Source organism: Amycolatopsis ultiminotia (assembly GCF_039536925.1).
Classification (GTDB): domain Bacteria; phylum Actinomycetota; class Actinomycetes; order Mycobacteriales; family Pseudonocardiaceae; genus Amycolatopsis; species Amycolatopsis ultiminotia.
The window spans coordinates 1-57,671 of the sequence record NZ_BAAAZN010000018.1 but is presented as its reverse complement, the minus strand read 5'-3'; the positions used below and the strand labels follow the sequence as shown (position 1 = coordinate 57,671).

General features: G+C 69.4%; 44 protein-coding genes (1 of these 44 running past the window's edge). 17 read left to right on the top strand and 27 right to left on the bottom strand.

The window, feature by feature from the left end; all coding sequences use genetic code 11:
• A protein-coding gene (locus ABD793_RS32510) for a D-2-hydroxyacid dehydrogenase (RefSeq protein WP_344867021.1) crosses the window boundary here: on the bottom strand, positions 1-722 show its 5' portion. 271 nt of this gene lie to the left of the window's left edge; the window shows 722 of its 993 coding nt (coding positions 1-722); it begins with the start codon at positions 720-722; the stop codon falls past the left edge of the window.
• 102 nt (positions 723-824) lie between these two features.
• On the opposite strand from ABD793_RS32510, the gene ABD793_RS32505 reads away from it, so the two are divergent.
• From ABD793_RS32505 to ABD793_RS32495, 3 genes are read left to right on the top strand one after another with little or no spacing between them, the layout of a single operon-like run.
• Entirely contained in the window at positions 825-1,565 is a 741-nt protein-coding gene (locus ABD793_RS32505) for a maleate cis-trans isomerase family protein (protein ID WP_344867019.1), read from the top strand.
• 46 nt (positions 1,566-1,611) lie between these two features.
• Positions 1,612-2,346, top strand: a complete 735-nt coding sequence (locus ABD793_RS32500; RefSeq protein ID WP_344867017.1) for a maleate cis-trans isomerase family protein — start codon at positions 1,612-1,614, stop codon at positions 2,344-2,346.
• A gap of 3 nt (positions 2,347-2,349) precedes the next feature.
• Positions 2,350-3,045, top strand: coding sequence for a GntR family transcriptional regulator (locus tag ABD793_RS32495; protein ID WP_344867015.1), 696 nt, complete (start codon positions 2,350-2,352; stop codon positions 3,043-3,045).
• 994 nt (positions 3,046-4,039) lie between these two features.
• Here ABD793_RS32495 and ABD793_RS32490 read toward each other — a convergent pair.
• The 3 genes from ABD793_RS32490 to ABD793_RS32480 all read right to left on the bottom strand — a co-directional run bounded on the left by ABD793_RS32490 (position 4,040) and on the right by ABD793_RS32480 (position 7,096).
• On the bottom strand, positions 4,040-4,510 hold the full coding sequence (locus ABD793_RS32490) for a DUF4262 domain-containing protein (RefSeq protein ID WP_344867013.1): 471 nt from the start codon (positions 4,508-4,510) through the stop codon (positions 4,040-4,042).
• A gap of 70 nt (positions 4,511-4,580) precedes the next feature.
• Positions 4,581-5,636 carry a tartrate dehydrogenase gene (locus tag ABD793_RS32485; protein WP_344867011.1) on the bottom strand — a complete coding sequence of 352 codons (1,056 nt, stop codon included), beginning with the start codon at positions 5,634-5,636 and terminating at the stop codon, positions 4,581-4,583.
• The gene (locus tag ABD793_RS32480; RefSeq protein ID WP_344867009.1) at positions 5,633-7,096 is read right to left on the bottom strand and encodes an NAD-dependent succinate-semialdehyde dehydrogenase; all 1,464 of its coding nucleotides are present in this window, start codon (positions 7,094-7,096) and stop codon (positions 5,633-5,635) included. Before ABD793_RS32480 ends, ABD793_RS32485 begins: the two co-directional genes overlap by 4 nt.
• A 91-nt stretch (positions 7,097-7,187) precedes the next feature.
• Here ABD793_RS32480 and ABD793_RS32475 point away from each other — a divergent pair, with 91 nt between their 5' ends.
• The 4 genes from ABD793_RS32475 to ABD793_RS32460 all read left to right on the top strand — a co-directional run bounded on the left by ABD793_RS32475 (position 7,188) and on the right by ABD793_RS32460 (position 12,742).
• Positions 7,188-8,447, top strand: coding sequence for an aspartate aminotransferase family protein (locus ABD793_RS32475; protein ID WP_344867007.1), 1,260 nt, complete (start codon positions 7,188-7,190; stop codon positions 8,445-8,447).
• Between the two features lie 3 nt (positions 8,448-8,450).
• Positions 8,451-8,951, top strand: a complete 501-nt coding sequence (locus ABD793_RS32470; RefSeq protein ID WP_344867005.1) for a DUF3830 family protein — start codon at positions 8,451-8,453, stop codon at positions 8,949-8,951.
• A gap of 827 nt (positions 8,952-9,778) precedes the next feature.
• The gene (locus tag ABD793_RS32465) at positions 9,779-11,161 is read left to right on the top strand and encodes an FAD-binding oxidoreductase (RefSeq protein WP_344867003.1); all 1,383 of its coding nucleotides are present in this window, start codon (positions 9,779-9,781) and stop codon (positions 11,159-11,161) included.
• Positions 11,162-11,188: 27 nt separating this feature from the next.
• Complete coding sequence (locus tag ABD793_RS32460) at positions 11,189-12,742, top strand: acetolactate synthase large subunit (RefSeq protein ID WP_344867220.1); 1,554 nt, start codon at positions 11,189-11,191, stop codon at positions 12,740-12,742.
• A gap of 1 nt (position 12,743) precedes the next feature.
• Here ABD793_RS32460 and ABD793_RS32455 read toward each other — a convergent pair whose 3' ends face one another.
• The 6 genes from ABD793_RS32455 to ABD793_RS32430 form a co-directional block, all read right to left on the bottom strand.
• On the bottom strand, positions 12,744-14,081 hold the full coding sequence (locus ABD793_RS32455) for an MFS transporter (RefSeq protein WP_425548805.1): 1,338 nt from the start codon (positions 14,079-14,081) through the stop codon (positions 12,744-12,746).
• A 215-nt stretch (positions 14,082-14,296) separates the two neighbouring features.
• Positions 14,297-14,836 (bottom strand): DUF3761 domain-containing protein, encoded by a 540-nt coding sequence (locus ABD793_RS32450; protein WP_344866999.1) that lies wholly within the window; start codon positions 14,834-14,836, stop codon positions 14,297-14,299.
• A gap of 113 nt (positions 14,837-14,949) precedes the next feature.
• Entirely contained in the window at positions 14,950-17,283 is a 2,334-nt protein-coding gene (locus ABD793_RS32445) for a GH92 family glycosyl hydrolase (protein WP_344866997.1), read from the bottom strand.
• Positions 17,284-17,346: 63 nt separating this feature from the next.
• Positions 17,347-17,799, bottom strand: a complete 453-nt coding sequence (locus ABD793_RS32440; protein WP_344866994.1) for an SRPBCC family protein — start codon at positions 17,797-17,799, stop codon at positions 17,347-17,349.
• Between the two features lie 69 nt (positions 17,800-17,868).
• On the bottom strand, positions 17,869-20,040 hold the full coding sequence (locus tag ABD793_RS32435; protein ID WP_344866992.1) for a 3-hydroxyacyl-CoA dehydrogenase NAD-binding domain-containing protein: 2,172 nt from the start codon (positions 20,038-20,040) through the stop codon (positions 17,869-17,871).
• Positions 20,041-20,051: 11 nt separating this feature from the next.
• Complete coding sequence (locus tag ABD793_RS32430) at positions 20,052-21,263, bottom strand: acetyl-CoA C-acetyltransferase (RefSeq protein WP_344866990.1); 1,212 nt, start codon at positions 21,261-21,263, stop codon at positions 20,052-20,054.
• 159 nt (positions 21,264-21,422) lie between these two features.
• Between ABD793_RS32430 and ABD793_RS32425 the strand changes: the two genes are divergently transcribed.
• From ABD793_RS32425 to ABD793_RS32415, 3 genes are all read left to right on the top strand, one after another.
• Positions 21,423-22,601 (top strand): TetR/AcrR family transcriptional regulator, encoded by a 1,179-nt coding sequence (locus ABD793_RS32425; protein WP_344866988.1) that lies wholly within the window; start codon positions 21,423-21,425, stop codon positions 22,599-22,601.
• A gap of 137 nt (positions 22,602-22,738) precedes the next feature.
• On the top strand, positions 22,739-24,034 hold the full coding sequence (locus ABD793_RS32420; protein WP_344867219.1) for an acyl-CoA dehydrogenase family protein: 1,296 nt from the start codon (positions 22,739-22,741) through the stop codon (positions 24,032-24,034).
• 23 nt (positions 24,035-24,057) lie between these two features.
• Positions 24,058-25,269: an acyl-CoA dehydrogenase family protein gene (locus ABD793_RS32415; protein WP_344866986.1), complete on the top strand. Its 1,212-nt coding sequence runs from the start codon at positions 24,058-24,060 to the stop codon at positions 25,267-25,269.
• 189 nt (positions 25,270-25,458) lie between these two features.
• Here ABD793_RS32415 and ABD793_RS32410 read toward each other — a convergent pair whose 3' ends face one another.
• From ABD793_RS32410 to ABD793_RS32375, 8 genes are all read right to left on the bottom strand, one after another.
• Positions 25,459-25,974, bottom strand: coding sequence for a DUF4190 domain-containing protein (locus ABD793_RS32410; RefSeq protein ID WP_344866984.1), 516 nt, complete (start codon positions 25,972-25,974; stop codon positions 25,459-25,461).
• Between the two features lie 358 nt (positions 25,975-26,332).
• The gene (locus ABD793_RS32405) at positions 26,333-27,388 is read right to left on the bottom strand and encodes an alpha/beta fold hydrolase (RefSeq protein WP_344866982.1); all 1,056 of its coding nucleotides are present in this window, start codon (positions 27,386-27,388) and stop codon (positions 26,333-26,335) included.
• Positions 27,389-27,466: 78 nt separating this feature from the next.
• Positions 27,467-28,330, bottom strand: coding sequence for an SDR family oxidoreductase (locus ABD793_RS32400; RefSeq protein ID WP_344866980.1), 864 nt, complete (start codon positions 28,328-28,330; stop codon positions 27,467-27,469).
• A 149-nt stretch (positions 28,331-28,479) separates the two neighbouring features.
• Positions 28,480-29,640: an acyl-CoA dehydrogenase family protein gene (locus tag ABD793_RS32395; protein ID WP_344866978.1), complete on the bottom strand. Its 1,161-nt coding sequence runs from the start codon at positions 29,638-29,640 to the stop codon at positions 28,480-28,482.
• The gene (locus tag ABD793_RS32390; protein WP_344867218.1) at positions 29,637-31,622 is read right to left on the bottom strand and encodes an acetyl/propionyl/methylcrotonyl-CoA carboxylase subunit alpha; all 1,986 of its coding nucleotides are present in this window, start codon (positions 31,620-31,622) and stop codon (positions 29,637-29,639) included. The genes ABD793_RS32395 and ABD793_RS32390 overlap by 4 nt, the downstream gene beginning before the upstream one ends.
• A 21-nt stretch (positions 31,623-31,643) precedes the next feature.
• Positions 31,644-33,257 (bottom strand): carboxyl transferase domain-containing protein, encoded by a 1,614-nt coding sequence (locus ABD793_RS32385; RefSeq protein WP_344866976.1) that lies wholly within the window; start codon positions 33,255-33,257, stop codon positions 31,644-31,646.
• 205 nt (positions 33,258-33,462) lie between these two features.
• The gene (locus tag ABD793_RS32380) at positions 33,463-33,960 is read right to left on the bottom strand and encodes a hypothetical protein (RefSeq protein WP_344866974.1); all 498 of its coding nucleotides are present in this window, start codon (positions 33,958-33,960) and stop codon (positions 33,463-33,465) included.
• Between the two features lie 54 nt (positions 33,961-34,014).
• On the bottom strand, positions 34,015-34,605 hold the full coding sequence (locus ABD793_RS32375) for an SACE_7040 family transcriptional regulator (protein ID WP_344866972.1): 591 nt from the start codon (positions 34,603-34,605) through the stop codon (positions 34,015-34,017).
• A gap of 197 nt (positions 34,606-34,802) precedes the next feature.
• Between ABD793_RS32375 and ABD793_RS32370 the strand changes: the two genes are divergently transcribed.
• The gene (locus ABD793_RS32370) at positions 34,803-35,573 is read left to right on the top strand and encodes an SGNH/GDSL hydrolase family protein (protein WP_344866970.1); all 771 of its coding nucleotides are present in this window, start codon (positions 34,803-34,805) and stop codon (positions 35,571-35,573) included.
• A gap of 61 nt (positions 35,574-35,634) precedes the next feature.
• On the opposite strand, the gene metX is transcribed toward ABD793_RS32370, so the two are convergent.
• Both metX and ABD793_RS32360 read right to left on the bottom strand, forming a co-directional pair.
• Entirely contained in the window at positions 35,635-36,768 is a 1,134-nt protein-coding gene (metX, locus tag ABD793_RS32365; RefSeq protein ID WP_344866968.1) for a homoserine O-acetyltransferase MetX, read from the bottom strand.
• Entirely contained in the window at positions 36,765-38,072 is a 1,308-nt protein-coding gene (locus ABD793_RS32360; RefSeq protein ID WP_344866966.1) for a bifunctional o-acetylhomoserine/o-acetylserine sulfhydrylase, read from the bottom strand. Before ABD793_RS32360 ends, metX begins: the two co-directional genes overlap by 4 nt.
• A 191-nt stretch (positions 38,073-38,263) precedes the next feature.
• On the opposite strand from ABD793_RS32360, the gene ABD793_RS32355 reads away from it, so the two are divergent.
• Positions 38,264-39,844 carry a PucR family transcriptional regulator gene (locus tag ABD793_RS32355; protein ID WP_344866964.1) on the top strand — a complete coding sequence of 527 codons (1,581 nt, stop codon included), beginning with the start codon at positions 38,264-38,266 and terminating at the stop codon, positions 39,842-39,844.
• Here ABD793_RS32355 and ABD793_RS32350 read toward each other — a convergent pair.
• Both ABD793_RS32350 and ABD793_RS32345 read right to left on the bottom strand, forming a co-directional pair.
• The gene (locus ABD793_RS32350; protein ID WP_344866962.1) at positions 39,813-40,265 is read right to left on the bottom strand and encodes a pyridoxamine 5'-phosphate oxidase family protein; all 453 of its coding nucleotides are present in this window, start codon (positions 40,263-40,265) and stop codon (positions 39,813-39,815) included. The two genes, ABD793_RS32355 and ABD793_RS32350, sit on opposite strands and share 32 nt — an antisense overlap.
• A complete protein-coding gene (locus ABD793_RS32345; RefSeq protein ID WP_344866960.1) occupies positions 40,262-41,203 on the bottom strand; it encodes a zinc-binding dehydrogenase in 942 nt (313 codons plus the stop codon). The genes ABD793_RS32350 and ABD793_RS32345 overlap by 4 nt, the downstream gene beginning before the upstream one ends.
• A 186-nt stretch (positions 41,204-41,389) precedes the next feature.
• On the opposite strand from ABD793_RS32345, the gene ald reads away from it, so the two are divergent.
• Together ald and ABD793_RS32335 are read left to right on the top strand one after the other, a co-directional pair.
• Positions 41,390-42,505, top strand: coding sequence for an alanine dehydrogenase (gene ald, locus ABD793_RS32340; RefSeq protein ID WP_344867217.1), 1,116 nt, complete (start codon positions 41,390-41,392; stop codon positions 42,503-42,505).
• Positions 42,506-43,264: 759 nt separating this feature from the next.
• Positions 43,265-46,894 (top strand): ABC transporter ATP-binding protein, encoded by a 3,630-nt coding sequence (locus tag ABD793_RS32335; protein ID WP_344866958.1) that lies wholly within the window; start codon positions 43,265-43,267, stop codon positions 46,892-46,894.
• On the opposite strand, the gene ABD793_RS32330 is transcribed toward ABD793_RS32335, so the two are convergent.
• Positions 46,867-47,220 carry a hypothetical protein gene (locus tag ABD793_RS32330; protein ID WP_344866956.1) on the bottom strand — a complete coding sequence of 118 codons (354 nt, stop codon included), beginning with the start codon at positions 47,218-47,220 and terminating at the stop codon, positions 46,867-46,869. The genes ABD793_RS32335 and ABD793_RS32330 overlap by 28 nt on opposite strands.
• Before the next feature lie 307 nt (positions 47,221-47,527).
• On the opposite strand from ABD793_RS32330, the gene ABD793_RS32325 reads away from it, so the two are divergent.
• Positions 47,528-51,313 carry a multifunctional oxoglutarate decarboxylase/oxoglutarate dehydrogenase thiamine pyrophosphate-binding subunit/dihydrolipoyllysine-residue succinyltransferase subunit gene (locus ABD793_RS32325; RefSeq protein ID WP_344866954.1) on the top strand — a complete coding sequence of 1,262 codons (3,786 nt, stop codon included), beginning with the start codon at positions 47,528-47,530 and terminating at the stop codon, positions 51,311-51,313.
• Between the two features lie 152 nt (positions 51,314-51,465).
• Here ABD793_RS32325 and ABD793_RS32320 read toward each other — a convergent pair whose 3' ends face one another.
• Positions 51,466-51,915, bottom strand: coding sequence for a nitroreductase/quinone reductase family protein (locus ABD793_RS32320; RefSeq protein WP_344866952.1), 450 nt, complete (start codon positions 51,913-51,915; stop codon positions 51,466-51,468).
• An 86-nt stretch (positions 51,916-52,001) separates the two neighbouring features.
• Between ABD793_RS32320 and ABD793_RS32315 the strand changes: the two genes are divergently transcribed.
• Positions 52,002-52,529: a GNAT family N-acetyltransferase gene (locus tag ABD793_RS32315; RefSeq protein WP_344866950.1), complete on the top strand. Its 528-nt coding sequence runs from the start codon at positions 52,002-52,004 to the stop codon at positions 52,527-52,529.
• On the opposite strand, the gene ABD793_RS32310 is transcribed toward ABD793_RS32315, so the two are convergent.
• Positions 52,526-53,509, bottom strand: a complete 984-nt coding sequence (locus ABD793_RS32310) for a ribokinase (RefSeq protein WP_344866948.1) — start codon at positions 53,507-53,509, stop codon at positions 52,526-52,528. The two genes, ABD793_RS32315 and ABD793_RS32310, sit on opposite strands and share 4 nt — an antisense overlap.
• Entirely contained in the window at positions 53,506-54,894 is a 1,389-nt protein-coding gene (locus ABD793_RS32305; protein WP_344866946.1) for an MFS transporter, read from the bottom strand. Before ABD793_RS32305 ends, ABD793_RS32310 begins: the two co-directional genes overlap by 4 nt.
• 63 nt (positions 54,895-54,957) lie before the next feature.
• Between ABD793_RS32305 and ABD793_RS32300 the strand changes: the two genes are divergently transcribed.
• Complete coding sequence (locus tag ABD793_RS32300) at positions 54,958-56,046, top strand: LacI family DNA-binding transcriptional regulator (protein WP_344866944.1); 1,089 nt, start codon at positions 54,958-54,960, stop codon at positions 56,044-56,046.
• Here the strand turns inward: ABD793_RS32300 and ABD793_RS32295 are convergent.
• On the bottom strand, positions 56,039-56,971 hold the full coding sequence (locus ABD793_RS32295) for a nucleoside hydrolase (protein WP_344866943.1): 933 nt from the start codon (positions 56,969-56,971) through the stop codon (positions 56,039-56,041). The two genes, ABD793_RS32300 and ABD793_RS32295, sit on opposite strands and share 8 nt — an antisense overlap.
• Positions 56,972-57,671: the final 700 nt, after the last annotated feature.

The window sequence follows — 57,671 nt, the reverse complement described above, 5'->3', positions numbered from 1 at the left end:
TCGGAGGTGACCACCAGCTCACCGCGCCCGACGTTGACGAACCGCGCGGACGGCTTCATCGCGGCGAACGCCCCGGCGTCGAACATCCCCTTGGTCTGCTCGGTGAGCGGCGCGACCGCGACCACGTAGTCGTACTCGCCCAGGTACCGCGGCAGTTCGGCGGAATCGTGCACCTCGCCGAAGTCGGCGTCACCGGTGCGGGCCCGGCGGCCTGCGCCGGAGACCCGCATCCCGGCCGCGCGCAACAGCCGCGCGGTGGCCCGCCCGATCGGCCCGGTACCGATCACGAGCACCTCGCGTCCGGCGATCCGCTCGCTTTCCCGGTGTCGCCATGTACCTGCCCGCTGCAGGTCCAGCGACCGGGCGAAATCCTTGGCGAACGCGAGCACGACACCGAGCACGTACTCGGCGATGGCGTCGTCGAACACGCCGCGCGAGTTCGTGAGCACCACGTCGCTGTCGCGCAGCTCCGGGAACAGCACCGGGTCCACGCCGGCACTGGCGATGTGCAGCCAGCGCAGCCGATCCGCCGCGGCCCACGCGCCGGGGACGGCGGTGGAGAGGAAGTCGTAGACGAAAAGCGCGTCGGCTCCGGCCAATGCTTCCGGGAGCCCACGCGCATCCGTGTAACGAACCACCGCCGCCGCCTCGACAGCAGCCATGTCCGGTGGCAGGTTCGCCCCGCAGAGCACCGCAAGGACAGGGATTTCCGAGGCGATCACATTGACACGGTAAAAGTGGCTCGTATGATTGTCAACAATCCGAGGAACGACCCCCGGAGCACCGGACGTGTCACCGCACAGGCGTATTCCGGAGGCTGAGCCTTGGATCTGGACTTCCTCGCGTTCGACGGCCCGCTTGCCCAGCGGGGCATCGGCGTGATCGCCCCCTTCGACCTGGCATTGGAGCGCGAACTATGGCGCTGGGTGCCGATGGAGGTGTCCCTGCACCTCGCCCGCACCCCGTACGAACCGGTCCCGGTGAGCATGGAGATGGCACAGCTGGTGAGCGACAGCCGGCACCTCGCCGCCGCCACGCGCGACGTGCTGCACGTGGAGCCCGAAGTGGTCGCGTACCTGTGCACCTCGGGCAGCTTCGTGAACGGCGTCGCCTACGAGCACTCCCTCACCAAAGCCATCTGCGACGCGGGCGCGCCGGACGCGGTGACCACCTCCGGCGCGCTCGCCGAAGTGCTGCAGCAGCTGAACCTGCACCGGGTCTCCGTGCTCACCCCCTACGACGCCGACCTCACCGGCAAACTCCACGGCTTCCTCGCCGAACTCGGCGTGCAGACGGTGGCCAGCGACCACCTCGGCCTCGGCGGCGGCATCTGGAAGGTCAGCTACCGCACCATCGCCGAGCGGATCCTCGCCGCCGACCACAGTGCGGCCGAGGCCATTTTCGTCAGCTGTACCAACCTCCCCACGTTCGACCTGATCGAGCCACTGGAGAAGGCGCTGGGCAAACCGGTGCTGACGGCCAACCAGCTGACCATGTGGGCGTGCCTGCGCCGGATGCAGCTGCCGATCGTCGGGCCCGGCCAGTGGCTGCGGGAGGTCTCTTGACCCACCTCGATAACATTGTCGACAATTTGCGTATCCCGGAGGTTTCGTGACCACGATCGGCTTCATCTATCCCGACCACGCGGCCGAGGACGACTACCCGCTCGCGGAGCAGCTGCTCGGAGGTTCGGAGGCAGCCGAGGGCGACATCCGGCTGCCGGTCGCCCACATCTACGGCACCGACCTGCACGCCGTGCCGGAGCTGCTGGACCTCGGCAGTGCGTCCCGGCTCGCCGACGGCGCCGGGCTGCTCGCCAAACACACGCCGGACGCGGTGGTCTGGGCGTGTACCTCCGGCAGCTTCGTGTACGGCTGGGACGGCGCCCGCGATCAGGCCGACCGGCTGGCCACGGCCGCGGGCGTGCCTGCGTCGAGCACGTCGTTCGCTTTTGTGCATGCAGCGCAGGCGCTGGAGGTGAAACGGGTCGCCGTGGCCGCCAGCTACCCGGACGACGTGGCCCGGCTGTTCGTGGAGTTCCTCGCCGCGGGCGGGGTCGAAGTGCTGAGCATGTCGAGCGCGGACATCGACACCGCGGCAGAGGTCGGCAAGCTGTCGCCGGAGGCCGTCGTGGACCTCGCCGTGAGCCACGACCACCCGGACGCGGACGCGCTGCTCGTGCCGGACACCGCGATGCGCACGCTGGGCGAGATCACCGACATCGAGGCGAAGCTGGGCAAACCGGTGCTCACCGCGAACCAGGTGACCATCTGGGAAGGGCTTCGACTGACCGGCACGACCCGGATGGTGCGCTCGCTCGGCGCGCTCTTCCGGGCCGGGAGGTGATCGATGGTCGCCCTGCCCGGCATCGAACCGGTCAACCGCGAGTCGACCGCCACCGTGATCGCGCGCCAGCTGCGGGAGGCGATCATGAACGGCGTCCTTCCGCCGGGCACGCAGCTCGGGGAGACGGATCTGGCCGCCCGGTTCCAGGTTTCGCGTGGCCCGCTGCGAGAGGCGATGCAACACCTCGTTTCGGAGGGGCTGCTGCGCAGTGAACGGCACCGCGGCCTGTTCGTGATCGACCTCGAACCGGCCGACGTGTACGACATCTATCTCGCCCGGACCTCGGTGGAGCGCACCGCGCTGCTGCGGGTCCTGCGCCGCGGTGATCGCGAGGAAGTGGCGGGAGTGCTGGAACAGGCAGTGGCCGACATGGCCACCGCCGCGGACGACGACGATCCCTCCGCACTGTCCACTGCGGACCTGCGCTTCCACGAGGCGCTGATCGACGCCTCCGGCAGCAAACGCCTGGTACGCATGGCCCGCACGCTGCTGATCGAAACGCGTATGTGCCTGACGCTGCTGCAGAGCACGTACCAGCGCGTGGAGGAGCGGGTGCTCGAGCACACGCAGATCATCGAGGCGCTGCGAACCGGCGACGAGGCGACCGCACTGCACTTGCTGGACGCGCACATGGAGGACGCGATCAGCCGCCTGATACCGGGCACGAGCCTGCAGAACGGCGGCACACCGGCGACGTGACCCGGCAACCCGGCGGCGAGCACAAACGCGCGGCCGCGATTGCGGCTCGGGCGGCGACGGGGCCCGCGGGTACGTCTGCCGCGTGATGCGCGGGGCAGGGAACAGCAGGGCCAGACGCGGCAGGAACAGGCGCAGCAGGGCCAGGCGCTGCGGGACCGGGCGTGACAAAGCCACACGCCGCAAGACCGGGCGCGGCAGAGTCACACGCCGCACGAACAAGCGCAGCAAGGCAAGACGCCGCGGGACCAGGCGTGACAAAGCCACACGCCGGGGGAACGGGCGCGGCAGAGCCAAACGCGACACAGCCAAGCGCCGCACGAACGAGCGCGGCAAGGCAAGGCACCGCGGGGCCGGGCGCGGCAAGGCCACACGCCGGGGGAACGGGCGTGGTAAGACCAGGCGTTGCAAGATCGGCTGCGGCGGGGGCAGACGCCATAGTGCCGAGCGCGACGGCGCAAAGTGCGGCAGAGCGGGTTGAGCGGTGGCAAGAATCGGTCGCTGGCTCGCGGATCTCGTGGGTGTTCGGCGGGGCGACGGCGCTGGCGGGGGCGTCGTGTATAGCGAATGCACCTGACCGCGGACGACTGCGGCTGATCGTCCGGCAAACCGTGGCGGCACTGCGAACCGCACGAGTCGTGGGAGCGGTGGGAAACCCGTGATTCCCACGAACCGTTCGGGCTGCACGGACCCGCTGAGCCCTGCGGACCCAACGAGCCCTGCGAACCTGGCAAGCCCCGCGAAACCCGGGAACCCCTCGAATCCGGCGAGACCCGCGAGACCCGCGAGCCCGGCGAAACTCGCGAGACCTGCGAGCCCGGCGAGACCTGCGAGACCCGCGAAACCCGCGAAACCCGCGAAAGAGCGTGCTGCGGAAGCTGCCGGTACTTGCTTGTGGCGTCGGCGGGGTATGGGTGTCCTGTGCGGGAGGGGCCGAGGCCTTGCCCACCGGATTTCGGCCTGCCAAGTCCTTGCCCGCCAAGGAAAACGGTGTCGTTCAGGCATGGTCTCGCTCCCCCAGTACCGGCTGGCCGCCTTGGCCCGAGCGGTAGTCCGGGGACCACGGGTAGATGCCATCGGCATCCGGGTGGACCAGTTGCAGCGCGCGGATTTGCGGGCCGTACAGGGCCACCGCGAAGTGCAGGTGCACGGCGGGGGCGGTCAGTGCCACCGCTTCGGGGGCGGGGCGGCCCGGCAGTTCCAGTCGTTCGCCCGGTTCGGGCGGGCCCGCGCTGAGCACCCGCTCGACCGCCGCCGACAGCAGCATCGCGGCCGGATGCGGGGCGAGGCCGGTGACGACCAGCTCGGGCAGGCCTTGTGCGGTCAGCCCCAGGGTGTACGCCCACGGCGGGCGGGCGCCCGTGCCCAGCACGCCCTGCACACACCAGCCGTACTCCTGGATCCGTTCCAGCACCTCGTTCAGGTACTGCCCGGCGGATCTCTCCGGTTCCTCGCACATCCGGCACATCGGCGTTCTCCTCCCCCGGGACCCGCGGTGGGTCCCGGGGGAGAGTGAAGCGCGCGGTACCGACGAAAAATCAGCGGAGCGAAGTGGCCACCGCGGTGCCGAGCGCAGTTGTGGTAGCGGTGCCGCCCAGGTCGGGGGTGCGCGTGGCGCCGGCCCTCAGCACCTCGTCGACGGAGGTGCGGATTGCCTGTGCGGCAACGGTTTCTCCCAGGTGTTCGAGCAGCATTGCACCGGCCAGGATCTGCGCCACCGGGTTCGCGATGCCCTGTCCGGCGATGTCCGGGGCACTGCCGTGCACGGCCTCGAACATCGACGGGAATTCACCTGATGGGTTGATGTTGCCGGACGGGGCCATGCCCAGTCCGCCGGTGACTGCGGCCGCGAGATCGCTCAGGATGTCGCCGAACAGGTTCGAACCCACGACCACGTCGATCCGGTCCGGCGCCTGCACCATCCTGGCCGCGAGGGCGTCCACATGGCACTGTTCGGCGGGCACGTCCGGGTACTGCGCACCGATCTCGGCGAAGATCTCGTCCCAGTACGGCATCGAGTGGATCAGCCCGTTGGACTTCGTCGCCGACGTGACGTGCCCGGACCGCGTGCGGGCCAGTTCGAAGGCGTACCGGATGATCCGCTGCACGCCGGTCCGGGTGAACACCGACTCCTGCAGCACGAACTCGTCCGGCTGCCCGGAATTGTGCCGTCCGCCGATCGCCGAGTACTCGCCCTCGGAGTTCTCCCGGACGATCACCATCTCCAGCTCGTCCGGCGTCCGCCCGGCCAGCGCCGAGGTGGTGCCCGGCAGCAGCCGCACCGGACGCAGGTTCACGTACTGCTGGAACGCCCGCCGCAGCGGGATCAGCAGGCCCCACAGCGAAACGTGGTCCGGCACCCCGGGGAAGCCGACCGCACCGAGCAGGATGCCGTCGAACTCCGACAACTGCGCGACACCGTCCTCGGGCATCATCGCGCCGGTCTTGGCGTACCGCTCACAGCTCCAGTCGAATTCCGTCCACGCCAAGGAGAAACCGTACTTCGCGCCGGCCGCGTCGAGCACCTTGCGTGCCTCGACCGTGACGTCGACTCCGATCCCGTCGCCGGGGATCGCGGCAATCCGGTGGTTCACAGGCTCACCGCGATGTACTTGGTTTCGAGGAATTCGTCGATGCCGACGGTGCCGCCCTCCCGGCCGAGGCCGGACTGTTTGATCCCGCCGAACGGCGCCGCCGGATTGGACACGACGCCCTGGTTGAGCCCGATCATCCCGGCCTCCAGCCGCTCCGAGACGCGTAGCGCCCGCTTCAGATCACTGGTGTAGAGGTAGGAAACCAAGCCGTACTCGGTGTCGTTGGCCTTCCCGATCGCCTCGTCCTCGCTGTCGAACGGCGTGATCGGCGCGACCGGGCCGAAGATCTCCTCGGCTGCCAGCCGGGCGTCGGCAGGCACGTCGGTGAGCACCGTGGCCGGGTAGAAGTGCCCCGGCCCGTCCACCGGCTCGCCCCCGGTCAGCACCCGCGCACCCCGGTCGGCGGCGTCCTTGACCAGCGTGGTCACCTTCTCGACCGCGGCCTCGTCGATCAGCGGGCCGACGACCACGCCGTCCTCGGTGCCGCGGCCCATCGGCAGCGCCTGCATCCGCTCGGTGAGCCGGCGGGAGAACTCCTCGACGACGCCGCGCTGCACGTAGAACCGGTTGGCCGCGGTGCACGCCTCACCGATGTTGCGCATCTTCGCCTGCATCGCGCCTTCGACCGCGGCGTCCAGGTCCGCGTCCTCGAACACCAGGAACGGGGCGTTGCCGCCAAGCTCCATCGACGTGCGAAGCACCTTCTCCGCGCACTGTTCCAGCAACTTGCGGCCGACCGCGGTAGATCCGGTGAAGGACAGCTTGCGCGCGCGCCCGTCCCGGATCAGCGGCTCCATCACGCCACCGGCGTCGGTGGTGGTGACCACGTTCAGCACGCCCTCGGGCAGTCCTGCCTCGGCGAGGATCCCGGCGAGCGCCAGCATCGACAGCGGCGTCTGCGCGGCAGGCTTGATCACCATCGTGCAGCCCGCGGCGACGGCAGGGCCGATCTTGCGTGTACCCATCGCCATCGGGAAGTTCCACGGGGTGATCAGCAGCGTCGGGCCCACCGGCTGACGGGTGACAAGGAAGCGGCCGGAGCCGTTGGGCGCCACCGCGTACCCGCCGTCGATGCGCACCGCCTCTTCGGCGAACCAGCGGAAGAACTCGGCCGCGTAGGTGATTTCCCCGGCGGCTTCGGCAAGCGGTTTGCCCATCTCCAGTGTCATCAGCAGGGCAAGCTCGTCGCGGCGTTCGAGCAGCTTCTCGTACGCCCGGCGGAGGATCTCCCCCCGCTCACGAGGCGCGACGGCCGCCCAGCTCTCCTGTGCCGCGACGGCCGCGTCGAGCGCCGCCAAGCCGTCTTCGGCCGCGGCGTCGGCGACCTGGCACAGCACCGCGCCGGTCGACGGGTCCTGCACGTCGAAGGCCCGCCCGCTGCGGGCCGGCACCCACTTGCCGCCGACGAAGAGGTCCTTGCCGACCGCGCCGACCACACCGTCCTCGGTGATCACACTCATCCGGATCGCTCCCGTTCCTGGTTGTCCCGAGGCCATGCTATGGATATTGTCAACAATCGACAACCGTGAACCAGAACTAGGAGCGCGCCGCATGGCACAGCTTTCCCCGCTGCTCAAGCAGGCAACGCCCGTTGTCGTCGACCACGGTGAAGGGGTTTACCTCTACGACGTGGACGGAAAACGTCACCTCGACTTCACCGCGGGGATCGGCGTGACCAGTACCGGCCACTGTCACCCGCGCGTGGTCGAGGCCGCGCGGGCGCAGATCGGCAAACTCGTGCACGGGCAGTACACGACCGTGATGCACCAGCCGCTGCTGGAGCTGACCGAGAAGCTCGGCGAGGTGCTCCCGGCCGGGCTCGATTCGCTGTTCTACTCCAACTCCGGCAGCGAGGCCGTGGAGGCCGCGCTGCGGCTCGCCCGCCAGGCGACGAAGCGGCCGAACGTGATCGTCTTCCAGGGCGGGTTCCACGGCCGCACGGTCGCCGCCGCCTCGATGACCACGTCCGGCACCCGGTTCAGCACCGGCATCTCGCCGCTAATGGCGGGTGTGCACGTGGCCCCGTTCCCGTACGCCTACCACTACGGCTGGGACACCGAGACCGCCACGAAGTTCGCGCTGCGCGAGCTGGACTACCTGTTCCAGACGGTGTCCGCGCCGGGCGAGACCGCGGCCTTCTTCGTCGAGCCGGTACTCGGCGAAGGCGGCTACGTGCCGGCGAACACCGAATTCCTGGCCGGGTTGCGCGAGCGCGCGGACCGGCACGGCATCCTCCTGGTGCTCGACGAGGTGCAGACCGGCTTCGGCCGCACCGGCAAGTTCTGGGGCCACGACCACTTTGACGTCTCCCCCGACATCGTGCTGATCGCGAAGGGCCTTGCCAGCGGCTTCCCGCTTTCGGGTATCGCGGCGTCGCAGGAATTGATGGCGAAGGCGTACCCGGGTTCACAGGGCGGTACGTACGGCGGCAACGCGGTGTCCTGCGCGGCCGCAATCGCGACGCTCGACGTGATCCGCGAAGAGGGCTTGGTCGACAACGCTGCCGAGCGCGGCCGTCAGCTGCTCGAAGGCGCGCGGGTGATCGCCGACAAGACGCCCGCCATCGGCGAGGTACGCGGTCTCGGCCTTCTCGTGGGTACGGAATTCACCACTGCGGACGGCGAGCCGGACACAGCGACCGCGCAGGCTGCACAGCAGGCCGCTGCGCGCAACGGCCTGCTGCTGCTCACCTGTGGCGCGTACTCGAACGTCGTGCGCATGGTGCCGCCGTTGGTGGTCAACGCCGAGCAGGTCGACGAAGCGCTGCGGATCTGGGGCGAGGTCGTCGCTTCCGTCACGGCTGGGAGCTGAGCCATGGCGCGGTACATCACCATCACCCTCGACAAGCGAGGGGTCTCCTGCCGCGCCCGGCTGCTCGACGACGAGGCGCCCCGCACCTGCAAGGCGGTGTGGGACGCGCTCCCGCAGAGCAGTTCGGCCTACCACGCGAAGTACGCGCGGAACGAGGTATACACCCTCGTACCGCCCTTCGCCGATCCCAAACCGGGCCGGGAAAACCCGACGATCACCCCGATTCCGGGTGATGTCGTGTACTTCGGGTTCGAGGCGTGGGAGATCGGCAATCCGGCGTACGGCTACGACGACGACAGCGAGGCGCACAGCGACCAGGGCGCCACGGATCTGGCGATCTTCTACGGCCGCAACAACCTTCTCATCAACGGAGACGCAGGCTGGGTACCCGGCAACGTCTTCGCGACCATCGAGGAGGGGCTGCCCGAGATCGCCGCCGCAGCGCAGGATCTGTGGCTCCGCGGCGTCGAGGGCGAGACGCTTTCGTTCGCAAGGGCGGAATGAGCCGCCGGCGGCCGGGTCTCCGCAGCCGGACGCGGAGACCCGGTTGCCGTCCGGCGGTCGGGGAAAGCGGCACGGTCCGGTGACGCCCGGATCACGGCAAGTGAGGGCGCGTCCTCGCCGTGCTGCGCGACGGACCGGCATTGATCACCCGGGCGTGTGAACCTGGCTCACTCACCTTTCGTGTCGCCCCGTTCACCGGTTCGAGACGACACGACGCCCAGTTGTCGCAACCAGGTTCTGCTACCCACGGTGAGCAACCCGGCCAGCCGCTACCAACGGTGGTGCTCCGTCCACCGTGCCACCCCCACCGTCGAACACGAAAGCCTTACGCGTTTAGCATGGGAAGATTCCGGAGTTCTCCCGGACGCGGGAAACGGCTTTTGACACCTCTGTCCTGCCAGTGCAAATCTGCATTCGCTCCTCGCGAGAGCACAACTGAAGACAATCCGAACAAGGAGCCCCTCACATGCAGATGTTCACCCAGCACGTGCACCACGGCCACGACATCATCTCCAGCGCACTGGCCCACCTGGCGCACGTGCTCGGCTGGCTCGTCTGACCGGCACCGAGGATTAACCCGAGGGGGTCGGCCTGTTGGCGCGGGCCGGCCCCTTTCCGGATTTCCCGCCCATTCCGCCGTGGCCGCGAAAAAGGCGGTCCGGCGTTTCCCGAAATGCTTTTCACTGCTTTCCGCATCGGCCGCCCGAGTCGTTACCCCAGGTCACCGGCGCCGCAGCGGGGAACTCGGAACGTCTTCATGGTCACCCTCCCGGCGGAGGGACTAGGCTCGGACCGTCACGTTCGGGTGCACCGTGGAGGGACAGGCAGTGGCGCAGAAGGACGAGGCCGGGACGCGGCTGGCCGGCATCGTCGGTACCGGGAACCTGCTGACCGGTGAAGCGATCTCCGACGACTACGCGCACGACGAAGCACTGAGCGCGCCCCCGCAGAAGCCCGGTTACGTGGCAAAGCCCGCCACCGCCGAGGAAGTCGCCGAACTGCTGAAAGCCGCCGCCGAGGCGGGAGTCCCGGTGACCGCCCGTGGGTCCGGCAGCGGCCTGTCCGCGGGAGCACGGCCGGTGGACGGCGGACTCCTGGTCTCCTTCGAGCGGATGAACGCCGTTCTCGAGATCGACACCGGCAACCACGTCGCCGTGGTCCAGCCCGGGGTCACGCTGGCCGAACTGGAGGCGGCGACCGCGGACCACGGCCTCACCTACCCGGTCTACCCCGGCGAACTGAGCGCGAGCGTCGGCGGCACCGTCGGCACGAACGCCGGGGGCATGCGCGCGATCCGCTACGGCGTGACCCGCAGCAATGTGGTGGGCCTGCAGGCGGTCCTGCCCAGCGGCGAGGTCGTCCGCACCGGCGGTCGCACGTCGAAGATCTCCACCGGCTACGACCTCACCCAGCTGATCATCGGCTCGGAAGGCACCCTCGCGCTGGTCACCGAGGTGATCCTGAAACTGCACCCCCGGCTGCCGCACGGCGCCACGGTGCTCGCCCCGTTCGACGACTTCGACCAGGTGATGGCGGCGGTACCGCGGATCGTCGCGAGCGGGCTGGCGCCGCACATCCTCGAGTACATCGACAACCTGACCATGGCCGCGATGGTCTACAACGACAAGCTGGAACTCGGCGTACCGGAACAGATCCGCGAACGGACCCAGGCCTATCTGGCGGTGGCGCTGGAAAACCGGGTGGCCGAGCGGGTCGACGAGGACGTCGAGGCGCTCGGCGAGCTGCTCACCGAACTCGGCGCCACCGACGCGTACGTGCTGGACGGCGGAGCCGCGCGCAAGCTCATCGCGGCCAGGGAAAAGGCCTTCTGGAACGCAAAAGCGGCCGGCGCGGACGACGTGATCGACGTAGTGGTCCCGCGGACTGCGATGCCCGCGTTCCTCACCAGGGCCCGCGAGCTGGCGCTGGCCGCGGGCGGCGGCGCGATCGGCTGCGGGCACGCCGGTGACGGCAACGTGCACCTGGCGATCTTCTGTACGGACCCGGACACCCGAAGCCGGCTGCTGACCGACATCTTCGGCTACGCCATGGAGCTCGGTGGCGCGATCTCCGGCGAGCACGGACTCGGCCGCACCAAGACGAAGTACCACGAGAAGCTGACCGATCCGGCGAAACTCGCGCTGCTGCGCCGGCTCAAGGACAGCTTCGACCCGGCAGGCATCCTCAACCCCGGCGTCCTGTTCGCCTGAGCCTGGAAAGTGAGCACAGTGAGCACGATGAACGGTGCCCAGTCCCTGATCCGCACGCTCGTCGACAGCGGTGTCGAGGTGTGCTTCTCCAACCCCGGGACGTCGGAGATGCACTTCGTCGCCGCGCTCGACTCCGTGCCGGAGATGCGCGGTGTGCTGGCGCTCTTCGAGGGCGTGGTGACCGGGGCGGCCGACGGCTACGCGCGGATCACCGGCAAACCCGCGGCCACGCTGCTGCACCTCGGCCCCGGCCTCGGCAACGGCCTGGCGAACCTGCACAACACGCGGCGTGCGCACACCCCGGTGGTCAACGTGATCGGCGACCACGCCACGTACCACAAACCGCTCGACGCACCGCTGGAATCGGACATCGACGCGTTGACCGGCTGGCTCGAAGGCTGGTCGCGGCGGTCCGGGCACACCAAGGACGTCGGCGCGGACGCGGCGGCGGCCGTCGCGGCCGCGCAGGACGCGCCCGGCCGGATCGCGTCGCTGATCCTGCCGGCCGACGCTTCCTGGGGCGAGGGCGGTGAAACGTGCGCGCCGATCCCGCCCCGCGCCCCGCAGCCGGTGGACGCGACGACGGTGAAGGCGGTCGCGGAGGCGCTGCGCAGCGGCGAACCCGTGGCGCTGCTGATCGGCGGGGACGCCTGCCACGAAGCGGGGTTGCTGGCAACCAGCCGGATCGCACAGGCGACCGGCGCGAAGGCGTTCACCGAGACGTTCCCGGCGCGGCTCGAACGCGGTGCCGGGCTGCCGAACATCGAACGGCTCGGCTATCTGGCCGAACAGGCGAAGTACCAGCTGGACGGCGTGCGGCACCTGATCATCGCGGGCACGAGGGCGCCGGTGTCCTTCTTCGCCTACCCCGGAACCCCGAGCGAGCTCACCCCCGATGGCGCGCAGGTGCACGTGCTCGCCACGCCCGGCCAGGACGTGACCACCGCACTCGGCGAAGTCGCCGCGCTGGTCGCCGCAGACACCGAACCGGCGCTGCAGGAGGCAACCCGGCCGGCGGTGCCGAGCGGTCCGCTCACCCCGCAGAACTGGGTGGACGCGATCGGCGCGCTGCTGCCGGAGAACGCGGTGATCGTCGACGAGACCAACACTTCCGGTCTGCTGCTGCCCGCCGCCACCGCGGGCGCACCGCGCCACGACGTGCTCACGCTCACCGGCGGCGCCATCGGCTACGGCATGCCGGTGGCCGTCGGAGCCGCCGTTGCCGCACCACGGCGGCCGGTGATCAACCTGGAGTCCGACGGCAGCGCGATGTACACCATCTCGGCCCTGTGGACGCAGGCGCGGGAAAACCTCGACGTCACCACCGTGGTGCTCAACAACAACGCGTACGCGATCCTGCGGATGGAGCTGCAGCGCGTCGGCGCGGCCGGTGACGGCCCGCGGGCAAAGGATCTGCTCGACCTCGGCAGGCCGGACCTCGACTTCGTGAAGATCGCCGAGGGCATGGGCGTACCGGCTACCCGCGCGACCACCGCCGAGGAACTGGCCGAGCAGTTCGCCCGCGCGGTGGCCGAACCCGGTCCGCACCTGATCGATGCGGCCGTCCCGCCCTTGCTCTGACTCAGACCGGGGCGAGTTCCCTGGTGGTGGCCCGGACCCGGGGCACCACCAGGGTGAGCGCCGTTCCGGCGAGCGCGGCCACCGCAGCCACCGCGAAGGCGGCGCGGAATCCGGTCAGCGAAGGCACGGTCAGCGTGCCCACCGTCAGGGTCAGGTGCGTGAGCATGGTGGCCATCACGGCGCTGGAGGTCGACGTGCCGACCGAGCGCATGAGGGCATTGAGACCGTTGGCGGAAGCAGTTTCGGTGACCGGCACCGCGCCCATGATCAGTGCCGGCATCGCCGCGTACGCGATGCCGACCCCGGCGCCGATGATCACCGACGCGGCAACCAGCTCGAGCGCGTTGTCCATCAGCAGGATCGCGAACAGGTAGCCGAGCGCGATCACCGAGGTACCGGTGATCAACGTGGTCCGTGCGCCGTAGCGGTTGGTCAGCCGAGCCGAAACCGGGGACAGCAGCATCATCACGATCCCGTTCGGGGCGAGACACAGTCCTGCCCCGACCATGGTCAGGCCGAGGCCGTATCCGGTCGCCGCCGGCGCCTGCAGCAGCTGCGGGAACGACAAAGACATGGCGTACATGGAAAACCCGACCAGGATCGACGCCAGGTTCGTGAACAGCACCGGCCGTCGCGCGGACACCCGAAGGTCGACCAGCGGATCCCGGCGGCGCAGCTGGTACCAGCCCCATCCGGCGAACACCACCACCGCCGTCACCGCGAAGCCGAGGGTGGCCCCGCTGCCCCAGCCCCATTCGGCGCCCTTCACGATCGGCAGCAGCAGGCAGGTGAGTCCCACGACGAGACCGAGCGCACCGAGGTAGTCGAACGGAGCAGGCGTGCGCACCGGCGATTCCGGTACATAGCGAAGGATCAGCGACGCACAGCCGACGCCGAGCGCGGCCGAACCCCAGAAAAGCACGTGCCAGTCGGTGTTTTCCGCGACCACGGCAGCGAGCGGCAACCCGATCGCGCTGCCGACCCCGAGCGTCGCGCTCATCAGCGCGATCGCGCCGCTCACGCGTTCGCGCGGCAGTTCGTCCCGCATGATGCTGATCCCGAGCGGGATCACCCCCATCGCAAGACCCTGCATGCCGCGGCCTGCCACCATCAGCATGAGCGAACTGGTGAGCGCCGAGAGCACGGACCCGGCCACCAGCACGCCAAGGCTGGCGAGCAGCACCCGGCGTTTGCCGTAGAGGTCACCGAGCCTGCCGCTCACCGGCGTGACGACCGCCCCGGCGAGCAAGGTGACCGTGACGACCCACGACGCGTCCGTCGGCGTGGCGCCCAGCAGCCGGGGGAAGGCCGGGATCAACGGTACGACGAGCGTCTGCATGAACGACGCGACCAGCCCGCACGAAGCGAGCACCACAATGATCGCCCGCCCACCCCGCTGCGCCACGGCGCCCCCTGCCCGGTCGATTCAGCCCGTACGCGGTACGAAACGCACGTTACCGGGCGAGCCGCCCGGATCGGCGGCTTCGTGATCTACCAGACTTGCCGGACTGACCCGAACGGATCGCAATTGCTCCGGACGGAGCAGTCAGGGATTCAGAGCCACCGCTTCACCCCACCGTGCCCGGAGCAGGTCCCCGAACGATGCCGGCTATAGCTGTAGCTGCCGTCTTTGCACTGCGCAGTCGCCCCGACCGGGTCCGACGACGGACGATGCACGCACACGCCGGACGAATTACGGTAATAGTCGGCGTCGCATTCAGCGGTGGTGGTCTTTTTCGGGACAGTGGTTTCGGGTGCCGTCGGCGTTCCCGGTTTCGCGGCGGCGGCCTTGGTCTTGGGCGCGGCCTTGGTCTTGGGCACGGTCTTGGTCTTGGGCACGGCCTTGGTCTTGGGCACGGCCTTGGTCTTGGGCGCGGCCTTGGTCTTGGGCGCGGCCTTCGGCGTGGCTGGCTTGGATACCGCGGGGTCGGGCACCGTTGTCCCCGGCGCCACGGTCTCCACCGGCGTCGCCGAGGTAACCGGCGAGCTGCTCGTGGCCGAGGCCACGCCGGAGTCCTCGGCCGGCGGCGCGCCTACCCCGCACCCGGCGACCAGCGCTCCCGCCGCCAGTGCCATTCCCAGCTTCCGCAGCATTCACGGCCTCCTCGCAGAAAGCAATTTCGCGAGGTAGTCGAAAAATCGCCGAACGCCGTTACGGCCGTTGCCGAATAAACAAATCGACAGCAAAACCGTTGCCCGGCAACCGGTCAGGTAGGCGGTTGTGGGGAGAGCGCGAAATCTAGGCTGCCGCCGTGGTCGAGGAAGGACGCGTCCAGTTTCCAGTCGTGCAGTGGCTTACCGTCGCGTCGAACGGTCTGTACGTACTTCCCGTCGCCATTGCCGGTGATCGTGTAGACCGCGCCGCCGCCGGAATGCACTGTCGCGGACGGGAAGAGCGGGCTGGACAGCAGCAGTTCCGCCGAACCCGGTGTCCGCGGGTAGATGCCCAGTGCGCTGAAGACGTACCAGGCCGACATCGTGCCGAGGTCGTCGTTGCCGGGCAGCCCGGACGGGCCGGTGGTGTAGACCGTGTCCACGATCTCCCGCACGGTCTCCTGCGTCTGCCACGGCCGGCCGAGTTCGTTGTACAGCCACGGCGCGTGGATGTCGGGTTCGTTCGTGGGGTCGTACTTCAACGGTCCACCGTCGCGCAGCTGCCAGTTGCCTTCCGCGTCGTGGAAGAATTCGTCGAGCCGCTTCGCCGCGGCTTCCTTGCCGCCCAAGGCTTCTGCCAGCCCGGAGACGTCCTGTGGCACCAGCCACGTGTACGCAGCCGCGCTGCCCTGTGCGAAACCGTGGTCACTCGCGGGGTCGAACGGCGTCACCCACGAACCGTCGACGTTGCGCGCTTGCATGTAGCCGGTCTCGGGGTTGAAGACGTTGCGCCAGTAGCCGCCTCGCGCGGACAGTTCGGCAGCTTCCTTGGTCCGGCCCAATTGCGCTGCCCACTGGCCCAGCGAGTAGTCCGCGATCGAGTCTTCCAGCGTCTCGGCGGCACCGCCCCAGCAGTGACACACGTCGTTGGGCGCGTAGTGCGATTCCAGGTACTGCGCCAGATTCGGCCGCTGGCCCACGCACTGGCCGGGACATCCGCCGTCCTGCAGTCCTTCCGGCCGCGGCACGGTGGCCTGCGCGTACAGCGAATCGAACGCGCCGCGGTAGTCGAAATTGCGCACACCCATGGCGTAGAAGGTGGCCAGTGTCGCCGCGGTCGGGTCGCCGGTCATCACGTGCGTGGCCCCGTTGACGTGCACCCAGCGGTCCCACACGCCGTCGTTCTGCTTGGCGTAGTTGAACAGCGACTGCGCGAAGTTCCCCGCCACGCGCGGTTCCAGCAGCGCCAGCAGCTGCACTTGGGCACGGTACTGATCCCAGCCGGAGAAGTTGCTGTACTGCGCGTCCTGCCCCGGTTCGAGCCGGTGCGGCTGCCGATCCATACCGAGGTACTGGCCGTCGACGTCGCTGACCAGGTTCGGCTGCTGCAACGAGTGGTACAGCGCGGTGTAGAAGACGGTGCGCTGATCGGCCGAGCCACCGCCGATGCGCACCCGGTCGAGTTCGGTGTTCCACTTCCGTCGGGTGGCCGCGGCCACGCTGTCCACAGTGGAGCCTGAGGGCTGTTCGGATCGCAGGTTCGCTTCCGCACCGGCAAGCGAGACGTAGGAGATGCCGATCCGCATCGTCACCCGGCTGCCGGGGGCGAAGCCGACCCAGCCGCCGGAACCCCGCCCGGCCCGGTCCGCGCCGGTGGCGTAACCCTCGCCGCCGGTCTGGTCCAGCCCGCCCGGCTGGAGCGTGTTGTCCCGCCACGTTCCGGTCGCCGCGAACGGCTGGTCGAACTCCGCGGTGAAGTACAGCCGGTAGTAACTCTTGCGGTTGTTCTCCCCGCCGTTGGCGCGACGGCCGCAGAACGCGCCGGTGAGCACCGAACCGGTGACCCGCCGGTGCGCCGGGTCCAGGTGGGTTTCCGCGTCCTCGCTGCCGTTGAGGGAGTTCGACGTGCGGAACAGCAGGTTGGCCGGCTTGCCCGCGGGAAAGGCCAAGCTGCCGATCGCGGTGCGGTCGGACGCGGCGACGTCGGTGCGCACCCCGTCGGCAAGGCCGAGCCGGTAACGCCCCGGCGTCGCCTGCTCGTCGGCGTGGGCAAAGTCGCTGGCGTACACGGCATCCTTGGTGTCCGCAGTCGGCGACGACGTGACGTCACCGGCGAACGGCAGGATCGGCACGTCGCCCGCCGCACCCGGATTGCAGCCGGCACCGTTGACGTGGGTGAGGCTGAACCCGCGCAACCGCGTGGTGTCGTACTGGTAGCCGTTGGCCGCACCGGTACTGGTCTGGTCACCCGCAGTACTGGTCGGACTCCAGGCAAGCATCCCGAACGGCGCGGTCGCCCCCGGATAGGTGTTGCCGTCCCCCGCAGACCCGATGAGCGGATCGACCAACCCGGCCGAATCAAGCGGATCAGCCGATGACAACGTTGTCGGAACCCCGGAAGAGGCAACCAGAACGGCGGCGAAAACCACCGCAAGACGACGGCGCATGGCCAAGACCATAGCCCGGTCCCGTGACGCCGGGAAGAACTCGCGCCGAACAGCGGGGCTGGTTCAGCCGTCTGCCTTGGCTTTGATCGCGCGCAGCATTCGGCGCAGGAGGAACACGTGGGCGCCGGTTCCGAAGACGAGCAGGCGGTATCCGGGGCCGGTGATCCCCGGGAAATCCGCGCTGCTCTCCGCGCGCACCAGGGTGCGCCGGTCTGCGACCGGCTCGAGGCGGAAAGTCAGCTGGTACTCGGAAAAGTGGTGTTGCCCGCGCAGGATCAGCGCGACGCCGGGGCGTGCGGTCACCACCCGGAAACCGGGCACTGTCGCGCCCTCGGCGAGTGGCCTCGGTCCGGTCGTCCGCCAATCGGTACACCGCACCGCCCACGCGTAGGCCGTGGCGAACGGGCCGGTGAAAGCGTGGGCCACGGTGTCCGCGACGGCTCGCCACGCCACCTCGGCGTCAGCGTTCACGGTGATCCGGTGTTCGTCCAAGACCGGCAGCTCGGCACCCGGCATGGCCGCCTCCTCTGGGAAAAAGCCGCCCCCGTGGGAAGGGTCCCACGGGGGCGGCGGCAAGCCGAGTGGCTATTCGTAGATCTCCCCCTTGGCTGCCTTCGCCACCAGTGACGCCGGTGGTTCGAAGTGGCTGCCGTACTGGGCGGCCAGTTCCCTGGCTCGGTCGACGAAGCCCTGCAGACCTCCGGAGTACTGGTTGATGTACTGGATCACCCCACCGGTCCACGGCGGGAAGCCGATGCCGAAGATCGAGCCGATGTTCGCGTCCGCCACCGTGGTCAGGACGCCCTCGTCGAAGCACTTCACCGTTTCCAGTGCTTCGGCGAAGAGCATGCGCTCCTTGAGGTCTTCGAGCGGCACGTCGCCGGTGCCGGACTTGAACGCGTCCCGCAGGCCCGGCCACAGGCCGGTGCGCTTGCCGTTCTCGTCGTACTCGTAGAAGCCCGCCCCGGTCGAACGGCCCTTGCGGTCGTACTCGTCGAGCATCCGGTCGATCACGGCCTCCGACGCATGCGGCGTCCAGGTGCCGCCCGCGGCCTCGACCGCGTCCCGGGTTTCCTTGCGGATCTTGCGGGGCAGGGTCAGCGTCAGCTCGTCCATCAGCTGCAGCGGCGGCGCCGGGTAGCCTGCCTGCGAACCGGCCTGCTCGATGGTCGCAGGCTCCACGCCTTCGCCCAGTGCGGCAACGGCCTCGTTGATGAACGTGCCGATCACGCGCGAGGTGAAGAAACCGCGGCTGTCGTTGACCACGATCGGGGTCTTGCGGATCTGCAACGTGTAGTCGAAGACCTTCGCGAGCGTCGCCGGCGAGGTCTTCTCCCCGCAGATGATCTCGACCAGCGGCATCTTGTCCACCGGCGAGAAGAAGTGGATCCCGATGAAGTCCTGCTGCCGCTGCACGCCCTCGGCGAGCGTGGTGATCGGCAGGGTCGAGGTGTTGGACCCGAGCACCGCGTCGGAGTTGACGACGCCCTCGATCTCGCCGAACACCTTGTGCTTCAGCTCGACGCTCTCGAACACCGCCTCGATCACGAAGTCGACGCCGGCGAAGTCGGCCGCATCGGCGGTCGGCTTGATCCGCGCCAGCAGCTCGTCGGACTTCTCCTTCGTGGTCTTGCCGCGGGAAAGGGCCTTCTCCTCGATCTTGGCCGCGTAACCCTTGCCCTTTTCGGCCGCCTCCGGCGAGACGTCCTTGAGCACGACGTCGATACCCGCCTTCGCCGAGACGTAGGCGATCGCGGCACCCATCATCCCGGCGCCGAGCACACCCACCTTTTTGGCGGTGTACTTGTCGAAGCCGTCCGGACGCGAGCCGCCGGAGTTGATCGTCTGCAGGTCGAAGAAGAACGCCTTGGTCATGTTCTTCGAGATCTGCCCGGTGGCCAGGCTGACGAAGTAGCGCGTCTCGACCGTGATCGCGGTGTCGAAGTCGACCTGCGCGCCCTCGATGGCCGCGGCCAGGATCGCCCGCGGTGCCGGCATCGGCGCACCCTTGAGCTGCTTGCGCAGGTTGGCCGGGAACGCGGGCAGGTTCGCCGCGAAGCTCGGGTTCGACGGGGTACCGCCGGGGATCTTGTAACCCTTGACGTCCCACGGCTGCACGCCGGCCTCGGGGTTGGCCTTGATCCACGCCTTGGCGGCGGGCACCAGCTCCTCGACGGTGTCCACGACCTCGTGCACCAGGCCCAGTTCCAGCGCCTTGCGCGGTTTGTGCCGCTGGCCCTGCAGCAGCACGTTCAGCAGCGCGGTCTGGATGCCGAGCAGCCGCACCGTGCGGACCACGCCGCCACCGCCGGGCAGCAGGCCGAGGGTGACCTCGGGCAGGCCGATCTGGCTGCCCTTCGCGTCGGCCGCGATCCGGTGGTGCGTCGCGAGCGCGATCTCCAGCCCGCCGCCGAGTGCGGCGCCGTTGATCGCCGCGACGACCGGCTTGCCCAGCTGCTCCAGCCGGCGCAGCTGGGACTTCATCTCGCCGCTGGACTGGGTCAGCTCGGCCGCGTGCTCCGGCTTCGCCTGGATCAGGTCGTTCAGATCGCCGCCGGCGAAGAAGGTCTTCTTCGCCGACGTGATCACCACACCGGTGAGATCGTCCTTCTCCGCTTCGAGGCGGTCGACGATCGCGCCGAGCGACTCGCGGAACGCGGCGTTCATCGTGTTGGCCGACTGGTCCGGGTCGTCCAGCGTCAGCGTGACGATGCCGTCGGCGTCTTTGTCCCAGCGGATGGTCTTGCTCTCAGCCATGTTGTCTTCCCTCACACCCGCTCGATGATGGTCGCGACACCCATGCCGCCGCCGATGCACAGCGTCACCAGCGCACGGCGCGCCTGCCGGCGTTCCAGCTCGTCGACGACGGTGCCGACGAGCATCGCGCCGGTCGCGCCGAGCGGGTGGCCCATGGCGATGGCGCCGCCGTTGACGTTCACCTTCTCCTCGGGCAGGTGCAGGTCCTTCACCCACTTCAGGACGACGGACGCGAACGCCTCGTTGAGCTCCCACAGGTCGATGTCGTCCGGGGTCAGGCCCGCGGTCTTGAGCACCTTCTCGGTGGCAGGCGTGGGACCGGTGAGCATGATCGTGGGCTCGGAGCCGATGGCGGCGGTCGCGACGATGCGCGCACGCGGCGTGAGCCCGAAGGTCTTGCCCGCCTGCTCGCTGCCGACGAGCACGATGGCGGAGCCGTCGACGATGCCGGAGGAGTTGCCGCCGGTGTGCACGTGGTCGATCTTCTCGACCTGGTGGTACTTCTGGAGCGCGACGGCGTCGAAACCGCCCATCTCGCCGATCGTGGTGAACGCGGGCTTGAGCTTCGCCAGCCCCTCCACCGTGCTGCCGGGGCGGCGGTGCTCGTCGTGGTCGAGGATCGTGACGCCGTTGAGGTCCTTGACCGGCACCACGGACTTCGCGAAGTAGCCACCCGACCAGGCCGCCTCGGCCTTCTCCTGCGAGCGGACCGCGAACCGGTCGACGTCCTCGCGGGAGAAGCCCTCCATGGTGGCGATCAGGTCGGCACCGATGCCCTGCGGCGCGATGTAGTGGTCGTAGGCGGTGGTCGGGTCCATGAACAGCGCACCGCCGTCGGACCCCATCGGCACCCGCGACATGGACTCCACACCGCCCGCGATGATCAGCTGGTCCCAGCCGGAGCGCACCTTCTGGGCCGCGGTGTTGGTGGCCTCGAGGCCGGACGCGCAGAACCGGTTGAGCTGCACCCCGGCGACGGTCTCGGGCAGGCCGGCCACGATCGCGGCCGTGCGCGCGATGTCCGCGCCCTGCTCGCCGACCGGGGACACGACGCCGAGCACGATGTCGTCGATCGCCTTCGGATCGAGGTTCGGGTGGCGGACCTTGAGCTCCTCGATCAGGCCGACCACCAGGTCGACCGGCTTGGTGCCGTGCAGGGCACCGCCCTTGTTCTTGCCCCGGGGCGTGCGCAACGCCTCGTAGATGTAGGCCTCGCTACTCACTGAACACTCCTCCGCGAAGCGGCATGGTTGGACACTGCGGTGTATCTCCAGACCGAGCATACCGGCCAGTTGATGCTAATGACCATTAACATAAGCCCGGAGAACCCCATGGTGTCAATGGGTTGCTCGTGTTCTGATTCACGCTATGGTCGGTTCACCATGAGTACGCATCCCGCTCGCGCGTCGCGGCCACGCGACCGCAAGGCCCAGCTCGCCGCGGTGGCGGCCGAGCTGTTTCGCGCACGGGGCTACCACGGCGTCTCGGTCATCGAGATCGCCACCGCGGCCGGCGTCACCGGACCGGCGCTGTACCGGCATTTCGCCGACAAGCAGGCGATTCTGACCTACGTCGTACTCGGCGGCATCGACGAGATGGAATCGGTCACAGCGACCGCGCTCGCCGATTCCGCACCCCCGTCCGAGCAGCTGCACGCCCTGCTCACCGGCCTGGCCACACAGGCGGTCGAACGGCGGGAGATCGCCGCGCTGTGGCGCTGGGAGGGTCCGCATCTGCCCCGCGAACAGCGGCGGCAGATCCGCCGCCGGTCCGGCGCCGTGCTGGAGGCGTGGACGAAGGCGATCCTCGCGCGCCGGCCGGAGCTGGCCGCAGAAGACGCCGAGCTGCTCTGCTGGGCGGCGTTGTCGGTGTTCGGCAGCGTCGCCGTGCACCACACGTCGGTGGCGCGGAAGCGGTTCATCCCGCTGCTGGTCGAACTCGCGCACACCGTGCTGGACGCCACACTCCCGGAGAGCACCCCGGCGCCGGCAGTGACCGGCAGTCTGGGCACGCCGTCGCGGCGTGCCCAGGTGCTGGCCGCCGCCACCGCCTTGTTCGGCGAACGCGGGTTCCACGCAGTCAGCATGGAGGACATCGGCGCCGCGGCGGGCATTGCCGGCCCCAGCGTGTACCGGCATTTCCCCAGCAAGGCCGCGCTGATGGTGGCCATCGGCCACCGCGCGGCCGACCGGCTCACCCTGGCCGCCGAGCAGGCGCTGCGCGCACCCGACGAACGAACCGCGCTGGCCCGGCTCGCCACGTCTTACGTGCACACCCTGCTGCACAGTCCAGAGCTGCTGGTCTCGTTCGGCGCCGACCGGGCAACCATGCCCGACCGCGACAAGGCCGACCTGCTGCGGGTCCAGCGCGATTACGTGGCGCAGTGGGTCACCCTGCTCGGTGCCGTGTTCCCGGACCTGCCCGCCCGGGAGGCGAAGATCCGCGCGCACGCCGCGCTCACCATCGCCAACGACCTCAGCCGCACCGGCCGCGTCAAAACCCGCCCGGACCTGGAGACGGAGCTGTCCGCGCTGCTGCATGCGGTGCTCGGCCTCGGCTGAGCCGCACACTGCACGCACCGCACCGGTCCCCGCCGGTGTGGCCCGCACTGGCGCGTTCGGCCGCCACACGTTAACCTACTCGTCAGTAGGTAAGCGACGGAGAGGGCGACATGGCTGCGCCAAGGAAACGAGACGCGATGGGCATCGGCCTAGCCGCGCTCACCCGGCTGGCCGGGAGCAAGGTGCTCGACCGGGCCGGACTGCGCGAACCGGTGCAGAACCTGGTCAAGACCGGTACCCGCAACGGTTTCCGGGCGGCCGGGGCGGCGACCCGGTCGTTCACCTCGGTCCAGCGCCGCGGCAAGCCCGCGCGGCTGGCGCCGGCCGCGGACACCGGGCTGTTCGACCTCACCCCGAACGAGGAGCAGCAGCTCATCGTGGAGACGGTGGACGAGTTCGCCGCCGAGCAGCTGCGGCCCGCCGCGGGAGACGCCGACACGAAACTCGAAGCCCCCGAAGGCCTGTTGAGCCGCGCGGCCGAGCTGGGCATCAGCCTGGTCGGCATCCCCGAGGAGCTGGGCGGCGCCGGCACCGAACGGTCCGTCGTCACCAACGCGCTGGTCGCCGAGTCGCTCGCACACGGTGACCTCGGGCTGGCCGTCGCGGTACTGGCGCCGTCCGCGGTGAGCACCGCGCTGGTCGTCTGGGGCGACGAGCAGCAGCAGGCCGACTACGTGCCCGCGTTCACCGGCGAGCAGGTGCCTGCCGCGGCGCTCGCGCTGCTCGAGCGCACGCCGCTGTTCGACCCGTTCAAGCCGGCCACCAAGGCCAAGCGCACGCCGAAGGGCTACCAGCTCGACGGCGTGAAGTCGCTCGTGCCGCGGGCGGCGAAGGCGGAACTGTTCATCGTGTCGGCCGAGCTGGAAGGCCGCGGACCGGCGCTGTTCCTGGTGGAATCGTCCAATGCGGGCGTGACGATCGAGTCCGAACCCGCGATGGGCCTGCGTGGCGCGGCCACCGGCAAGCTGCACCTGGAGAAGGTCGCCCTGCCCGCGGGAGCACTGCTCGGCGGTGGCAAGGCAGATGTTTTCGCCGACGTGGTAAGGCTTTCCCGGCTCGGCTGGGCCGCGCTGGCGGCCGGGGTCGGCAAGGCCGTGCTGGACTACGTGGTGCCGTACGTGAACGAACGGACCGCGTTCGGCGAGCCGATCAGCCACCGGCAGGCGGTGGCCTTCTCGGTGGCCGACATGGCGATCGAGCTGGAGGGCCTGCGGCTGGTCACGTTGCGCGCGGCGGCACGGGCCGAACAGGGCAAGGACTATGCGCGGGAAGCCGCGCTGGCCAGGAAACTCGCCGCCGACAAGGGCATGCAGATCGGCAACGCGGGGGTGCAGCTGCTCGGCGGGCACGGTTTCGTCAAGGAACACCCGGTGGAGCGCTGGTACCGCGATCTGCGGGCGATCGGTGTGGCCGAAGGTGCCGTCCTCCTCTGAGGACTTCTGCGGAAGGGCTAGTCATGATCAACCTGGAAGTCCCGAAGAAGGCCGGCGCGCTGATCAACCAGGCGTACCAGGCCGCGGCCGAGGTGTTCCGGCCGATCTCCCGCAAGTACGACCGCGCGGAGCACACCTATCCGTCCGAACTGGACATGTTCGCCGCGTTGCTGGACGGGCTCAACTCCTCCGGCGAGGGCGGCGCGGGCGCTGCCGGCGTCCGCCGGTCCGGAAAGGACGATGCGGACAAGGGAAACCGCAACGGCGCCAACCTGAACGTGGTGCTCGGCACGATCGAGATGTGCTGGGGCGACGTCGGCCTGCTGCTGTCCATGCCGCGTCAGGGCCTCGGCAACGCGGCGATCGGCTCGGTCGCCACGGACGAGCAGCTGGAGCGGTTCAAGGGCCTGTGGGCCGCGATGGCGATCACCGAACCGGACTGCGGATCGGACTCCGCGGCGATCACCACGACGGCCACTGTGGACGGTGACGACTACATCCTCAACGGCGAGAAGATCTTCGTGACCTCCGGCCAGCGCGCCGATGCCGTGGTGGTGTGGGCGACGCTCGACCGGTCCAAGGGACGATCGGCGATCAAGTCGTTCGTGGTGGAGAAGGGCACCCCTGGCTTCGAGGTGGTGCGCGTGGAACACAAGCTGGGCATCCGCGCCTCGGACACCGCCGTGCTGCGCTTCGAAAACTGCCGCGTGCCGCGGGAGAACCTGCTGGGCACACCGGAAATCGACACGGCAAAGGGCTTCGCGGGGGTCATGCAGACCTTCGACAACACCCGCCCCCTGGTGGCCGCGATGGCGATCGGCGTGGCCCGTGCGGCGCTGGAGGAGACCCGCCGCATCCTCACCGAATCCGGCGTGCGGATCGACTACGACCGCCCAGCCCAGACCCAGCACGCCGCGGCCGCGACGTTCCTGCAACTGGAAGCCGACTACGAAGCGGCCTACCTGCTGACCCTGGAATCGGCCTGGATGGCGGACAACCGCAAACCGAACTCCCTGCAGGCATCGATGGCCAAGGCCAAGGCCGGCCGCACAGTCGTGGAGACCACCCTGAAGTGCGTCGAACTGGCCGGCGCCTACGGCTACACGGAAGAATCACTGCTGGAGAAGTGGTCCCGGGACGCGAAGATCCTCGACATTTTCGAAGGCACTCAGCAGATCCAGCAGCTGATCGTGGCCCGTCGGGTGCTCGGGAAGACTTCGGCGCAGTTGAAGTAGCTGGGGTGTAACGGAAAGCCGCCCGGTCGCTCCGCTGCAGAGCTGCCGCGACCGGGCGGCTTTCGTTTCCGCGGTCCGGGCCGGTGCGGGCAGCGGCCCGGCGCTCTTGGCTTCGTGCTCGCTTGTGGCGGGGTCGTGGGTAACCGATCGTCTTTCTGCGCGTCGCGGAGAACGAGCTGTCGGGTGGGGTCAGAAACCGTCGCACGAGGCGGTGGCGAAATTGCCCGACGCGGTGGCGGTTTTGGCTTCCTTTCCGTCGACCACGACCTTGCAGGTGACGTCGCCGCCGTTCATGCCGGTGGTGACGGTCAGCGTGCCCCCTTTGCCGAAGCCCTTGGCGGTGATGTCTTTCGACCAGGGCAGGGTCTTCGGTTGTTCCTGGCTGGTGGAAGCACCGCCCTCGCCGAGCGTGGTGTAGGTGACCGAGGCGCCCTTCGCGGTGCCGGTCACCTCGTAGTGCACCGTTACCGCGCGGTTCACGTCGTCGACGGCTTTCGTGACCGCCGCGGCCCACACAATGGCGATTACCAAGCCGACAACGGAAAGCACAAGACCGGCGATGGCGATGCCCTTGTTCGTGGCCTTGCGGGAACGGAGCCGGGCGATCCCCAGCGCGGCGAAGACGATGCCGAGAATCACCAGCGGCCAGGCGATGACACCGATGATCGGGATGAACGAGAAGATCAGGCCGAGCAGCCCGAGCACGAACCCGGTGGTACCGAGACCGTTCTTCGGTTGCGGCGGTTGCGGCGGTTGCGGCGTGTGCTGGTGTGGCGAATAACCGGTGGTGGACATGGCGGCCTTTCGTCCGTGACGGGTGCACGAACTGGTCGCCCCGGCCGCCGAGTTCGTTACGCGGGCAGGTTCCGGATATCGGATTGGTCTCGGCGTGAAACGATTCCGTGCCGCGGTCCGATCTTTCCGGCACGGCCGACCTGCCCCGCGAACGACAGCCCGGGACTGTTCTTACGGAAACCGTCCCGGCACGCCGCGGCGAATCCGGCCCAGCCGGCTCGGATGGCGCCTCCGCGCGTCGGCCAGCTCCACGGACCGGTCCGGCCGCTCAGCCCGTCCGCTCGTCCAGGAACTCGTCGAGGTACCGCCAGGTCGTGCCGCGTGCCCGGCGGCCGGTCAGTACTCCGAGGTGGCCGCCGGGGGCGGTGCGGAAGGTCACCGACCGGGCGTTGTCCAGCAGTTGCACCACCCGCTCCACCGAGGCCTGCGGCGCGATGGTGTCGTTCTCGCCTGCGACGACGAGCATCGGGGTCTTCACCTCGGACAGGGCGATCTTGCGGCCGTTGAGGTCCACGGTGCCCTCGGCCAGGTCGTTGGTGCGGAACAGGCGGTGGTAGAGCTGGCCGAACGTGCGCCCGGGATAGGCGTACATGTTGTCCATGAAGTGGTCCACCGCCTCGATCTGGGCGAGGTAGTCGCGATCGTCGAGGTTCCGCAGGATCGCCAGCGGTTTGGTGATCTCCTTGGAGATCCCGGTGGCCCTGAACACCCTGCTGACCAAATAGGACGGTGCACCGCCGAACGCGCGGTACACCGGGGTCAGCAGGTGCCCGCCGGTGAGGTCGACCAGCGGGCGGAACGGGGCGACGATCGGGATCGCGGTGAAGTCCACCGGCGAGCCGATCGCGGTGATCGATTCGATCGGCAGGTCCGGCTGGTCGGCGTTGACCAGCATGGCGAAGATCCCGCCGAGCGACCAGGACACCAGGTGCACGCCCTGGCCGCCGGTGTCCTCGCTGACCTTGCGGATCGCCCGCGGCAGCACCTCGTCGATCCAGTGCTCGATGCCGAGGCGCCGGTCGGAGAACGCGACCATGCCGTAGTCCACGAGGTAGACCCGTCGCCCGGCGTCCACCAGGTGCTCGACCAGACTGCACCCGCGGCGCAGGTCGAAGCACAACGCGGGCGCAGCCAGCGGCGGCACGAGCAGGACCGGCGGTCCGGACGCCTCGGCCGCACCGTGCGTCATCCGGTACAGCGAGCGATTCGGGCCCTGGTCGATCAGCACCCGCGGCATCGGCCGGAGGTCGGCGACCCCACCCTGGAACACCTTGCCCACGACGTTGGCCGCGGCAGCAGCCAGCCGTGCCGGTGGGGAAACCATGTCGTGCCTCCTGGAACTCGTCGTCCCCGGCATCTTGCCGTGCCGGCGGGCACGGGTCCACCACGCCACCCGCGACGGCTACTCCCGATGTTCCGCTGCCGGGGCACTGCGAGCGGCGCGGCTCTCGTACTCCGTCCGTTCCGGCGAGTGCACGGCCGAGGCCAGCAACTGGTCACCGCCCAGCACCCGCACGAACCATTCGGACACCGCACGCGGGAACAACCGGGTGATCCGTCCGGTGAAATCGAGTGCTTTCGGGACGAACACGTCGAATTTCGGGTAGCGCAGCGCGGCGGCGATCGCACCCGCCACCTCCTCCGGCGTGACCGACTTGAACAAGCGCGCCTCCCCCAGCCCGGACGCCATTTCCGTGCGCACCACCCCCGGCATCACGCAGGACACGTCGACCCCGCTGCCCCGCAGCTCCAGATGCACCGCCTCGGACAAACCGACCACGGCGTGCTTGCTCGCGCAGTAGGTGGCCGCCCCGGGGAAACCGGACTTTCCGGCCATCGACGCGACGTTCACGATATGCCCGCTCCGCCGCGGTTTCATCCGGCGCATCGCCTGCCGGGTGCCGTGTACGACCGCATGCAGGTTGAGCTCCAGTACGCGGCGGGTGGTCGCGTCGTCCTCCTCCTCGAGCAGTGCGAGTGGCATGATGCCGGCGTTGTTGATCAGCACGTCGATCGGGCCGAGGCGGCGTTCGATCTCGTCGAGAAAGGCGGTGAACGCGTCCGTGTCGGTCACGTCCAGCGGGAGGCCGAGCACTTCGGGCCCCAGTTCGCCTGCGGTCTTCTCGACCCGGACCCGGTCGAGATCGCCGAGTGCCACGCGGGCGCCGAGCCGGTGCAGCACGGTGGCAGTGGCCGCCCCGATGCCCTGGGCCCCGCCGGTGATGACGACGACCTTTCCCTCGAGTGAACGCGGTTGCCTGGGCACGGCTCCTCCTCCGGTTGCGCCACTGTTGTCGCAGCGTCAATGGTATGCGCAGGAGCACTCGCGCACGCCGGCCGCGAGCCGCCGGCCGGCGTGATCGGTCCGGCCGGCGTGATCGGTCCGGCCGCCGCGGTCGAAGTACCTCCGCCGGCTCAGGCCGCGCCGACGCCGAGGTGGCGGGCGATCAGCATCCGCTGCACCTCGCTCGTGCCCTCGCCGATCTCCAGGATTTTCGCGTCCCGGTAGAAGCGGCTCACCGGGTATTCGTTCATGAAGCCGTAGCCGCCGAAGATCTGGGTGGCGTCGCGGGCGTTGTCCATCGCCGCATTGGAGGCGACCAGCTTCGCGATCGACGCTTCCTTCTGGAACGTCTCGCCGCGCAGCATCTTCGACGCCGCCTGGTAGTACGCCAGCCGGGCGGTGTGCGTGCGCACCTCCATGTCCGCGATCTTGAACTGGATCGCCTGGTACTCACCGATCCGGTGGCCGAACGCAACCCGGTCCTGCACGTACTTCAGGCATTCGTCCACACAGCCCTGGGCGAGCCCCACGCTCACCGCGGCGATCGCCACCCGTCCTTCGTTCAGGATGGACAGGAACTGCGCGAAACCCCGGCCGCGGCTGCCGACCAGGTTGTCCGCAGGCACCCGGACATCCGAAAAGGACAGTTCATGGGTGTCCGAGCAGTTCCAGCCGACCTTCGAGTACTTCGGTGCCACCGCGAAGCCCGGCGTGCCGGAGGGCACGATGATCGCGGAGATCTCCTTGCGGCCGTTCTCCATCACGTCGGTCACCGCGGTGACCGTGACCAGCCGGGTGATGTCGGTGCCGGAGTTGGTGATGAACGCCTTGCTGCCGTTGATCACCCATTCGGCACCGTCGAGCCTGCCACGGGTACGGGTGGCGCCCGCGTCCGAGCCGCCGCCCGGTTCGGTGAGTCCGAAGCCGCCGAGCGCCTCCCCCGAGCACAACGCGGGTAGCCAGGTCTGCTTCTGTTCCTGCGTGCCGAAGCGGTAGATCGGCATCGCGCCGAGTGAAACGCCTGCCTCCAGGGTGATCGCGACGGACGAGTCCACCCTGGCCAGTTCCTCCAGCGCCAGGCACAGCGCGAAGTAGTCCCCGCCCATCCCGCCGAACTCCTCCGGGAACGGCAACCCGAACAGGCCCATCGAACCCATCTTGGCGACCAGGTCGTACGGGAATTCCTCGTTCTCGTACAACGGCCCGATCACCGGCGCGACCTCAGCCTGCGCGAAGTCCTCGACCGTCTTGCGGAGCGCCTCGTATTCCTCGTCCAGCCGGAAGTCGATCACTGCTTCTCCTCTGCTGCGCTCACCACGGCCAGCGTCTCGTCCAGCGCGACCTGCTGGCCGGCGCGGGCGGACAGGGCACTCACCACACCGTCGATCGGTGCGGTCACGGTGTGTTCCATCTTCATCGCCTCGACGACCAGCAACGGTGTCCCGGCATGCACCACGTCGCCCTCGGCGACCTTCACCACCAGCACAGTGCCCGGCATCGGGCTCTTCACCGGCCCGGCGCCCGCGGCCGCACCCCGCGCGGCCAAGGTGACTTCCTGGTCGGCGAACGCGAACGCCCGGCCCTCGCGGGAAAGCCAGACCGTCCTTTCCGGACCGTCCGCACGCCGGTACCGCTCGATGCCGCCTGCGCCGCGCACCGCCAGCAGATCCCCCGCACGACGGGCGGAGACCTCGACCGGCTCGGCGTCGTCCACCCGGACCGAAGCCGCCGACGGCGTTCCGCTGATCCGGACGACGGCCTGGGTTTCCCCGGTGCGCAGGCGGAAAGTGACCCCGCCCGAGCTGCCGAGCCGCCAGCCGGAGGGCACGTCCCACGGATCCACCACGGCCCCCGAGGGCTGCAGCGAAAGCAACCGGTCCACCGCCGCGGCCACGAAGAACGCCGCTGGCACTTCGGAGGAGACCAATTCGGACAGTCGCCGGTCGACCAGTTCGGTGTCCAGCTGCCCGTCCCGCACGTCCTGGTCGGCGAGCAGTGCACGGAGGAACGCAAGGTTCGTGCCGACGCCGAGCAGTGCCGTGTCGGCCAAAGCCCGATCGAGCTTGCGCAACGCGGCCGCACGGTCCGGACCGTAGGCGATCACCTTGGCCAGCATCGGGTCGTAGTTCGAGCCGATCACCGCGCCGTCGGTCATCCACGAATCCACCCGCACGCCCGCACCGGAGGGCTCGTGCACGGCCAGCACGGTGCCCCCGGTCGGGATGAAGCCCCGTGCGGGATCTTCGGCGTACACCCGGGCCTCGATCGCGTGCCCGTCGAGGCGCACGTCCTCCTGCTTCAGCGTGAGCGGTTCGCCCGCCGCCACGCGCACCTGCCAGGCGACCAGGTCCAGTCCGGTCACCATCTCCGTGACCGGGTGCTCCACCTGCAGCCGGGTGTTCATCTCCATGAAGAAGAACTCGCCCGGATCCCGTGCGGACATGATGAATTCGACGGTGCCCGCCCCGACGTAGCCGACCGACCGAGCGGCCTCGGCGGCCGCGGCCCCCATTTTCGCCCTGGTGGCCTCGTCCAGCAGCACCGACGGCGCTTCCTCGATGATCTTCTGGTGCCGCCGCTGCAGGCTGCACTCGCGTTCACCGAGATGCAGCACCGTGCCGTGCGCATCCGCCAGCACCTGGATCTCGATGTGCCGCGGCGTGGTCACGAACCGCTCCATCAGCAGCGTGTCATCGCCGAACGAGCCCTTGGCCTCCCGACGCGCGGACTCCACCGCAGCGTCCAGTTCGGACTCTTCGTGCACCAGGCGCATACCCTTGCCGCCACCACCGGCGGACGGTTTCAGCAGCAGTGGATACCCGACCCGCGCGGCCGCCGCGGCGAACCCGCCGTCCGGTATGTCCACATCGGACGCTCCGGGCACGACAGGGACGCCGGCTGCGGACACCGTGGCCTTGGCGCGGATCTTGTCACCCATCTTCTCGATCGCATCCGGCGGCGGCCCGATGAACACCAGGCCGGCTTCCGCACAGGCACGGGCGAATCCGGAGTTCTCCGCCAGGAAGCCGTAGCCGGGGTGCACCGCCTGCGCACCGGTCTCCCGCGCGGCCGCGACGATGGCCGGAATCGACAAATAGCTTTTCGCCGCTTCGGCCGGGCCGATGCGGACCGCGGTGTCCGCTTCACGCACGTGCTTCGCGTCCGCGTCCGCGTCGCTGTACACCGCGACGGACCGGACGCCGAGCGCCCGCAGCGAGCGGATGACGCGCACCGCGATCTCGCCGCGGTTGGCGACCAGAACGGTGTCGAACAAATCAGCGCTGAACATGTTCATTCACATCCGGAAGACGCCGTAGTTGACCTCGGGCAGTGGCGCGTTCGCCGCGGCGGAGAGGGCGAGACCGAGCACCGTGCGGGTGTCCGCCGGATCGATCACGCCGTCGTCCCACAATCGCGCGGTGGAATAGTACGGACTGCCCTGTTCCTCGTACTGCACGCGAATGGGATCCTTGAACGTCTCTTCGTCCGCTGTGGACCACTGTTCGCCACGGCCCTCGATCGCGTCGCGGCGCACAGTGGACAGCACGGACGCCGCCTGTTCCCCGCCCATCACGGAGATCCGCGCGTTCGGCCACATCCAGAGGAACCGCGGCGAGTACGCCCGGCCGCACATCGAATAGTTCCCGGCACCGAACGAGCCGCCGATGATCACGGTGAACTTCGGCACCCTGGCGCACGCAACGGCGGTGACCATCTTGGCGCCGTGCTTGGCGATACCGCCCGCTTCGTAGGCCTGCCCGACCATGAAGCCGGTGATGTTCTGCAGGAACACCAACGGAATCGACCGGCGGTCGCAGAGCTCGATGAAGTGCGCGCCCTTCATCGCGGATTCGGCGAACAGCACGCCGTTGTTCGCGATGATGCCGACCGGATGGCCGTGGATGTGCGCGAATCCGGTGACGAGCGTGGCCCCGTATTCCTTTTTGAATTCGGAGAACCGGCTGCCGTCCACCACCCGCGCGATCACTTCGCGCACGTCGTACGGTGTCCGCGAGTCGGTGGGCACCACGCCGTACAGCTCACGCGGATCGGCCGACGGCTCCGCGACCGGCAGCACCTCCCACGGCCGCGGGGCGCGCGGACCGAGCGTGGACACGATGTCCCGGACGATGCGCAGCGCGTGTGCGTCGTCGTCGGCCAGGTGGTCGGTGACGCCCGACTGGCGGGAGTGCACGTCGCCGCCGCCCAGCTCCTCGGCGGTGACGACCTCGCCGGTCGCCGCCTTCACCAGCGGCGGACCGCCGAGGAAGATCGTGCCCTGGTTGCGCACGATCACCGCTTCGTCGCTCATCGCCGGCACGTACGCGCCCCCTGCAGTGCATGAGCCGAGCACCGCGGCGATCTGCGGGATCCCCCGCGCGGACATGGTCGCCTGGTTGTAGAAGATGCGGCCGAAATGCTCACGATCCGGGAACACCTCGTCCTGCCGCGGCAGGAACGCGCCACCGGAGTCGACCAGGTAGATGCACGGCAAGTTGTTGTGCAGCGCGACTTCCTGCGCACGCAGGTGCTTCTTCACGGTCATCGGGTAGTACGTGCCGCCCTTGACCGTGGCGTCGTTGGCCACGATCACGCACTCCCTGCCGGAGACCCGCCCGATCCCGGCGATGATGCCCGCCGAGGGCGCCTCGTCGTCGTACAGCCCGGTCGCGGCGAGCGGCGAGAGCTCGAGGAACGGCGAACCCGGGTCGAGCAGGGTGTCCACCCGCTCGCGCGGCAGCAGCTTGCCACGCTCGACGTGCCGCGTCCGCGATTTCTCCGGCCCGCCCAGCCGCGCCGCGGCCAGCCGCTTGCGCAGGTCCTCGACGAGTTCGCCGTGCGAGGTGACGCTGCGGGTGAAGAGATCGCTGTTCGGGTCCGCGGAACTGCGCAGTACCGGCGTGTCCATGACTCCCCGTCGAGACGTTAGCGGTCGTTAACTCGCCTCTCGATGTTAGTGGTCGTTAACCTGCCTGTCCAGTCCGGCCCGGTCTCCGTGCACCCAGGCCGGAGTGCTTCGATCTCAACAGGAGGCGAAGCAGGGGCCGCCGGGCCGGGCCGGGTTCGAGTCCTCGGTCACGCCTTCATCGTCTCGGCCGGGGCAACCGGAAGTCTCAGCCGGAGACGGCGTCGGAGATCCAGGGGGCGACCGGGAGATCACGCTCCAGGCATTCCACCGACAGCCGGATGGTCCAGCGCAGCGCCTGCAGCACCAGGCTGTCGACCTCGTTCGGGGCAGCGCTGGCGAGGGCGATCTCCACCTGCTCACGGGCGGCGGAGGTGTTGCCGTGCACCTCGGCGAGCAGGGTGCGCACAGCGGTACGCACCGGCGGGTCGGCCTGGTCGATCGAGACCTCTTCGCCGTCTTCATCGAAGACCTGGACCTTGACCGGGGCAGCACCACCGTCGCCGAGGGTGGACACCATCGCACTGCACTCGCCGAAGAGCAGCAGCATGAGCGACTTCGTCTCCTCCGAACGCACGTCCGGCTCGTCGGACGAGGGAGTGACCTCCTCGAGCGCCTCGGCGTCCTCGCCGAGGCTGATGGCGACGAGCGCGCGCTGCGCCTTCTCGACGAGCCACTGCTCGTCCTCGCTCCGGTCCGGGGTCACGTGCCCATCAAACACCAGCACCGGCGCTTGTGGGGATACCCCGGATCCGGCTGCTCATCCGGCCGCGGAAAGCGCACCGAGTGCGAGCCGGCACAGCAGATCGACGAGCTCCTCATCACCGAGATGGCGGTTGTAGGGGGTTGAATTGATCAAGCCGAACACGGCGTGTGCGGCCGAGCGCGCCTGCCGCTCGCCGAGCCCCGGCACCGCGGCGCGGATCGCCTGTACCCACACCTCGACGTACTGCCGCTGCAGTGCGCGCACCTGTCTGCGGTCGCTGTCGGTGAGGTTGGCCAGGTTGCGCTCCTGCACGGTGATCAGTGCCGGATGGTCGAGTGCGAAGTCGACGTGGAACCGGACCAGCGCGGCCAGCAGCTCCGCCGGCGTGCCGCCCGCCTCGGCCCTGGCCGTGCCGCCCTCGAGCAGGTAGTGGCTGATCGAGCCGAGCATCTCCCCGAGTATCGCGTCCTTGCTGCGGAAGTGCCGGTACAGCGCGGGTCCGGAGATGCCGACCGCGGCGCCGATGTCGTCGATCCCCACACCGTGGAAGCCGTGATGGGCGAACAGTTCGGCGGCGGCGGCCATGATCTGTTCACGCCTGTTCGCCTTCTCGCCGCGCACGAGTGGGGTGGGATTCGCCGGCATCCGGCAATAGTAGGGCGGCAGGTTAGCGAACGCTCACATCCGGTGCGACTTCCTGCTTGAGCCAAGTGGAGGCACCTGGGGTTTCTGGGGTGCCGGGTGGGGATTGCACCTGGTATTGCTTTACCCCGTCAAGCTGTCACGACAGGAGTGACCCAATGGCTGCTGCCACTCGTCCACCTTCACGAAACATCCTTCGGATGTGCGCGGCCCTGGGGGTCGCTCTACTCGCTTCACTCGGCTTCGCGAACACCGCGAGCGCCGCACCGGCCAGCTACGTCGCACTCGGCGACTCCTACTCCTCCGGAGTGGGCGCCGGGAGTTACGGGGACTCGGGCAACTGCAAGCGCAGTGCGAACGCCTACGGCCAGCTGTGGGCCAACGCCCACTCCGGCACCACGTTCACCTTCCTCGCCTGCTCCGGCGCGAAGACCGGGGACGTGCTGAACCAGATCGATTCGATGCCTTCGGACGCCTCGCTGGTCACGCTGACCGTCGGCGGCAACGACGCCGGCTTCACCGACGTCATCACCACCTGCACCCTCAACGGCGACCAGGCCTGCACCGACCGGGTGAACACGGCGAAGACCTACGTACAGGACACCCTGCCGGCGTTGCTGGACAAGGTCTACGCGGCGGTCAAGTCCAAGGCGCCCGACGCGAAGCTCGTGGTGCTGTCCTACCCGCGCTTCTACACCGTGCCGGGTTCCTGCGACGTCGGGCTGAGCGACGCGAAGCGTTCCGCGATCAACTCCGGCGCAGACACGCTGGCCTCGGTCCTCTCGTCGCGGTCCGCCGCGGCGGGCGCGCAGTTCGTGGACGTCCGCTCGGACTTCGACGGCCACAACATCTGCTCGTCGGCCAGTGACTACCTGCACAGCCTGACCTACCCGGTCGACGAGTCCTACCACCCGACCGCGGCCGGACAGCGCGGCGGTTACTACACGCCGTTGACCTCCGCGATCGGCTGACTCCCACGGAAGACCGGGGGCGTCCCAGCCGAGCTGGGCGCCCCCTTTCCGGTGCCGGGGCTCAGTTCAGCAGGCCCTTCACGAGCGAGGCGAGCTGCCCGGTTTCGAGAAGGAAGGAGTCGTGCCCGTAGGGGGAGTTCACCAGCGCAGCCCCGGTCCCGGTGCCCGCGGCGATCTCCTCCGCCTGATACGGCGGGTACAGCCGGTCGCTGGACACACCGGCGACCACCGCACGCGCGGTGATCCGGCCCAGTGCGGCGGGCACCCCGCCACGGTCGCGGCCCACGTCGTGGGTGTTCATCGATTCGGTGAGCACCACGTAGGAACCCGCGTCGAATCGGCGGGCGAGCTTGTCCGCGTGGTGGTCCAGATAGGACTCGACGGCGAACCGGCCGCCACGCAGCGGGTCTTCGCCGTCCTGCGGAAGACCACCGAACCGGCGGGCCAGTTCGTCCTCGCTGCGGTAGGTCACGTGCGCAATCCGGCGCGCCACGCCAAGTCCGCGATGCGGGCCCTCGCCGGGGGCCGCCGAGTAGTAGTCGCCGCCGTGCCAGCCCGGATCGGCCTGGATCGCGTGCAGCTGCGGTGCGGCCCAGGCGATCTGCTCCGCCGAAGCCCGCGCGGTCGAGGCCACCACGAGCATCGAGGCAACCCGTTCGGGCAGCGAGACCGCCCATTCGAGGGCACGCATGCCCCCCATCGACCCTCCTGCCACCGCCGCCCAGCGTTCGATGCCGAGCGCATCGGCCAGCGCCGCCTCGACCGCGACCTGGTCGCGGACCGTCACCGACGGGAACCGGCTGCCCCACGGGCGGCCGTCCGGATCGGGGGAAGCGGGACCGGTGGAACCCTGGCAGCCACCGAGCACATTGGGCACGACGACGAACAGCGCATCGGTGTCGAAGGCCTTGCCCGGCCCGATCAGGCCGTCCCACCAGCCGGGGCTGGGGTGGGCGGGACCGGCCGGACCGGCCGCGTGGCTGTCGCCGGTGAGTGCATGCTCGATCAGCACGGCGTTGGACGCGTCCGGGGCGAGCGTGCCCCAGGTCTCGTACGCGAGGGTGTATCCGGGCAGCGAACCACCGGCCTCCAGCGCCAGTGCGCCGGGGCCGGTGAACCACTGCCTCCGCCCGGTGGGGTCCCCGGCCCGCCACGCACCGGTGGCGGGCACGGGTTCCGTACCGGGATCCGTCACAGTTCCGCCTTGGCGGCCCGGAAGCCCGCCTCCAGGTCGGCCTTGAGGTCCTCGATCCCTTCCAGCCCGACGGCGAGCCGCACCAGGCCGGGCGTGACACCGCTGGCCGCCTGCTCCTCGGGGCTGAGCTGGCTGTGCGTGGTGGACGCCGGGTGCACGATCAGGCTCCGCACGTCGCCGATGTTCACCAGCTGGCTGTGCAGTTCGGTGCCGTCGACGAACTTGCGGCCTGCGTCCACCCCGCCGCGCAGGTCGAACGACAGCACCGCGCCCGCGCCGCGCGGCAGGTACTTCTGCGCGGCCGCGTGGTACGGGCTGGAGGGCAGGCCCGCGTAGTAGACCTTCTCGACCTCGTCGCGCTGCTCCAGCCACTCGGCCAGTGCCTGGGCGTTGGAAACGTGCCGTTCCAGCCGCAGCGACAGGGTTTCGATGCCCTGCAGGATCAGGAAGCTGTTGAGCGGAGCGATCGCCGCGCCGGTGTCGCGCAGGATCTGCACCCGTGCCTTCGCGGCGTACGCGCCGGGGCCGAGCGCCTCCCAGTACTTGAGACCGTGGTAGCTCGGGTCGGCCTCGTTGAAGCCGGGGAACCGGGCCGGGTCCTTGCCGAAGTCGAAGGTGCCGCCGTCGACGAGCAGACCGGCGACGGTGGTGCCGTGGCCGCCGAGGTACTTCGTGGCCGAGTGCACGACGATGTCCGCGCCGTGCTCGATCGGGCGTACGAGGTACGGCGTGGGCACGGTGTTGTCCACGACCAGCGGGACACCCGACTCGTGCGCGGCGTCCGCGACCGCGCGGATGTCGAGCACGTTGCTGCCCGGGTTCGCCAGCGTCTCGGCGAAGAACAGCTTGGTGTTCGGCCGGACCGCGGCACGCCACTGCTCGATGTCGTCCTGGTCGTCGACGAAGCTGACCTCGATGCCGAGCTTCGGCAGCGTGTAGTGGAACAGGTTGTAGGTGCCGCCGTAGAGCGAGGGGCTGGAGACGAAGTGGTCACCGGCGTTGGCCAGGTTCAGGATCGCCGCCGTGGTCGCCGCGGAACCGGACGCGAACGCCAGTGCCGCGACCCCGCCCTCGAGCGCTGCGACGCGCTGCTCCAGCACGTCCTGCGTGGGGTTGTTGATGCGCGTGTAGATGTTGCCCGGCTCGGCGAGGCTGAACAGGTCGGCCCCGTGCTGGGTATCCCGGAAGACGTAGGAGGTGGTCTGGTAGATCGGGGTCGCGCGGGCGCCGGTGGCCGGGTCGGGCGCCGCTCCCGAGTGGATCTGCTTGGTCTCGAACGACCACGCCGAGGTCTCTTCCGGCATCGGTTTCTCCTTGTGGGTCAATGGGATCAGCCGGGATCGGCTCCGTCGGCGACGCTATCCGGGTCTGATTTGCCACCCAAATGCTCCCACGAGGTGGGAGAAAGCGTCCCTCGGACGGGTGGTGCCCGCGAGTGGCGGAACCGCCGCGGTCTTCTACCGTTCCGGGAGTACCCGGAGAGCGGAGGTCGGCGGTGGTCTCGGTGCGCAGTGTGGTGGACCGGGTCGGGCCCACGTTGCTGCACGCGCTCCAGTTGCCGTCGGACAGCCCCGCGGTCGGCGACGTGGTGATCGCCGAGGCCGGCACCAGGTCCCCGGCCACGTCCGGGATCGCGGCCGGGGACCTGGTGCTGGGCGTGGCCACGGTGGAACCGGCCGACGCCGCCCAGCTCGTCCGGATGAGCGCAGAGCAAGGCGCGGCGGCAGTGCTGCTGAAGCCGCCGCTGGCTGCAAAGCAACCGGTGCGGCGCGCGGCGAAAACGGCAGGGATCGCGTTGATCCAGGTACACGCGGCGACCTCGTGGGCCCAGCTCGTATGGCTGCTGCGCACGGTGCTCGACGCACTGGCCGACGAATCCGACGCACTCGAGGAAGGCGGCGATCCCGGCTCCGGCGACCTGTTCCGGCTCGCCGACGCCGTCGCCTCGGTGGTCGACGCCCCGGTCACCATCGAGGACACCAATTCCCGGGTGCTCGCCTACTCCGCACGCCAGGACCTCACCGACCCGGCCCGCGTGGCGACCATCATGGGCCGCCGCATCCCGGACGACGTGCTTGCCCGGTTCCGGTCCCGTGGGGTGTTCCGGGAGCTTTCGCGCGGACGGCAGACGATCTTCGTGCCTGCCCAGCGCGACGGCACGCTGCCGCGGCTGATCGTGCCCATCCGGATGGGCGGCGAATTACTGGGTTCGATGTGGGCGGTGGTGGCGGGTCCGGTACCGGAGGAACGCGCAGCGGCGTTCGCCGACTCCGCCCCGGTAGTCGCCCTGCACCTGCTGCGGCGGCGGGCGCACACCGACGCGCAGCGCCGCGCATCCGCCGAACTGCTGCGTGCCGTGCTCGAAGGCCGGGCCGCGCCGCGCCGCGCGGTCGCCGAGCTGGACCTGTCCGACGAACCGCACCGGGTCGTGGTCATCGAGGTGACCGGTGGCGACGGCCGGGACGCCGAGGGATTGCGGCTGGCCCTGCTGGAACGGATTTCGCAGGGTGTCGGCAGGCGTCCGGTCGCGACGGAGCTGGGCGGGGTGCTGTACGCCGTGGTGCCCGACCGCGCCGGCCCCGGCGGCTGGCCCGAGCTGCGCGACGCACTGCGCGCACAACCGGCGTCCCGTCGCGGTGGCGTGCCCCGCGCAGCGGCCGGCGCGCCCAGTGTCATCGCCGAGCTGGCGGCTTCCCGTGCCCAAGCCGACGAAGCGATCGGCCTGCTGCGCGCCGGATTGGCGAAGGGCCGCGTCGTGGCGTACGACGAGGCGTGGACCGCACTGGTGCTGCACCGCGCGGCCACCGGGGCGGTCGCGGCGCGGGTCGCGGACCTCGGTCCGCTGAGCGTGCTGCGCGCACACGACGAGGCGGGCAAAACCGGTTACGTCGACACGCTCTACGAATGGCTGCGCCATCCCGGCGACCCGCGCGCCGCCGCGGAACAGCTCCGCATCCACCCGAACACCTTGCGGTACCGGATGAAACGGCTCCTCGAACAGGTTCCGCTCGACCTCGACGATCCGGACGTGCGGCTCGCCCTGCTCACCCAGCTGGTGGCGCTTCGCTGGAGCTGACCGCATAGCTCAGGTCGACGGCCCGCAGCACCGTCGGCGCGAGCCGGATCCAGACCGTGCCCCGTTCGGCCGGATCGTCGTGCAGATACCGGAAAAACCTCGGGTCCCAACGGGATTCGTCGGGTCCGAGGTAACGCACGAGCTTCCGGCGTCCGCGCGGCACGTCGAACGGGCGCAGCTGCGCGGAACCACTCGCCACAACCTGGCGCACCAGCCCGGTGGCCGGATCGCAGACGTCCACGGTGAGCGCGAGCCGCGGCGACGCACGCACCCGCTCGGGCAGCCGCGACCACGGTCCACTGAGGACCCAGAATGCGCCGTCTTCCCAGAGGTACCACGTTGGCCGCACCGTCGGGCCGTCCGTCGCCACGCGCGCGGTGAGCGGACGGGCGAGAAACTCGTCGACGTCGAAGTCGCTCACGCGATCAGCAGCGTCTTGCCGATCGTGCCACGGGATTCCATGGCCGCGTGCGCGTCCGCCGCGCGTTCCAACGGGAAACGCTGGCCGATCACCGGGATGAGCTGCCCGGCGGCGGCCGCTTCGAGTGCGGCTTCGGTGAAGCCGCGCAACGCCGCGGGGTCGCCGATCGAGCGGACGAGCCGGACGCCGCGTGCCTGAGCGTCCTCTTCGGACACATCCGTCCACGAACCACTCGAGAGCCCGTAGATCGCCATCCGGCCGCCGGGGCGCAGCAGGGAGAACGCGGCGGTGCCCACCCGTCCGCCGACCCCGTCGAACACCACGTCGACCTCGCCCGCCTCCTCCGGCCAGACCGGGTCGGTGTAATCAACGGCCAGATCAGCACCGAGGTCCCTGGCCCGCGCGAGCTTCTCCGGCCCGCCGGCCGCGGCGACCACCTCGGCGCCCGCCGCCTTCGCCAGTTGCACCAGCAGGCTGCCGACGCCACCCGCGGCAGCCTCCACCAGCACCCGATCCCCCGGCGCCACCGCGGTCGCGTGGACGAGCCCGGTGGCCGTCCGGCCGTCCGCGAGCAGCGCCACCGCCGCGTCGAGGCTCAGTGCGTCGGGCACCGGGAACACCCGTGCCGCATCGACCACCACCCGCTGGGCGTATCCGCCGCGGCCACCGGTGGCGGTGACCACCCGGTGGCCGACCAGCGCCGGATCGACCTCCGCCCCGGCCCGGCTGATCACCCCGCCGACGCCGTTGCCGGGCACCATCGGCAGATCCGCCGCAAACGGACCGGACCCGGTCGCCCGGAACTGCGTCTCGACGAACGTGACGTTCGCGAAGGCCACCTCGATCAGCACCTGCCCCGGACCGGGCACCGGATCCGGCGCTTCCCCCGCCACCAGCACCCCTGGCCCGCCGAACTCCTTCAGCCACACCGCGCGCATGTACGCCCTCCGCCTCGTCTCCGCCGGCGCACAGCCAACTACCTCGAGTACGGTCGAGGTCAAGGGCACTGTTCTGCGGACACTACGAAACCGCGGCAAAACTGTGTCCGGAGCACGATGACACCGCCTTCCGGGTACATCACCGTGAGTGGCAGCACCTCGAACCACACCCGCCAGGAGGCCGCCGTGCGCATCGCCGTTCCCCGTGAAATCAAGAGGCACGAATACCGGGTCGCACTGACCCCGGCCGGAGTACACGAACTGGTGGGCCGCGGACACGACGTCTTCGTCGAAACCGAGGCAGGTGCGGGTTCGTCGATCACCGACGCGGAGTACGTGGCCGCGGGTGCGAAGGTGCTGTCCACGGCGGCGGAAACCTGGGCCGAGGGCGAACTGGTGCTGAAGGTGAAGGAACCGATCGCCGAGGAGTACCCGCATCTCCGGCGCGACCAGGTGCTGTTCACCTACCTGCACATCGCCGCGGACCGGCCGCTGACCGACGCGCTGCGGTCCGCCGGGACCACCGCGATCGCGTACGAGACGGTGCAGAAGCCGAACGGCGCACTGCCGCTGCTGGCGCCGATGTCGGAGGTGGCGGGCAGGCTGGCACCGCAGGTGGGCGCGTTCTCGCTGATGAAGCCGAGTGGCGGCCGGGGCGTGCTGCCGGGCGGCATCCCCGGCGTGCACCCGGCACGGGTCGTGGTGATCGGCGGCGGTGTGGCGGGCCTGAACGCCGCGCGGGTGGCGCTGGGGCTGGGTTCGGACGTCGAGATCCTGGACACCAACGTCGACCGGCTGCGGCAGATCGACAACGACTTCGGCGGCCGGATCCGCACAGTGACCTCGAACCGGCTGTCAGTCGAGGAAGCAGTGCTGGAAGCCGACCTGGTCGTAGGTGCGGTGCTGGTACCGGGCGCGAAGGCGCCGAAGCTGGTATCGAACGACCTCGTGTCACGCATGAAGCCAGGCAGCGTGCTGGTGGACATCGCGATCGACCAGGGCGGCTGCTTCGCGGACTCCCGTCCGACGACGCACGACGAACCGACCTACCGCGTACACGACTCGGTGTTCTACTGCGTGGCCAACATGCCCGGCGCGGTGCCGCGTACGTCGACCTACGGCCTTACGAACGTGACGCTGCCGTACGCCGTGCAGCTGGCCGACCACGGCTGGCAGGCCGCACTGCGCGCAGACCCGGCCCTGGCGTCCGGCCTGAACACGCACGCAGGCAACCTCACGAACGCCCCCGTGGGCGAGGCCCACGGCATCGCCTCAACCCCGGTCGAAACTGTACTGGCGTAAGCACATCGACCAACCGTCCCCGGACGAGAACCACGTCGCAGTTCCGAAGCGGCCCGGTTCCCGTCCGGGGACGTTGCTGCGCGCACCCGCGTTGCGAGAACGATGCGCCCGTCACCGCCCCGGGCAGGCACCGCCAACGGTCACCGGCCAGCCCAAGTCCCGCCTCGAACGTCACCATGCTGGTTCAGACCCGCACCGCAGGGGCTCCGGGGGCTCGGCCCCGGGACAACACCCGCCCCGCTTGACAACGGGAAGCGCAAAGCGCGAACAAGAGGGGCCGAAAGTGGGGCGACCCGCTCAACCAGCCTGGGGGTCACTGGGAGCGGGCCGCCGGGTACCAGCTTAGGTAATAAAGCGCCGCGGCGCCTCCCCGGGGTGGGCTTCGGTACGCCAGCAGCGGTTCACCGACTGAACGCGCAACTAGTGAACTCCCCCTGTGCACCGAACAAAACCCGTCGTCAGGCCGGGTGCGGGTGGGCACCGTCCGCGGGGCCGACAGCGGCCGGACGTGATGAAGGTCGCTCGTACGGAGCACTCGGCAAGGGTGGTCCGACCTGGGCGGGAAGGGATGAAGGGGACCGTCGCGGCTTCGGCCGGGAATAAATTGTCGGTCCTTCTCCCTAGGTTTGCTATGTGACCACCACAGCGACGCCTGCGCGTCAAGACCGTCCAGTCACCGGGACGGCGCCCCGGCCGGCCGGTTGGGTGCGCCGTCTGTCGGCTGCCTGCTGGGAGCACCGCGGCGTCGTCCTGCTGGCCATGACGGCGGCGGTCTTCAGCGTCGCGGTGCAGGCGGCGAGTCCGCTGCTGGTGCGTTCGGCGGTGGACGACGCGGTGGCCGGGCACACCGCGCAGCTCACCGGGATCGCGGTCACGCTGGTGGCGTTGCAGGTGGTGGCGTTCGGTTCGGCGTTCCTGCGCCGGTACGTCGGCGGCAGGCTCGCGCTGGACGTCCAGCACGATCTGCGCAACCGGGTGTTCAAGGCGGTTTCCCGGCTCGACGGTGGCAAGCAGGACGCATTGCGCACCGGGCAGGTGGTCTCGCGCGCGATTTCGGATCTGCAGCTGGTCACCGGGCTGCTCATGCAGGTGCCGTTGTCCGCGGGTTCGGTGATCTTCGCGGGGCTGGCACTGGGCGCGATGCTGTGGATGTCGCCGTTGCTGACGTTGATCGCGCTGATCGTCGCGCCTGCGGTCGGCATCGTGGTGACGCTGAGCAGGCGACGGCTGTTCCCGGCCACCTGGTCGGCACAGCAGCGGGCGGCCGATGTCGCGCAGCACGTGGAGGAGACCGTCACCGGGGTGCGCGTGGTGAAGGGCTTCGGGCAGGAGGGGCGCGAGGTCTCCCGGCTGGAACGCACGGCGCGGAGGCTGTTCTCGGAGCGGCTGCGTGCGGCGAAGCTGTCCGCGCTGCCCACGGCGACCACGTCGGCGTTGCCGGCGGCCGGGCAGGTCGCGGTGCTGGCGATCGGCGGCATGCTGGCGCTCAACGGGCAGATCAGCCTCGGCACGTTCCTCGCCTTCGCCACCTACCTCGCGACGTTGATCGGGCCGGCACGGCTGCTTTCCGGGCTGGTCGTGCAGGCGCAGCTGACGCGGGCCGGTGCGGAGCGGGTGTACGAGCTGATCGACGCGCAACCCGAGGTCGTCGACAGTCCGGACGCGCAGCCGTTGCCCACCGGCCCGCTCGGGGTGGAGCTGGCGGACGTGCGCTTCGGCTACACCCGCAGTGATCCGGTGCTCGACGGGCTCACGCTCACCGCGCATCCGGGCGAGACGCTTGCGCTGGTGGGCACGGCGGGGTCCGGCAAGTCCACGATCTCCATGCTGCTGCCCAGGTTCTACGACGTGCACGAGGGTTCGGTGCGAGTCGGCGGGCTCGATGTGCGCGACGTTCCGCGCAAGCAGCTGCGGCAGTCCATCGGCGTGGTTTTCGAAGAAGCGTTCCTGTTCTCCTCCTCGATCCGTGACAACATCGCCTACGGGCGGCCGGATGCCAGTGACGAGGAGGTCTTCGCCGCGGCCCGTGCCGCAGAGGCCGACGGGTTCATCCGCGCGCTCCCCGACGGCTACGCCACCGAGGTGGGCGAGCGCGGGCTCACGCTGTCCGGCGGGCAACGGCAGCGGCTCGGCCTCGCCAGGGCGCTGCTCACCGATCCCCGGGTGCTGATCCTGGACGACGCCACGTCCGCGATCGACACCGTCACCGAGGCCGCGATCCACGAAACACTGCGCGCGGTCACCGCGCGGCGCACCACCTTGCTCGTCGCGCACCGCCGTTCCACGCTCCAGCTGGCCGACCGGATCGCCGTGCTCGACCAGGGCCGGGTGGTCGACGTCGGCACCGAAGAGGAGCTGCAGGCGCGCTGCGCGCTGTTCGGTGAGCTGGTCGCCGGTCCCGGCGACGACGCCGAGCGGCCGCACCGCCACGGCGACCTGGTGCCCGGCGCGGACGGCCGTACGCCCGCGCTGTGGCCGGATTCGGGCGAGCGCGACGAGGTCGACGCGCTCGTCGAAGCAGCACAGACGCGGGGTGGCAGTCCCGGCGGTGGTTCGGGGTTCGCCGGCGCGGGTGCCGACGTGCCACCAACCCCGGAACTGCTGGCGGGCGTGCGCAAGCTGCCGCCCGCCACGGACCGGCCCCGGCTGTCCGATGTGGACGTGACGGCACCCGATCCGGGGTTCCGGCTGTCCCGGCTGCTGCGGCCGGTGCGCGGGCCGCTGATCGCGGTGATCGCGCTGGTCGCAGCCGATGCGCTGGCCTCGCTCGCGCTGCCCGCGCTGTACCAGCGAGGGGTCGACCACGGCGTGCTGCCGGGGGTGCCGAGCGTGGTGTGGACGCTGGCCGCGGTCGGCGCGCTGGTCGTCGCGGCCGACTGGTTCGTGGTACGCGGGCAGACCCGGCTCACCGCGCGGGTCGGCGAGACCGTTCTCTACTCGCTGCGCGTACGCAGCTACGCCCACCTGCAGCGGCTCGGTCTGGACTACTACGAGCGCGAGCTTTCCGGGAAGATCATGACCCGGATGACCACGGACGTCGACGCGTTGTCCACGTTCCTGCAGACCGGTCTCGCCACCGCCGTGGTGAGCGCGCTGACGCTGGTGGGCATCGCGGTCGCGTTGCTGGTCACCGATGTCGCGCTGGCCGGGTACGCGCTCGCCATGCTGCCCATCCTGCTCGTCGCCACGCTGGTGTTTCGCCGGGTCGCTTCGCGCGCCTACCGCGAGGCGCGCGAGAAGGTGAGCGTGGTCAACGCCGACATGCAGGAGAACGTCAGCGGGCTTCGGGTCGCCCAGGCGTACACGCGCGAAGAGCGGTCCGCCGCGGCGTTCGCAACGCGCAGCGACGAGTACCGGCGCTCACGGTTGCGTGCCCAGCGATACATCGCGACGTACTTCCCGCTGGTGTCACTGCTTTCGGACCTGGCGACCACGACGGTGCTGGTGGTCGGGGCACATCGCGTCGCGGGCGGCACCCTCGAGGCCGGTGTGCTGCTCGGGTTCCTGCTTTACCTGCAACAGTTCTTCTCGCCGATCCAGCAGCTGTCGTCGGTGTTCGACGGGTACCAGCAGGCACGCGTCGGGCTGAGCCGGATCGGGGAGCTGCTGCGCACCCCCACGTCGGTACCTGCCGCGCAGCAGCCGGTCGCACTGCCCGCGCACCTGTCCGGGGAGGTGCGGTTCAAGGACGTCGGGTTCTCCTACGCCGGCGCCGGGCTGCCCGCGCTGGAACATCTGACGCTCGACGTGTCGCCGGGCGAGACGGTCGCGCTGGTCGGCGCGACCGGCGCGGGCAAGTCCACCGCGGTCAAACTGGTCGCGAGGTACTACGACAGCACCGACGGCGCGGTGCTGATCGACGGCGTCGACGTCCGCGAGTACGACCTGCCGGGGCTGCGAGCGCGGATGGGGGTCGTGCCGCAGGAGGCGCACCTGTTCGCGGGCACGGTGGCCGACAACGTCCGCTACGGCCGTCCGGAGGCCACCGACGCCGAGGTGGAGGAAGCCGTCCGGTCGGTCGGTGCGCTGGAGGGCGTGGCCGCGCTGCGATCCGGATTCCACCAGCCGGTGGGCGAACGCGGCCGGTCCCTGTCGGCGGGGCAACGACAACTGGTCGCGCTGGCGCGGGCGGAACTGGTCGACCCGGACGTCCTGCTGCTCGACGAGGCCACCGCCGCACTGGACCCGGCGACGGAGGCCGCGGTGCTCCGCGCAACCGAACGCCTTGCCCGCCGCCGCACCACCTTCGTGGTCGCCCACCGCCTGGCGACCGCGGCGAAGGCCGACCGGATCGTGGTGCTCGACCACGGCCGGATCGCCGAACAGGGCACCCACGAAGAACTCCTCGAGGCAAACGGCCACTACGCCCGGCTGTGGGCACTGGGCTGACCGTCCCGAGCCGATCCGGTCAACGCCGGCGGCGGCGGGCCGGGGTCAGCCGCGTACGGGAGTTCGCGCCAGCGCAGTTCACCCCAGCCGGCGGCGGTCACGTCGGCGGGGTCTGCCCAGCGGGTCGTGCCGGGGCGGACGTGGGTGTCCGGGCCGATGGACCAGTCCGGGGCGGCGGGCTCGACGTGGTCGAACTCCTCGATACCGGCCGGGGTGCGCCACACCGCCGTGCAGGAATCGCACATCAGCACGAGTTCGCCGTCCTCGGTGACCAACGGCCGGATCAGGCCCTGGTCCCAGAACGACGGACATTCGACCAGCCACATCGCACGCACCACCCGTCGGCCGCTCGCGGCGCACAGCCGGTGTGGGCCGCATCCTCCCGGCAGTGCACCCGGCCGGCGTGAACGGGTGCCGCACGTCCGGCCAACCCGGCACCAACGTTGCCCGAAGAGGCCGTGTCCGGGCCCGGCCGCGCCCGGCCTGCGAACACTTGATCGAGTCAGTGATCGATCCCCTAGTGCGCCACGCCTCACACAAGGCAGTTCCATCACACGGCAGTCACAGAGGGGGTTAGCCTGGTAGGCGCATTAGCACAGACAAGATCGAGACGGATAGAGGCGAGCCCAAGCCGTGTCCAGCAGCAGCCCTGCGTCACAGTTCGGCCCCAACGAGTGGCTGGTCGAGGAAATGTACGACCAGTTCCTTGCGGACCCCTCCTCAGTCGATGCCGCATGGCACGACTTCTTCGCGGACTACAAGCCGACGCAGGCGGCGCAGGCGAAGGCCGACTCCGCCCGGCAAAACGCGCCCACCGACGCCACGAGCAGCGAAAACGGTCACGTCACCGAGCCGTCGGCGCAGGCGGTCCGCAACGCGCAGTCGACCGCGAAGCAGACCACGCCGGCACCGGCCGCCCCGAAGGCCACGCCGGCACCGGCGAAGCCGGCCGCCAAGGCCGAGACCGCGAAGCCGGCCGGCACCGCGCCGGCCAAGACCGCGAGCGCGGCACCGGCCAAGGCGGACACCGCGAAGAGCAGCGCGGCCAAGAAGGACACCGCACCGGCGGCGAAGGAAGAGCCGGAGTCGAAGCAGCTGCGAGGCGCCGCAGCGGCGATCGCGAAGAACATGGACGCGTCGTTGTCCGTGCCCACCGCGACCAGTGTCCGCGCGGTCCCGGCGAAGCTGATGGCGGACAACCGCATCGTCATCAACAACCACCTCAAGCGCACCCGTGGCGGCAAGATCTCCTTCACCCACCTCATCGGCTACGCCATGGTGCGGGCGCTGAAGGACTTCCCGAACATGAACCGGCACTACCAGCTGGTCGACGGGAAGCCGTTCGCGGTCACCCCGGAGCACGTGAACTTCGGCCTCGCCATCGACATGAAGGGCAAGGACGGCGGCCGCACCCTCGTGGTGGCCTCGGTCAAGGCCGTCGAGGACCTGACCTTCATGCAGTTCTGGCAGGCCTACGAGGACATCATCAAGAAGGCCCGCACCAACAAGCTCACCGCGGACGACTTCTCCGGCACCACCATCTCGCTGACCAACCCCGGCGGCATCGGCACCAACCACTCGGTGCCGCGGCTGCAGGCAGGCCAGGGCGCGATCATCGGTGTCGGCGCGATGCAGTACCCGGCCGCGTTCGAGGGCACCAGCGAGAAGACGCTGATCGACCTCGCGGTCAGCAAGATCATGACGCTGACCTCGACCTATGACCACCGCATCATCCAGGGCGCGGAGTCCGGCGAGTACCTCAAGCGGATCCACGAACTCCTGCTCGGCGAGGACGGCTTCTACGACGACGTCTTCACCAGCCTGCGGCTGCCGTACGAGCCGATCCGCTGGGTCGCCGACCTGCCGGACGGCCCGGTCGACAAGACCGCGCGCGTGATCGAGCTGATCGAGGCGTTCCGCATGCGCGGGCACCTGATGGCCGACACCGATCCGCTGAACTACCGCCAGCGCAGCCACCACGACCTCGACGTGCTCTCGCACAGCCTCACCCTGTGGGACCTCGACCGCGAGTTCCCGGTCGGCGGTTTCGCCGGCCAGGAGCGGATGAAGCTGCGCGACATCCTCGGCGTGCTGCGCAACTCCTACTGCCGCACGGTCGGCATCGAATACACGCACATCCTCGACCCCGAGGAACGGCGCTGGATCCAGGAGCGGGTCGAGATCCCGCACGAGAAGCCGGACCCCGCGGTGCAGAAGTACGTGCTCTCCAAGCTCAACGCGGCCGAGGCGTTCGAGACCTTCCTGCAGACCAAGTACGTCGGCCAGAAGCGGTTCTCCCTCGAAGGCGGTGAGACCGCGATCCCGCTGCTGGACACGCTGCTGGACAAGGCGGCCGAGCACGAGCTGGACGAGGTCGTCATCGGCATGCCGCACCGTGGCCGGCTCAACGTGCTGGCCAACATCGTCGGCAAGCCGATCAGCCAGATCTTCCAGGAGTTCGAGGGCAATCTCGACCCCGGCCAGGCACACGGCTCCGGCGACGTGAAGTACCACCTCGGCGCCGAGGGCAAGTACTTCCGGATGTTCGGCGACGGTGAGACCAAGGTGTCGCTCACCGCGAACCCGTCGCATCTGGAGACCGTCGACCCGGTGCTCGAGGGCATCGTCCGCGCGAAGCAGGACATCCTCGACAAGGGCGGCGAGGGCTACACCGTGCTGCCGGTGCTGATGCACGGCGACGCGGCCTTCGCCGGACAGGGCGTGGTCGCCGAGACGCTGAACCTCGCGCTGCTGCGCGGGTACCGCACCGGCGGCACCGTGCACGTGATCGTGAACAACCAGGTCGGCTTCACCACCGCGCCGGAGCACTCGCGCTCCAGCCAGTACGCCACCGACGTGGCGAAGATGATCGGCTCGCCGATCTTCCACGTCAACGGCGACGACCCGGAGGCCGCGCACTGGGTGGCCAAGCTGGCCGTGGAGTACCGCCAGGCGTTCCACAAGGACGTGGTGATCGACCTGATCTGCTACCGCCGCCGCGGGCACAACGAGGGCGACGACCCGTCGATGACGCAGCCGGCAATGTACGACATCATCGACACCAAGCGCTCGGTCCGGAAGGGCTACACCGAATCGCTGATCGGCCGCGGCGACATCTCCGTGGAAGAGGCCGAGGCCGCGCTGCGCGACTTCTCCAGCCAGCTCGAACACGTCTTCAACGAGGTGCGCGAACTGGAGAAGCACCCGGCGAAGGCGAGCCCCTCGGTGGAGGAAGAGCAGCAGATCCCGGCCAAGGTCACCACCGCGGTCTCGCAGGACGTCGTCGAGCACATCGGCAACGCCTTCGTGGACCTGCCCGAGGGCTTCACCCCGCACCCGCGGGTCAAGCCGGTGATGGAACGCCGGCACAAGATGTCCCGGGAAGGCGGCATCGACTGGGCGTTCGGCGAGCTGCTCGCGTTCGGATCGCTGGCGCTGGAAGGCCGCCTCGTGCGGCTGTCCGGCCAGGACTCCCGGCGCGGCACCTTCACCCAGCGCCACTCGGTCTACATCGACCGCCGCACCGGACAGGAGTACTCACCGCTGCAGCACCTGGCCGAAGACCAGGGCCGCGTGATGATCTACGACTCCGCACTGTCGGAGTACGCCGCGGTCGGCTTCGAGTACGGCTACTCCGTGGCCAACTCGGAATCGCTGGTCATGTGGGAGGCGCAGTTCGGCGACTTCGTCAACGGCGCGCAAAGCGTCATCGACGAGTACATCTCCTCCGGTGAGGCCAAATGGGGCCAGCGCTCGGACGTGGTGCTGCTGCTGCCGCACGGCCACGAAGGTCAGGGCCCGGACCACACCTCCGGCCGTATCGAGCGCTTCCTCTCGCTGTGCGCGGAAGCCTCGATGACCGTGGCGGTGCCGTCCACCCCGGCGAACTACTTCCACCTGCTGCGCCGGCACGCCCTGGACGGCATCCAGCGTCCGCTGATCGTCTTCACGCCGAAGTCGATGCTGCGGAACAAGGCGGCCACCTCGGACGTCGCGGACTTCACCGGGCAGAGCCGGTTCCTGTCGGTCATCGACGACCCCGCCGTCGACCCGGCCAAGGTTCGCAAGGTGCTGCTGACCTCGGGCAAGCTGTACTGGGAACTGCTGGCCGAGCAGACCAGGCGCGAGGCGAACGACGTCGCGATCGTGCGGATCGAGCAGTACTACCCGCTGCCCAAGAAGAAGCTGCTGGCCGCGCTCGATCGCTACCCGAACGCGCAGCAGGTCGCCTGGGTCCAGGAAGAGCCGGAAAACCAGGGTGCCTGGCCGTTCTTCGGGCTCAACCTGCCGCGCAAGTTCCCGGAGGTCTTCGCCGGTCTCGAGGTCGTGGCGCGCCGCCCGATGGCCGCCCCGTCGGCCGGTTCGTCCAAGGTGCACGAGGTGGAGCAGAAGGCGCTGATCGCGAAGGCGTTCGACTGAGCACCGGGTAACCGAAGGCAGAGGCCGCCACGGGTTCGCCCGCGGCGGCCTCCGCCGTTTCCGGGCATTGCCAAGTGTCGGATGGCTTCAGTTCCGGGTGGTGTCGCTGCCCGACGGCGCCACTTCGAGACGGCGCCGATGCACAGTAGGGCTCAGCCTGGTTCGACCCGGAACACCGCGATGCGCTCCGCGGCCGCCACGACAGCGTCTGCGGTCGGTGCGGCCGTCATCCCGACGGTCACGTAGCGGTCGGCCACGTCGGGCGGACACGTCAGGATCATCTCGCGCAGGATCGGCCGTCGTTGTTCGATTGGCAGCTCGACGAGCCGGACCTCGCTCGACCGGCGCCCGCGCGCCAGCGTGCCGCCGCCCGCGGCCCGCGCGTTGGCCACCCAGTCGGCCTTCGGGAAGACCTGGATCAGGTACTGCGTCCCGCCGAGGTGGACGAGCTCGATCGGGAACGTCCGCGGCTTGCCGCTGTGCCGTCCGGTGACGGTCAGCATCCGCATCTCGCCGAACACGATGCCGACCCGTTGCAACCCGGCGAGCACCTGGTTCAGCAGGTTGATCCTGCGCCGGTAGCCGGCTGCCTCGGTGCGCATGGCGAGGTTCCTAGCCCGCAACCCTCGCGGGCGCTTCGCGGGAATCTCGTTTTCCTCGTCGCGGGGACTGCGCGAGACTGGCGTTCATGCTGATCCGCCAAGCCGACGATGCCGACGCACCCGCGATCCACGCGCTGCACACCGCCGCCTTCCGTCCGCACAATCCGGACGTGTCCGGTGAGCTCCCGGAAGCCCGGCTCGTCGACGAGCTGCGCGGCGACGGGGACCTGATTCCGGCGCTGTCGCTGGTCGCGGTCCGGGCCGGGCAGATCGTCGGACACTCCTGCGCCAGCCCCGCCCGGCTCGGCGACGACCCGGAGTCCGCGATCGGCTTCGGCCCGCTGGGCGTGCTACCCGACCGGCAACGCTCCGGCGTCGGCTCGGCACTGGTACACGCGACGGTCGGCGCTGCCAACGCACTCGGCAAGTCACTGGTGGTCCTGCTCGGCAACCCGGCGTACTACTCCCGTTTCGGCTTCGTGCTGGCCGGCACGCTGGGCATCACACCACCGGTACCGGACTGGGCACCGCACTTCCAGGCTCTCCCGCTGGCCGCCTACACCCAGCGCAACCGCGGCGAATTCCGCTACTCCCCGGCGTTCGACCGGCTCTAGCGGCACCCGGCCGTCCGGTCGGTATGCCGGCCCGGCCGGCAGTTCGGTCGCCCGAAACCAACCGACGTGCGCCAGGCTGTCAGCTGCTGCATGGTCGGGTACGAACGGCGGGCCCCGGGCCCGGTCGCCGCGAACGCGCCCACTTCGGAGGCAAGTCCGGCTGCCTCGGCGAGATCAAGACCGATCGAAAGGCCGTAGCCGATCGCGCCGGCGAACGCATCGCCACTGCCGGTGGTGTCGACGGCCCTTACCGGCACCGCGGAAATACGGGTGTACTCGCCGGATTCGAAGAGAACGGATCCACGGGATCCCAGTGTCACGATGGCGCGGCGGATGCCCCTTCGCCGGAGGGTGGCCGCGGTCTCCGCCCAGGAACCCGTGAGATCCGGGGTTGCGGTGCCGGACAGCAACCGAGTCAGCTCGTGATGATTGACGATGACCACGAAACAGTCACGAAGGAGGTCCTCGGTCACCGGTCGGTAGGGCGAAAGATTGAGCACCACTTTCGCGCCGTTCGCCGCGGCCCGGCGAGCGCAGGCGGCGACCGTTTCGGCGGAGATCTCCAGAGCGAGGAGAACGACCTCCGCCTCCGCAACCGCAGCGTCGACCTCGTCGGTCGCGGTCAGCCTCGCATTGGCACCTTGCACGACGACGATGGCGTTCTCACCGGCGTCGTCGACGCTGATGAAGGCCGAACCGGTCGGTTCGTCCTGACACACGAGCACCCGGTCCGAGGCGATCCCGAGGTCCCGGAGGTCGTCCTTGACCGCACGCGCCGGGCCGTCGGCGCCGACCATCGCGACGAACTCCACGTCGCCGCCGAGCAGACGTGCGGCAGCAGCCTGGTTGAAGGACTTTCCGCCCACGCTGGTGTGCACGGACCCGGCCAGGACGGTTTCTCCCGGCTGCGGAATCGCCGGAACGCGCAGGTAATGATCGAGGTTCACCGAACCGATGCCGGCAATTCGACCGGTGCTCAACGGGTACTCGCATTCTGGGGAACCGTCGCCTCTGCGGAAACGGGGCGGGGGATCGTGAACGACATAGCAAAAGCGCAGGCAAGGAACACCGCGCTGCCGATCGCGGCGGCGACATACCCGGCGGCGGGTGCCGAGGGAGAGGGCGCCGCGGTGGCTTGAACCGCGTAGATGACCAGGAAGCTGAGACCGGCGCCGACGTTGAACGCCCCGGTGTTCAGCCCGGGGAGGGAGCCCGGCCGGTCGTGCGGGCTGAGCACGATCCCGAGCCCGTTGAGCATGATGTTCGCCATGCCGGCGTAGGTGACCCCGACCCAGACGGCGGCGACGAACAGGAACGCCGTGGAGTTGCCGTGCACGCCGAAGGCCAGCGCAAGCATTCCCGCGGCAGCGCCGGCGAGGCCCAGCCGCAGCATGCTCTTGTAACCGAAGCCGGCAGCGAGCCGTCCGGCGATCGGTCCCATCAGCAATCCGGCGACCGCGTAGGGCGTCAGGACGAGCGCCGAGACCGCTTCGGCGTCGAGGCGGAAACCGAGCGCGCCGTCCTGCGCGAGGGCGGGCAGAATGCCGTTCATCATGGCGAAAACGCCGCCAAGAGTCAGTGCGGTCGTGCTGACCAGCGCCCAGGTGGAGCGTTCTCGAAGCTGGGCGATCGGGACCAAGGGAGCCCGGTGGCGTCCCCCGACGATCCAGAACACCGCGAAGGCCACGGCTGCGAGCACGGCAGTTCCGGTGGCGATGAACCAGTTCGCGTTGCCGAGCTTGCCCATCTCGTTGACGGCGATCAGAGCCGCACCGACGGCGACGACGAGCAGAACCGTTCCGCCGACGTCCAGGCGCCGCCGGTCGGCACCGAAGGACTCCGGGGTCAGCAAACCGACCAGGACCGCCGCGACGACGGCGACCGCGGCCATGGTCCAGAAGATCGAGTGAAACCCGTGCTGGGTGACGAGATAGCCACCGAGCAGTGCGTCGAATCCGGCGATCCCGCCGTTGACCGCGGTCACCACTCCCATGAGCGTCCCGTACTTCTTCGGCTCAGGTACCTCGACGCGCACCATCACCAGCGCGATCGGGATCACCGGCCCGGATGCACCCTGGATGATCCGGCCGGCGAAGAGCATCTCTACGTCGGTCGAGAGCGCGGCGAGCACACACCCCACGGCCATCAGCACCAGCGCGCCGCAGAGCACCCGACGCCGTCCGGCGATGTCCGCCAGCCGGGGGAGGAAAAGCGCGAACATGGCAGCGGCGGTGAAGAACGCGGTTTGCGTATTCGCCACGGCACCGGCACTGACGTTCAATTGATGCTGAATTGACACGAGGGCGGGGCTGAGCATACTTGCGTTCAACTGGAAAGCCAGACATGCGGAAAGCAGTGCCACCATCAGTGTCGTGACCGAAGATCTGGACCGAGTTTGGCTCACGGACATCGTTTCCAGCCTCTCTGGTTGGTTCTGCAATGTGCTAGACTTATCCGACGTGGTCTCGGAATTGACGGTGGGGTAATGGCGGTTTCACTTCGGGATGTTGCCGACGCCGCGGGCGTCTCGATTGCAACCGCATCGCGGGCGCTCGGCGGAAAGGGCCGGGTGTCGGAAGCATCGATGCGGCTCGTCCGGGAGACCGCGGATCGTCTCGGCTACCGGGTGAACACCCTGGGCAAGGCCCTGCGTGAAGGTTCGGACGGCGTTGTCGGAATCGTCGTTCCCATGGTCAGCAATCCGTTCTACGCATCCCTTGTCCACGAGTTCGAGGACCAGCTTTCCCGACGTAACCTGAAATTGCTCATCGCGGACTCGCACGGTGAACTCGACCGCGAGGTGGAACGCCTCGAAGCGCTGGCCAGCCGGAGAGTCCGGGGCATATTCGTGGTCCCGGCGTACTTCGACCGCTCGCGGCCCACCATTACGAAGATCGCCCGGCAGCTGCCACTGGTGCAGGTCGACCGCCGGGTCAAGGACGATTCGACGCTGACCTTCGTCGGCGTGGACAACGCGGATGGGATCGGGCAGGTACTGCGGCACGTTTTCGAACAAGGTGCCAAAACCGTCGTATTCGTCGGCGCGGACAACCGGACCTCGGTCGGCCGGGAGCGCAAAAAGGCGTTCACGACGGGCGTGGAAGAACTCGGCCTCGTGGCGCAGCGGCCGATCATCGACCGGTACCTGTTCGAGTTCGGCCTTTCGGCGGCGAACCAGTTGATGCGCCGCGCCGAACTGCCGGACGCGGTGATCGCGGGCGACGATCTCATCGCCACCGGCCTCCTTTCCGGGTTCGTCCGGCGGGAGATGTCGGTTCCCGGAGATGTGCTGATCACCGGTTTCGACGGCACGATCCTCGCCGACATCTGCAATCCGACCCTCACCACGGTGCAGCAGCCGATGGCGAAGATCGCCGAAGTCGCAGTCGCCCAGCTGATGCAGCAGATCGACGATGCCGGCGAGACCGGATCGCACGTGCGGCTTCGCACGACGCTGCGCGAGGGCGGTTCGACGGCACGCCTGCCCACGAGAACGGTTCCCCGCAGCACTACTTGAGAGCTGCGACGGCCTCGCGGATCAACTGCCAGAATTTGGGCACATCCAACGTGATCGCGATGTCCGCATTCGGTTCCTTGCCGAGCATGTCGTGCAGGTCGACCGCGGTGGCCCCGGCAGTGAACTCGCCCTTGGTCTCGACATCGACGTGGCTGCGCTGAACGGTGGCAACGGCCCGGTCGATCGCGATCGCCACCGTGATCGGGTCGTGTAACGGCCCCTCCGGCATCCCTTCGACCGCTTCGTAGGTGCTGCAGAAGAAGCGGAGCAGTTCGACCCCGAACGCACTCGTTTCGTTCCCGATCGCCCCGATCGACTCGAGCACTTCCTTCGTGATCAGTGCCTGGTGCGAGATGTTCAGCCCGACCATCGTGACGGGAAGTCCGGACCCGAACACGAGATCGGCCGCCTCCGGGTCCACCCAGGCGTTGAACTCGGGATAGGCACCCACGTTCCCACGACCCGTCGAGCCGCCCATCCAGATGATTTCCTTGATCTTCCCGCGAAGATCGGCTCGCTGCTGCAGCAGCATCGCGATGTTGGTGAGCGGCCCCGTCGGGATCAGGGTGACCGGCTCCGCCGCGTTCTCGAGGATGTCCGAGATCAGTTCGATCGCACTGCGCTCGTCCAGCGGAACCGTGGGCGTCGGCAGCTCCGGACCGCCGAGCGCGTTGGCACCGTGGATCCAGGTCGCCGGAGTGAGCTCGCGGCGCAGCGGCCGGTCGGCCCCGGCGGCGATGGGCACGCCCGTCACGCCGGCCACGGTGAGCGCGACCCGCGCGTTGTTCGTCGTGTGCTCCAGGCGGCCGTTCCCGCCGACCGTCGTGACGCCGAGCAGGTCGATCGCCGGCGTCCCGGCAGCGAGCCAGAGGGCGAAGACGTCGTCGTGCCCGGGATCGCAGTCGATGATGACCGGAGTAGCCATGGCGCTCCTTTGCGAGTGTGTAAACGTTTCCATCCTGGTGTGGAAACGATTACACTCACCGGGTGGACCTGTCAAGAGCTGTGCCGGACACTCCGGCCGGGACGGCAAGCACGCTGACTCGCGTAGTGGCGACCGACCGGTGCCCGATCCGGCCGGCTACCGAGGTCGCCTGGTCAGGGGGTACCTGGTTGTTCTCCCCGCTGAGGTTGGGTTTGCCACCGAGTGCAGTGTGGCCGAGATGGTGCTGGCAGGTGGGCAACCACGTCGGGTCGACATGCGCGGTTTCCCTGCTCCTCTCGAGCAGGAATCCCCGGCAGGCCAGCCGGAAACGGTCATCCACGGCATTGTGCAGACAGCCGTAGCCCGATCTTGGGCTCGGCGCCCACCACCGTGGTCAGTACACCTAAGGCGTGTCTGGCAAAGGTTTCTGCTGGCGGTTGAGATGCTGCCGGGTGTGTCGCGGTTTCAGTTGCTGTCAGACGATCGGTGGACCTTGATCGAAGACCTGCCGCCGGTCCGCACCGGTAAACAAGGCCGACCGTTCTCCGATGCCCGATCGATGGTCGAAGGGACCATCTACCGGTATCGATGCGGGATCGCCTGACGGGACGTGCCGGCGGTATTCGGTCCGTGGCAGACGATCTGGACCTGGCACCGGCGGATGGCCGGCGACGGAACCGGGGACACCGTGCTGCAACGC

Coding starts and splice junctions, on each gene's coding strand:
- ABD793_RS32475 (WP_344867007.1), top strand. CDS start 7,188: ATGGCACAGCTTTCCCCGCTGCTCAAGCAGGCAACGCCCGTTGTCGTC.
- ABD793_RS32330 (WP_344866956.1), bottom strand. CDS start 47,220: ATGTGGCTGGTCGAATGTCCGTCGTTCTGGGACCAGGGCCTGATCCGG.
- ABD793_RS32295 (WP_344866943.1), bottom strand. CDS start 56,971: ATGGCTACTCCGGTCATCATCGACTGCGATCCCGGGCACGACGACGTC.
- ABD793_RS32470 (WP_344867005.1), top strand. CDS start 8,451: ATGGCGCGGTACATCACCATCACCCTCGACAAGCGAGGGGTCTCCTGC.
- ABD793_RS32315 (WP_344866950.1), top strand. CDS start 52,002: ATGCTGATCCGCCAAGCCGACGATGCCGACGCACCCGCGATCCACGCG.
- ABD793_RS32320 (WP_344866952.1), bottom strand. CDS start 51,915: ATGCGCACCGAGGCAGCCGGCTACCGGCGCAGGATCAACCTGCTGAAC.
- ABD793_RS32490 (WP_344867013.1), bottom strand. CDS start 4,510: ATGTGCCGGATGTGCGAGGAACCGGAGAGATCCGCCGGGCAGTACCTG.
- ABD793_RS32360 (WP_344866966.1), bottom strand. CDS start 38,072: ATGCCGGAAGAGACCTCGGCGTGGTCGTTCGAGACCAAGCAGATCCAC.
- ABD793_RS32420 (WP_344867219.1), top strand. CDS start 22,739: ATGGGCATCGGCCTAGCCGCGCTCACCCGGCTGGCCGGGAGCAAGGTG.
- ABD793_RS32375 (WP_344866972.1), bottom strand. CDS start 34,605: ATGCCGGCGAATCCCACCCCACTCGTGCGCGGCGAGAAGGCGAACAGG.
- ABD793_RS32425 (WP_344866988.1), top strand. CDS start 21,423: ATGAGTACGCATCCCGCTCGCGCGTCGCGGCCACGCGACCGCAAGGCC.
- ABD793_RS32455 (WP_425548805.1), bottom strand. CDS start 14,081: ATGCAGACGCTCGTCGTACCGTTGATCCCGGCCTTCCCCCGGCTGCTG.
- ABD793_RS32445 (WP_344866997.1), bottom strand. CDS start 17,283: ATGCGCCGTCGTCTTGCGGTGGTTTTCGCCGCCGTTCTGGTTGCCTCT.
- ABD793_RS32345 (WP_344866960.1), bottom strand. CDS start 41,203: ATGCGCGCGGTGTGGCTGAAGGAGTTCGGCGGGCCAGGGGTGCTGGTG.
- ABD793_RS32305 (WP_344866946.1), bottom strand. CDS start 54,894: ATGGTGGCACTGCTTTCCGCATGTCTGGCTTTCCAGTTGAACGCAAGT.
- ABD793_RS32460 (WP_344867220.1), top strand. CDS start 11,189: ATGAACGGTGCCCAGTCCCTGATCCGCACGCTCGTCGACAGCGGTGTC.
- ABD793_RS32435 (WP_344866992.1), bottom strand. CDS start 20,040: ATGGCTGAGAGCAAGACCATCCGCTGGGACAAAGACGCCGACGGCATC.
- ABD793_RS32415 (WP_344866986.1), top strand. CDS start 24,058: ATGATCAACCTGGAAGTCCCGAAGAAGGCCGGCGCGCTGATCAACCAG.
- ABD793_RS32480 (WP_344867009.1), bottom strand. CDS start 7,096: ATGAGTGTGATCACCGAGGACGGTGTGGTCGGCGCGGTCGGCAAGGAC.
- ABD793_RS32335 (WP_344866958.1), top strand. CDS start 43,265: ATGACGGCGGCGGTCTTCAGCGTCGCGGTGCAGGCGGCGAGTCCGCTG.
- ABD793_RS32370 (WP_344866970.1), top strand. CDS start 34,803: ATGTGCGCGGCCCTGGGGGTCGCTCTACTCGCTTCACTCGGCTTCGCG.
- ABD793_RS32495 (WP_344867015.1), top strand. CDS start 2,350: ATGGTCGCCCTGCCCGGCATCGAACCGGTCAACCGCGAGTCGACCGCC.
- ABD793_RS32450 (WP_344866999.1), bottom strand. CDS start 14,836: ATGCTGCGGAAGCTGGGAATGGCACTGGCGGCGGGAGCGCTGGTCGCC.
- ABD793_RS32405 (WP_344866982.1), bottom strand. CDS start 27,388: ATGGTTTCCCCACCGGCACGGCTGGCTGCTGCCGCGGCCAACGTCGTG.
- ABD793_RS32385 (WP_344866976.1), bottom strand. CDS start 33,257: ATGGACACGCCGGTACTGCGCAGTTCCGCGGACCCGAACAGCGATCTC.
- ABD793_RS32440 (WP_344866994.1), bottom strand. CDS start 17,799: ATGCCGGGTGCCGAGCTGCCGGTCTTGGACGAACACCGGATCACCGTG.